This window comes from Alicyclobacillus fructus (assembly GCF_017329605.1).
In the GTDB taxonomy this organism is placed as follows: domain Bacteria; phylum Bacillota; class Bacilli; order Alicyclobacillales; family Alicyclobacillaceae; genus Alicyclobacillus; species Alicyclobacillus fructus.
On the sequence record NZ_JAFMTY010000004.1, the window covers coordinates 57301 to 113662 of the forward strand.

At 63.7% G+C, this 56362-nt stretch carries 59 protein-coding genes and 1 pseudogene (2 of these 60 running past the window's edge); 45 read left to right on the forward strand and 15 right to left on the reverse strand.

The features are described from left to right. Positions 1–1064, forward strand: partial view of an acyl-CoA dehydrogenase family protein gene (locus tag J3481_RS02880; protein ID WP_206831412.1) — the 3' portion only. 148 nt of this gene lie to the left of the window's left edge; only the last 1064 of its 1212 coding nucleotides appear in the window; the start codon falls outside the window, past its left edge; it ends in the stop codon at positions 1062–1064. 52 nt (positions 1065–1116) lie between these two features. On the opposite strand, the gene J3481_RS02885 is transcribed toward J3481_RS02880, so the two are convergent. The 3 genes from J3481_RS02885 to J3481_RS02895 all read right to left on the reverse strand — a co-directional run bounded on the left by J3481_RS02885 (position 1117) and on the right by J3481_RS02895 (position 2873). Then, positions 1117–1542: a hypothetical protein gene (locus J3481_RS02885; RefSeq protein WP_206831413.1), complete on the reverse strand. Its 426-nt coding sequence runs from the start codon at positions 1540–1542 to the stop codon at positions 1117–1119. A 17-nt stretch (positions 1543–1559) separates the two neighbouring features. Continuing rightward, entirely contained in the window at positions 1560–2294 is a 735-nt protein-coding gene (locus J3481_RS02890) for a peptidylprolyl isomerase (protein ID WP_206831414.1), read from the reverse strand. A gap of 66 nt (positions 2295–2360) precedes the next feature. Then, positions 2361–2873 carry a DJ-1/PfpI family protein gene (locus J3481_RS02895; protein WP_206831415.1) on the reverse strand — a complete coding sequence of 171 codons (513 nt, stop codon included), beginning with the start codon at positions 2871–2873 and terminating at the stop codon, positions 2361–2363. A 148-nt stretch (positions 2874–3021) separates the two neighbouring features. On the opposite strand from J3481_RS02895, the gene J3481_RS14920 reads away from it, so the two are divergent. The 7 genes from J3481_RS14920 (at position 3022) to folB (ending at position 8958) form a co-directional block, all read left to right on the forward strand. Continuing rightward, the gene (locus tag J3481_RS14920) at positions 3022–5139 is read left to right on the forward strand and encodes an ATP-dependent helicase (protein WP_206831416.1); all 2118 of its coding nucleotides are present in this window, start codon (positions 3022–3024) and stop codon (positions 5137–5139) included. A 52-nt stretch (positions 5140–5191) separates the two neighbouring features. Continuing rightward, a complete protein-coding gene (locus J3481_RS02905) occupies positions 5192–5674 on the forward strand; it encodes a hypothetical protein (protein ID WP_206831451.1) in 483 nt (160 codons plus the stop codon). Positions 5675–5743: 69 nt separating this feature from the next. After that, the gene (locus tag J3481_RS02910; protein WP_206831417.1) at positions 5744–6334 is read left to right on the forward strand and encodes a GNAT family N-acetyltransferase; all 591 of its coding nucleotides are present in this window, start codon (positions 5744–5746) and stop codon (positions 6332–6334) included. A gap of 92 nt (positions 6335–6426) precedes the next feature. After that, complete coding sequence (locus tag J3481_RS02915) at positions 6427–6672, forward strand: NifU family protein (RefSeq protein WP_206831419.1); 246 nt, start codon at positions 6427–6429, stop codon at positions 6670–6672. Between the two features lie 84 nt (positions 6673–6756). Then, complete coding sequence (locus J3481_RS02920) at positions 6757–7713, forward strand: RluA family pseudouridine synthase (protein WP_236011052.1); 957 nt, start codon at positions 6757–6759, stop codon at positions 7711–7713. A gap of 4 nt (positions 7714–7717) precedes the next feature. Then, the gene (locus J3481_RS02925; protein WP_206831420.1) at positions 7718–8575 is read left to right on the forward strand and encodes a YihY/virulence factor BrkB family protein; all 858 of its coding nucleotides are present in this window, start codon (positions 7718–7720) and stop codon (positions 8573–8575) included. Further along, the gene (folB, locus tag J3481_RS02930) at positions 8572–8958 is read left to right on the forward strand and encodes a dihydroneopterin aldolase (protein ID WP_206831421.1); all 387 of its coding nucleotides are present in this window, start codon (positions 8572–8574) and stop codon (positions 8956–8958) included. The genes J3481_RS02925 and folB overlap by 4 nt, the downstream gene beginning before the upstream one ends. A gap of 3 nt (positions 8959–8961) precedes the next feature. Here the strand turns inward: folB and J3481_RS02935 are convergent, their stop codons facing one another. Both J3481_RS02935 and J3481_RS02940 read right to left on the reverse strand, forming a co-directional pair. Next, positions 8962–10017 (reverse strand): tetraprenyl-beta-curcumene synthase family protein, encoded by a 1056-nt coding sequence (locus tag J3481_RS02935; RefSeq protein ID WP_206831422.1) that lies wholly within the window; start codon positions 10015–10017, stop codon positions 8962–8964. A gap of 25 nt (positions 10018–10042) precedes the next feature. Then, complete coding sequence (locus J3481_RS02940; protein WP_328702068.1) at positions 10043–10411, reverse strand: hypothetical protein; 369 nt, start codon at positions 10409–10411, stop codon at positions 10043–10045. Positions 10412–10568: 157 nt separating this feature from the next. Here J3481_RS02940 and J3481_RS02945 point away from each other — a divergent pair, with 157 nt between their 5' ends. The 3 genes from J3481_RS02945 to J3481_RS02955 all read left to right on the forward strand — a co-directional run bounded on the left by J3481_RS02945 (position 10569) and on the right by J3481_RS02955 (position 15323). Continuing rightward, positions 10569–12074 carry a dynamin family protein gene (locus J3481_RS02945; protein ID WP_206831424.1) on the forward strand — a complete coding sequence of 502 codons (1506 nt, stop codon included), beginning with the start codon at positions 10569–10571 and terminating at the stop codon, positions 12072–12074. Next, complete coding sequence (locus J3481_RS02950; RefSeq protein WP_206831425.1) at positions 12067–14013, forward strand: dynamin family protein; 1947 nt, start codon at positions 12067–12069, stop codon at positions 14011–14013. Before J3481_RS02945 ends, J3481_RS02950 begins: the two co-directional genes overlap by 8 nt. Before the next feature lie 74 nt (positions 14014–14087). Then, positions 14088–15323: a S1C family serine protease gene (locus J3481_RS02955; protein ID WP_206831426.1), complete on the forward strand. Its 1236-nt coding sequence runs from the start codon at positions 14088–14090 to the stop codon at positions 15321–15323. A gap of 24 nt (positions 15324–15347) precedes the next feature. On the opposite strand, the pseudogene J3481_RS02960 reads toward J3481_RS02955, so the two are convergent. Then, positions 15348–15869 (reverse strand): annotated as a pseudogene (locus J3481_RS02960) (sigma-70 family RNA polymerase sigma factor); the annotation flags it as partial. 61 nt (positions 15870–15930) lie between these two features. Between J3481_RS02960 and J3481_RS02965 the strand changes: the two are divergent. The 3 genes from J3481_RS02965 to J3481_RS02975 all read left to right on the forward strand — a co-directional run bounded on the left by J3481_RS02965 (position 15931) and on the right by J3481_RS02975 (position 18333). Then, positions 15931–16563 carry a DedA family protein gene (locus J3481_RS02965; RefSeq protein WP_206831427.1) on the forward strand — a complete coding sequence of 211 codons (633 nt, stop codon included), beginning with the start codon at positions 15931–15933 and terminating at the stop codon, positions 16561–16563. 73 nt (positions 16564–16636) lie between these two features. Further along, on the forward strand, positions 16637–16798 hold the full coding sequence (locus J3481_RS02970) for a hypothetical protein (RefSeq protein WP_206831429.1): 162 nt from the start codon (positions 16637–16639) through the stop codon (positions 16796–16798). After that, positions 16798–18333, forward strand: coding sequence for a recombinase family protein (locus tag J3481_RS02975; RefSeq protein ID WP_206831430.1), 1536 nt, complete (start codon positions 16798–16800; stop codon positions 18331–18333). Before J3481_RS02970 ends, J3481_RS02975 begins: the two co-directional genes overlap by 1 nt. A 192-nt stretch (positions 18334–18525) precedes the next feature. On the opposite strand, the gene J3481_RS02980 is transcribed toward J3481_RS02975, so the two are convergent. After that, complete coding sequence (locus J3481_RS02980) at positions 18526–19218, reverse strand: SGNH/GDSL hydrolase family protein (RefSeq protein WP_236011079.1); 693 nt, start codon at positions 19216–19218, stop codon at positions 18526–18528. 140 nt (positions 19219–19358) lie between these two features. Here J3481_RS02980 and J3481_RS02985 point away from each other — a divergent pair, with 140 nt between their 5' ends. Together J3481_RS02985 and folE are read left to right on the forward strand one after the other, a co-directional pair. Further along, a complete protein-coding gene (locus tag J3481_RS02985) occupies positions 19359–20543 on the forward strand; it encodes a hypothetical protein (RefSeq protein WP_206831432.1) in 1185 nt (394 codons plus the stop codon). 107 nt (positions 20544–20650) lie between these two features. Continuing rightward, the gene (gene folE, locus J3481_RS02990; RefSeq protein ID WP_236011081.1) at positions 20651–21214 is read left to right on the forward strand and encodes a GTP cyclohydrolase I FolE; all 564 of its coding nucleotides are present in this window, start codon (positions 20651–20653) and stop codon (positions 21212–21214) included. A gap of 19 nt (positions 21215–21233) precedes the next feature. Here folE and iadA read toward each other — a convergent pair whose 3' ends face one another. Continuing rightward, positions 21234–22568 carry a beta-aspartyl-peptidase gene (iadA, locus tag J3481_RS02995; protein WP_206831434.1) on the reverse strand — a complete coding sequence of 445 codons (1335 nt, stop codon included), beginning with the start codon at positions 22566–22568 and terminating at the stop codon, positions 21234–21236. A gap of 130 nt (positions 22569–22698) precedes the next feature. Continuing rightward, a complete protein-coding gene (locus tag J3481_RS03000) occupies positions 22699–23313 on the reverse strand; it encodes a superoxide dismutase (RefSeq protein WP_008339448.1) in 615 nt (204 codons plus the stop codon). Between the two features lie 174 nt (positions 23314–23487). On the opposite strand from J3481_RS03000, the gene fabI reads away from it, so the two are divergent. After that, complete coding sequence (gene fabI, locus J3481_RS03005) at positions 23488–24285, forward strand: enoyl-ACP reductase FabI (protein ID WP_328702069.1); 798 nt, start codon at positions 23488–23490, stop codon at positions 24283–24285. 37 nt (positions 24286–24322) lie between these two features. Here fabI and J3481_RS03010 read toward each other — a convergent pair whose 3' ends face one another. After that, positions 24323–25396 (reverse strand): quinone-dependent dihydroorotate dehydrogenase, encoded by a 1074-nt coding sequence (locus J3481_RS03010; RefSeq protein ID WP_206831435.1) that lies wholly within the window; start codon positions 25394–25396, stop codon positions 24323–24325. A 154-nt stretch (positions 25397–25550) separates the two neighbouring features. Here J3481_RS03010 and J3481_RS03015 point away from each other — a divergent pair, with 154 nt between their 5' ends. The 11 genes from J3481_RS03015 to J3481_RS03065 all read left to right on the forward strand — a co-directional run bounded on the left by J3481_RS03015 (position 25551) and on the right by J3481_RS03065 (position 34848). Then, positions 25551–26108 (forward strand): sigma-70 family RNA polymerase sigma factor, encoded by a 558-nt coding sequence (locus J3481_RS03015; RefSeq protein WP_206831436.1) that lies wholly within the window; start codon positions 25551–25553, stop codon positions 26106–26108. Further along, positions 26095–27132 carry a hypothetical protein gene (locus tag J3481_RS03020; protein ID WP_206831437.1) on the forward strand — a complete coding sequence of 346 codons (1038 nt, stop codon included), beginning with the start codon at positions 26095–26097 and terminating at the stop codon, positions 27130–27132. The genes J3481_RS03015 and J3481_RS03020 overlap by 14 nt, the downstream gene beginning before the upstream one ends. 118 nt (positions 27133–27250) lie before the next feature. Next, complete coding sequence (gene ald / locus J3481_RS03025) at positions 27251–28363, forward strand: alanine dehydrogenase (protein ID WP_206831438.1); 1113 nt, start codon at positions 27251–27253, stop codon at positions 28361–28363. Positions 28364–28386: 23 nt separating this feature from the next. Then, positions 28387–28695 carry a metal-sulfur cluster assembly factor gene (locus tag J3481_RS03030; protein WP_206831439.1) on the forward strand — a complete coding sequence of 103 codons (309 nt, stop codon included), beginning with the start codon at positions 28387–28389 and terminating at the stop codon, positions 28693–28695. A gap of 151 nt (positions 28696–28846) precedes the next feature. After that, entirely contained in the window at positions 28847–29632 is a 786-nt protein-coding gene (gene sufC / locus J3481_RS03035; RefSeq protein ID WP_206831440.1) for a Fe-S cluster assembly ATPase SufC, read from the forward strand. Positions 29633–29647: 15 nt separating this feature from the next. Next, positions 29648–30919 (forward strand): SufB/SufD family protein, encoded by a 1272-nt coding sequence (locus J3481_RS03040; protein WP_206831441.1) that lies wholly within the window; start codon positions 29648–29650, stop codon positions 30917–30919. Next, positions 30916–32148: a cysteine desulfurase gene (locus J3481_RS03045; RefSeq protein WP_206831442.1), complete on the forward strand. Its 1233-nt coding sequence runs from the start codon at positions 30916–30918 to the stop codon at positions 32146–32148. Before J3481_RS03040 ends, J3481_RS03045 begins: the two co-directional genes overlap by 4 nt. Continuing rightward, a complete protein-coding gene (gene sufU / locus J3481_RS03050) occupies positions 32135–32590 on the forward strand; it encodes a Fe-S cluster assembly sulfur transfer protein SufU (protein ID WP_206831443.1) in 456 nt (151 codons plus the stop codon). The genes J3481_RS03045 and sufU overlap by 14 nt, the downstream gene beginning before the upstream one ends. Positions 32591–32638: 48 nt before the next feature. After that, positions 32639–34051 (forward strand): Fe-S cluster assembly protein SufB, encoded by a 1413-nt coding sequence (gene sufB / locus J3481_RS03055; protein WP_206831444.1) that lies wholly within the window; start codon positions 32639–32641, stop codon positions 34049–34051. Then, positions 34051–34362: a non-heme iron oxygenase ferredoxin subunit gene (locus J3481_RS03060; RefSeq protein ID WP_206831445.1), complete on the forward strand. Its 312-nt coding sequence runs from the start codon at positions 34051–34053 to the stop codon at positions 34360–34362. Before sufB ends, J3481_RS03060 begins: the two co-directional genes overlap by 1 nt. 51 nt (positions 34363–34413) lie before the next feature. Next, the gene (locus tag J3481_RS03065) at positions 34414–34848 is read left to right on the forward strand and encodes an RrF2 family transcriptional regulator (protein WP_206882429.1); all 435 of its coding nucleotides are present in this window, start codon (positions 34414–34416) and stop codon (positions 34846–34848) included. Positions 34849–34873: 25 nt separating this feature from the next. On the opposite strand, the gene J3481_RS03070 is transcribed toward J3481_RS03065, so the two are convergent. Further along, positions 34874–35155 carry a hypothetical protein gene (locus J3481_RS03070; RefSeq protein ID WP_008339413.1) on the reverse strand — a complete coding sequence of 94 codons (282 nt, stop codon included), beginning with the start codon at positions 35153–35155 and terminating at the stop codon, positions 34874–34876. Positions 35156–35637: 482 nt separating this feature from the next. On the opposite strand from J3481_RS03070, the gene J3481_RS03075 reads away from it, so the two are divergent. The 7 genes from J3481_RS03075 (at position 35638) to J3481_RS03105 (ending at position 43003) form a co-directional block, all read left to right on the forward strand. Beyond that, positions 35638–36015, forward strand: coding sequence for a DUF3886 domain-containing protein (locus J3481_RS03075; RefSeq protein WP_206831944.1), 378 nt, complete (start codon positions 35638–35640; stop codon positions 36013–36015). 16 nt (positions 36016–36031) lie between these two features. After that, positions 36032–36916 carry an inositol monophosphatase family protein gene (locus J3481_RS03080; RefSeq protein WP_206831945.1) on the forward strand — a complete coding sequence of 295 codons (885 nt, stop codon included), beginning with the start codon at positions 36032–36034 and terminating at the stop codon, positions 36914–36916. Between the two features lie 25 nt (positions 36917–36941). Further along, positions 36942–38447 (forward strand): nicotinate phosphoribosyltransferase, encoded by a 1506-nt coding sequence (locus J3481_RS03085; RefSeq protein ID WP_206831946.1) that lies wholly within the window; start codon positions 36942–36944, stop codon positions 38445–38447. Between the two features lie 66 nt (positions 38448–38513). Then, the gene (locus J3481_RS03090; RefSeq protein ID WP_206831947.1) at positions 38514–39488 is read left to right on the forward strand and encodes a 4-hydroxy-3-methylbut-2-enyl diphosphate reductase; all 975 of its coding nucleotides are present in this window, start codon (positions 38514–38516) and stop codon (positions 39486–39488) included. Beyond that, positions 39485–39709, forward strand: a complete 225-nt coding sequence (locus J3481_RS03095; RefSeq protein ID WP_206831948.1) for a hypothetical protein — start codon at positions 39485–39487, stop codon at positions 39707–39709. The genes J3481_RS03090 and J3481_RS03095 overlap by 4 nt, the downstream gene beginning before the upstream one ends. A gap of 467 nt (positions 39710–40176) precedes the next feature. Further along, on the forward strand, positions 40177–41763 hold the full coding sequence (locus tag J3481_RS03100; RefSeq protein WP_206831949.1) for an APC family permease: 1587 nt from the start codon (positions 40177–40179) through the stop codon (positions 41761–41763). 145 nt (positions 41764–41908) lie between these two features. After that, positions 41909–43003 carry a M24 family metallopeptidase gene (locus J3481_RS03105; RefSeq protein WP_206831950.1) on the forward strand — a complete coding sequence of 365 codons (1095 nt, stop codon included), beginning with the start codon at positions 41909–41911 and terminating at the stop codon, positions 43001–43003. A gap of 27 nt (positions 43004–43030) precedes the next feature. Here J3481_RS03105 and J3481_RS03110 read toward each other — a convergent pair whose 3' ends face one another. The 3 genes from J3481_RS03110 to J3481_RS03120 are packed head-to-tail and all read right to left on the reverse strand — an operon-like array spanning position 43031 to position 44151. Beyond that, positions 43031–43342 (reverse strand): DUF1811 family protein, encoded by a 312-nt coding sequence (locus J3481_RS03110; RefSeq protein ID WP_206831951.1) that lies wholly within the window; start codon positions 43340–43342, stop codon positions 43031–43033. 15 nt (positions 43343–43357) lie between these two features. Continuing rightward, positions 43358–43819 carry a hypothetical protein gene (locus J3481_RS03115; RefSeq protein ID WP_206831952.1) on the reverse strand — a complete coding sequence of 154 codons (462 nt, stop codon included), beginning with the start codon at positions 43817–43819 and terminating at the stop codon, positions 43358–43360. Continuing rightward, positions 43816–44151 (reverse strand): YtrH family sporulation protein, encoded by a 336-nt coding sequence (locus J3481_RS03120; RefSeq protein WP_206831953.1) that lies wholly within the window; start codon positions 44149–44151, stop codon positions 43816–43818. The genes J3481_RS03115 and J3481_RS03120 overlap by 4 nt, the downstream gene beginning before the upstream one ends. A 144-nt stretch (positions 44152–44295) precedes the next feature. Between J3481_RS03120 and J3481_RS03125 the strand changes: the two genes are divergently transcribed. From J3481_RS03125 to J3481_RS03165, 9 genes are all read left to right on the forward strand, one after another. Beyond that, entirely contained in the window at positions 44296–47145 is a 2850-nt protein-coding gene (locus J3481_RS03125; protein ID WP_206831954.1) for a DEAD/DEAH box helicase, read from the forward strand. Next, entirely contained in the window at positions 47142–47819 is a 678-nt protein-coding gene (locus tag J3481_RS03130) for a hypothetical protein (protein WP_206831955.1), read from the forward strand. The genes J3481_RS03125 and J3481_RS03130 overlap by 4 nt, the downstream gene beginning before the upstream one ends. 97 nt (positions 47820–47916) lie before the next feature. Then, positions 47917–49128, forward strand: coding sequence for a DNA polymerase Y subunit UmuC family protein (locus tag J3481_RS03135; RefSeq protein ID WP_206831956.1), 1212 nt, complete (start codon positions 47917–47919; stop codon positions 49126–49128). A gap of 20 nt (positions 49129–49148) precedes the next feature. Then, positions 49149–49367, forward strand: coding sequence for a hypothetical protein (locus J3481_RS03140; protein WP_328702100.1), 219 nt, complete (start codon positions 49149–49151; stop codon positions 49365–49367). Between the two features lie 13 nt (positions 49368–49380). Beyond that, entirely contained in the window at positions 49381–52500 is a 3120-nt protein-coding gene (locus tag J3481_RS03145) for a DNA polymerase III subunit alpha (protein WP_206831958.1), read from the forward strand. A 112-nt stretch (positions 52501–52612) separates the two neighbouring features. Next, positions 52613–53707: a phospholipase D-like domain-containing protein gene (locus J3481_RS03150; protein WP_206831959.1), complete on the forward strand. Its 1095-nt coding sequence runs from the start codon at positions 52613–52615 to the stop codon at positions 53705–53707. After that, positions 53692–54288: a phosphatase PAP2 family protein gene (locus tag J3481_RS03155; protein ID WP_206831960.1), complete on the forward strand. Its 597-nt coding sequence runs from the start codon at positions 53692–53694 to the stop codon at positions 54286–54288. The genes J3481_RS03150 and J3481_RS03155 overlap by 16 nt, the downstream gene beginning before the upstream one ends. A gap of 67 nt (positions 54289–54355) precedes the next feature. Continuing rightward, positions 54356–54745, forward strand: a complete 390-nt coding sequence (locus J3481_RS03160) for a cupredoxin domain-containing protein (RefSeq protein ID WP_206831961.1) — start codon at positions 54356–54358, stop codon at positions 54743–54745. Positions 54746–54796: 51 nt separating this feature from the next. Next, entirely contained in the window at positions 54797–55252 is a 456-nt protein-coding gene (locus J3481_RS03165; RefSeq protein WP_206831962.1) for an OsmC family protein, read from the forward strand. Here J3481_RS03165 and J3481_RS03170 read toward each other — a convergent pair. Next, positions 55249–55593, reverse strand: coding sequence for a histidine triad nucleotide-binding protein (locus tag J3481_RS03170; RefSeq protein WP_328702101.1), 345 nt, complete (start codon positions 55591–55593; stop codon positions 55249–55251). The genes J3481_RS03165 and J3481_RS03170 overlap by 4 nt on opposite strands. A 151-nt stretch (positions 55594–55744) precedes the next feature. Here J3481_RS03170 and J3481_RS03175 point away from each other — a divergent pair, with 151 nt between their 5' ends. Beyond that, positions 55745–56362: the 5' portion of an aminotransferase class IV gene (locus J3481_RS03175; protein WP_206831964.1), read on the forward strand. Its footprint extends 312 nt past the window's final position; only the first 618 of its 930 coding nucleotides appear in the window; its start codon is at positions 55745–55747; its stop codon lies beyond the right edge, outside the window.

The following is a 56362-nucleotide window of genomic DNA, read 5'->3' on the forward strand; positions in this document are numbered from 1 at the left end:
AGCGCTCGGGCTACGTGCGTTGGACGGTGCCCGTGGAATACGGGGGACTCGGCCTGAGCCTCGAGGAGATGCTCATGCACCAGGAGGTCCTCGCGCAGGGGGACGGCTCGACTGCCCTGGCCATCGGTTGGCATGTGGGCATCCTGCTCCATCTGCGCGAGACGGGGGCGTTCCCGGATGAACTGTTCCGCATGGTGTGTGAAACGGTCGTGAGGGACGGCGCGCTCATCAACAGCTGCGCCACGGAGCCGGCCACGGGAAGTCCAAGCCGCGGCGGCAAGCCCGAGACGACCGCCGTGAAAGTGCCCGGCGGCTATCGAATCACGGGCCGCAAGACGTTCAGCACGCTGTCGCCCGCGCTCACCTGGATCATGGTGACCGCCACCGTGCAGGACGAGGACGTGGTGGGCCAGTTTCTCGTGCGGCAGGAGGATGTCGAGATCGTCGAGACGTGGGACACGCTCGGCATGCGCGCCACGGGCAGCCATGACATCGTGCTGAAGGACGTGTTCGTGCCGGAGGAACGCGTGATTGTCATCCAGCGCCCGGGCGTGCAGGCGGAGCGGCGGCCGGACGGGAGCGGATGGCTGCTTCACATCCCGGCGTGCTACCTCGGCATTGCGCTCGCGGCGCGCGACTTTGCCCTGGAATATGCCGCGACCTACCGGCCGAATTCCCTGCCGCACCCCATCGCCCAGGTGCCGCATGTGGAGCAGAAGCTCGGCGAGATGGAGCTCAAGCTGCTCGCGGCCCGCACGCTCCTGTACGATCTCGCCCGCCGGTTTGACGCCGCTTCACCGGAGGAGCGGGTGAAGCTGCAACCCCAGTTCGGCGCCGTGAAGACGCTCGCGACGAACGCCGCGAACCAGGTGGTCGATCTCGCCATGCGGATTGTCGGCGGGCGCAGCCTGTCGCGCGCGCTGCCGCTCGAACGGTACTACCGCGATGTGCGGGCCGGCTTGCACAACCCGCCCATGGACGACGTCGTCTACCGAAACCTCGCCAAGGCGGCTTTGTCTCGTCGCGCCGAAGCGCAGGCGGCCGAACAGCAGCCGAATGCGTGACCTGCGCGCAAACGCCCGCGCTTTGCCCGCGGTGAAGGCGTCGACGTCTGCGTCAGGACGTCTTCACCTTGGCAAAGTCGATGTAACCCGCGCTGCCGCTGCGGTTGACGAACAGCTCGACAGCCTGATAGTCCTGTCCGTCAAAGCGGATCTTGCCGTTTGAGCGGTACAGCACGCCCTCGGGCGTCTTCTGTTTCACGCCGAGGCCGGGAAAGAGAAGCTGCTCGTGGCCGTTCATGTACAGGTTGGCCGTGTAGATGACCTGCCCGTTTTGCACGTGTTTCTCTAGGTTCCAGGCTTCACCCACGGCGTCGGAGGCAATGGGTTTCGCCGTCACGTGGACGCGAATCTCTCCGCCGGGGAGTTTGTCGTAGCTCGGCGGGTACGGCACGCTCCCCCCGATGCGGATCTTGAGCAAAACGGCGGCGAGGACGACGATAAAGATCCAAAAGTATTGGCGAAACCGGGCGTCCCGCAATCGTCATCGCACCTTCTTCACGATTCTTGAATTTGAATCGATTCGATGTAGGCGGTCTTCAGCGGATAGCTGTCCTCCTGGGTCATCGGGTTAGTCGTCACCGGAATGGCGGCGATTTTGTCGATCACGTCCATTCCCGAGACGACTCGCCCGAACTCCGTGTACCGGTTGTTGGGCGGCTGAAACACCTGCGTATCGTCGGCCGTGCAGATGAAGAACTGGCTGCCGCCTGTGTGCGGCTGGCCCGTGTTGGCCATGGCCACGATGCCTTTGGTGAACGGGACCTGGTGGCTCAGTTCGTCAGGGATGGTGTACCCGGGCCCGCCGGTGCCGTCGTTTAGCGGATCTCCGGTCTGGATCACGAAGTTCTTCACGATGCGGAAGAACGTGCAATCGTGATAGAAATGGTGTTCGGCCAGGAAGATAAAGTTGTTGACCGTGATCGGCGCATCCTTCGCGAACAGTTCGATGGTGAACGTCCCATAGTTCGTGTGCACGATGGCGTCGTAGGTTTTGTTCGGGTTGATGAACATCTTGGGCATGCTCGACCACTGCTCGTTCGACGTGTGCAAATACGGCGGGTTCGCCGTGTCAAGCGTCTGATGGGTCTCGTTGGACGCGGTGTCCGGGCTTGTCCCGTTCGTCGCATTCGCGACATTGCCCGGCGAGGTGTTGCCGGCGGTCGCGCCGCAGCCGGTCAGGGCCAGGACGGCCGCCATCCACATACCCGCGAACATGGTGCGACGTTTCATGCATCTGCCTCCCCATGCGTTTGGACCAACGCTCATGATACCACAAGCGCCGCTTTTCCCTTCGGTTCATGAGCCCACGTTCAATCGCTCGAACACCGCTTGAAAGAATGCGCGGGCGTTTGAGCCGTCCGACGAGATGACGTTGCCGTCGATCACGATGGGGCCGGGCTCAAACACCGAGTGGCGAAAGAGGGGCTCGTGTTCGTCCACCACGTCGGCGGGTGCGGTGAAGCGGAGGCCGCCCAAGATGCCCGCCGACGCAAGGCAAAGCACCCCTTCGCCGGACGCGGCGAAATAGCCGCCGGTCGTGGAAAACCGGCGCAGATAGCGGTGCAAGCGAAGGTCGGCCCAACTGTCGGCTTCATACAGCCCTCCCGGAATGACGCACAGACTCGCGTCGGGTGGGACGGGCTCCTCGACGGCGCCGTCCGCCCGAATCACCAGGCCCTCCGCGGTCTGACACCACCGGCCGTCGAGGGTGATGACCCGCGCTCGGCGATTCAAACGGCGGACTCCCTCGAGAATCGGAGCCACGTCTCCCAGGCGCGCGTACGGCAATGCGACAAACACGGTTCTCATGGCGGGGATGGTCCTCTCGTTTCGATTGGAGTCGATCGTATCGTAACAGAATGGACGGGATCGCACACCTCGGCGAGGCTTTCGAGATGCTCCGCGACGTGGTAGTCTCTGATCTTGCTGACGCCAGGATGTTGGAGGGACGGCAGTTGTGCTTGATGTGACCGACATTCTCCGCGGACTCAATCCGGAACAGCGAGACGCCGTCACCACCACAGCCGGGCCGCTCCTGGTGGTGGCCGGAGCGGGAAGCGGAAAGACGAGCGTTCTCACACGGCGCATCGCGTACCTCATCGCGCACGCGGGCGTCGGGGTGCATGAGATCCTGGCCATCACGTTCACCAACAAGGCCGCGCGCGAGATGAAGACGCGAATTCGGGATCTCATCGGCCACCGCGCGGACGATCTGTGGATGGGCACCTTTCACAGCATCTGCGTCCGCATCCTGCGGCGAGAGGCGGATCGGATAGGCTACCAGCCGAACTTCACCATTCTCGACTCCGAGGATCAGGAGGCGCTCGTCCAGCAGTGCTTGCTCGATCTCGGCTACGACCTGAAGGCGCACGACGCGCGCTCCATCAAACATCGCATCTCCCAATGGAAAAACGAAGGTGCCGAGCGCGTCGTGAACGAGTCGAATCCGTCCGATCTCATCGCGGATCGGGTGATGGAGATGTACGACAAGCGGCTGTTTGCCGCGAACGCCATGGACTTCGACGACCTCATCGGCCACACGGTCCGATTGTTCGAGGCGCACGCGGATGTCCGCGAGCGATATCAGGACAAGTTCCGCCATGTCCTCGTGGACGAGTATCAGGATACGAACGGCATCCAGTTTCGCTTGCTCCGGCTTCTGTGCGAGAAGCACCGCAACCTGTGCGCCGTCGGCGACGCGGATCAGGCCATTTACGCGTGGCGCGGCGCGGACAGCGAACACATGCTGCGGTTTGAGCGCGATTTTCCCGACGCGAAGGTCGTGCTGCTCACGCGGAACTACAGGTCGACGAAGGAGATCCTGGATGCGGCCAACAGCGTGATCGCCCACAATTCCAGGCGTCGGCCGAAGGAACTTCGCTCCACGCGCGGGCATGGCGACAAGCCGCTCATCGTGCGGCTGCCCGACGGCAGCGCGGAGGCGGCGTATGTGGCAGAGGCCATCGAGGAGCACGTGCGAAACGGCGGGCGGTACGAAGACTGCGCCGTGCTGTACAGGGCAAACGCGCAGTCGCGCGCCATCGAGGAGAAATTGCTTGAGCGCGCCATCCCCTACACGGTCGTCGGAGGGATGACCTTCTACGATCGGCGCGAGGTCAAGGACGTGCTGGCCTATCTGCGCGTCATCGTCAACCCGCAGGACGAGATCTCCCTGCTGCGCATCATCAATCGGCCGAAGCGGGGGCTCGGCGAGGCCGCGGTGGACAGGCTGCTCGAGTTCGCGCACGCCGAAGGCGTGAGCTTGTACGAAGCGCTGGCGCACGGAGAAGAGGCCGGGCTCGCGGAGCGGGCCGCCGAGGCCGCCCGCCAGTTTCACGCATCGCTCGAGGAGCTCGCGCTTTGGATGGAGGGCATGGCCGTCTCCGAGTTTCTCGCCGAGGTGCTTCACGCCACGCGTTATCGCGAGATGTACCTCGAATCGGGCAAGAAGGAGGATCTCGCCCGCGTGGAGAACATCGACGAACTGTTCAGCGTGACGAGATCGTTCGACGAGCGGCGGGGAGGCACCGTGGCGGAGTTCCTCGCGGAGGTGAGCCTGCTGTCTGACATCGACAAGGAGCGCGATCGCGGCAAAGGCTCCGTCCGGCTCATGACCCTGCACGCGAGCAAGGGACTTGAGTTTCCCGTCGTCTTCCTCGTCGGCATGGAGGAGGGCCTGTTTCCCCACGCGAGGTCCATCGACGATCCACTTCGCATCGAAGAGGAGCGCAATCTCTGCTATGTGGGCCTCACGCGCGCGATGGACAAGCTTGTGCTCACGCATGCCGCCTGGCGCACGCTCTACGGCCAGACGGTGGCTCGCGATCCGTCTCGGTTTCTCGCCGAAATTCGGGACGATCTCGCCGTGCGCGTCGATCTCGCGGAGGCCCTGGAGCCGACCGCACTGCGCCCTGGGGATCGCGTGGTGCATCCTCAACACGGGCAGGGCATCGTGCTCGCCATCGAGCAGAAAGCCGGGGAGGAGCAGGTGCAGGTGATGTTCCATCCGTCGATAGGCATGAAATGGGTGTCGAAGAAAGGATTACGGACAGACGGCGCCGTCGTGGTACAATGAGACGAGCGCATCTGCGCGGCTGGACTCGCCATCACAGGGGGATACCGCTTTGATGTACTGGATCATTGTCCTCAGCGTGCTCGCAGCGTTGATCGCGGCGTACACCATCTTTTACTTCTGGGCGCGCAAGCGCCAGCGGCAATTCGATGAGCAGTTCCTGGCGCACAAGCAGCGTTTCGAGGTGTTTGTCCTGTCGAAGCGGCGCGTCCGCGAGCGCGGCAAGCAGGGCATCGCGCGGTTTGTGCCGCTCACCACGTATCAGGTGGTGGGGCGCGTCACCTTGGGTCAAACCATGAAAGGGCTGCACGTGCATCGCACGGCCAACGTGACCTTCCGCACGACCAAAGAGGAATACGACAAGATTGAGGTCAATCGCAAGTATCGCATGGATATCGCCGGAGATTTTATCGGCAACGTGGTGGGCGAGGTGACCAACAAGCGCCGTCGGGACCTGGAACGGAAGCGGCAGGCCGAGACTTCCCCTCGGAGCAAGGGCATCCGGCGTTTCTCGTTCGCGCGCCGCAAACCGGAGTGAGCCGCCGCGCAACCGGGCGGGCAATTGCATAGTGTGATGTCGACATCTGCGAGGGAGGTCGACATCGCCATGCCAACTCCAAAGCGTTCCCGCCGCGCGGGTCCAAAGCGTCCTCGCGCCCGGGCGGCGTCCAAGCCCGAGCGTCCCAGCCAGGCCGCGGCGCGCCCCGTTCGCGGGGAGGAGATTCAATATCGGGCCCGCCGTCCGGAAGACGACGAGTGGATTGTGGAACTCGCCCGCCGAGAACTGGGGCGTGTCCATGAACAAGCTTTCGGTGAGCCGTTCCCTGAAGGCGAATTGCGCCAGTATCTTGCGTCGGGCATGCCCACGGTCGTGATCGAACGAAACCGGAGGCCCGTCGGATTTTATTCGTATCTTCCCAGCGCCGAAGGCAAGGTTCATGTGAGCGCCCTCGTCATCGATTCGAAGTTTCAGCGCATGGGCCTGGGACGAAAGGCGATGGAAAAGCTGGAATCCGACGTGAAGCGCATGGGCGCGCACACGCTCGAGGTGTTCATCCAAGAGGTGAACCCCCGCAGTCTGGCGTTCGCCAGGCAGTTGGGCTTTCGCGAGGTGGCGCGCGTGGAGCCGAGGACCGTGGTGCTTTGGAAAATCCTTGCCCCTGGAGCGGCCCTGCCGCCCGTCGACATGCCGTTCTGACGGGCCGGCGCCAGGTCGGCCGAAACGGACGGGGTGGGTTGCATCGCCGCCGCGTGTGCGCGTATGCTAAAAGCGTATTGGAGGGATGGATCATGACGAAGGACGTGACCTCCACAGAAGCGCGCATTCGCGAGGCGATTGAGTCCATTCGCGAAGCCATCCAGCAGGATGGCGGCGATGTGGAATTTGTGTCGTACGACGACTTGTCGAAGACCGTCTATGTGTCGCTCCAGGGGGCCTGTGTGGGTTGCCCGGCGAGCGTCATGACGTTGAAGATGGGGATTGAGCGCGCGGTCAAGAAGGTCGCTCCCGATGTGGAATACGTGGAAGCCGTCTGAGACCGCGCCGTGGCCCGCGTGGGCGCCGCCCTGTCAGGGCGGTTTTTTTATACCGTGTGCACATGGGATACAATGGATGGAGTGATGGCGCGGTTGATGGATGTGCGGGTGAGCCCTCGCGGCGTTTCCATCGCTCTTCCCAGGCCACCTCGGCCCATGCCCTGCGCGGACTGGCTCTCCGAGGCGCTTCAACTTCCGCCCGGGTACGTCCGGCGCCTGCTTCGCCAGGGCGCCATCCGCGTGCAGGGACAAACCCCGAGCGGCATCGAGGTCTGGGACGGGCCGGTGACGGTGTGGATCGACGAGGATCTGCGGCCCGTTGAGATGGCGCCCGAGACGCTGCCGGCCCTTCGCGTCCTGTACGAGGATCCCAGCCTCGCGGTGGTGGATAAGCCTGCCAACCTCCTCGTCCACAGCGACGGAAGCGGCGCGCCGACACTCGATGGGTGCGTGCAGCGCCTGCTGAACGAGGCGGGTGCGGGGCGGGCGTATCATGTTCACCGGCTCGATCGCGGCACCACGGGTTGTGTCCTGTATGCCAAGCACGGGGTCGCGCTTCGCGCGTTGGATGCGGCGCTCGCAGCCGGGCGGATCAAGCGCACGTATCTGGCGATTGTGTCAGGCAGCCGGATTCGGCCCGGAACCATCTCGGCGCCCATCGGACGCGATCGACACGTGGCGGGCCGATACCGCGTGTCGCGGACCGGCAAGACGGCGCGTACGCATGTGGAAGTCTTGGACGAGGCGAATCGGGGCGGAGAGCGGTGGACGCTGGTTCGGCTTCGCTTGGAGACGGGACGGCGGCATCAGATTCGGGTGCACCTGTCCGCCATGGGGGCGCCCGTGGTCGGCGACGGCCTGTACGGAGGCCGCGATCACCCGGCGCTCGAGCCAGGGCAAATCGCGCTGCACGCCGCAGCGTTGCGATTTTGGCACCCGTATGCCGGGCTGGAGGCGGACGTGTGTGCCCCTGTGCCGCGTTCGTGGTCGAGGCTCGCGGCCGATGTGGGCCTGTCGCTAGACCGCCGCATAAGGGAGTGACGTTGTGCGATCCCGGATCCAACAGGCGCAGACGTTTGCGCGCAAGCTCGGGGCCAATTGCCTGACGCACGATATCACGTCGCTCGCGGCTCAGATCGCGTTCTATGCCATGTTCTCGCTTCTTCCGCTCCTCATTCTGGTGATGTACGGAGCGAGCCTCGTGGTGCCGCATCGGATCATCGTGGAATTGGTGCAGAGCGCCCTCAAGCCGTACTATCCCGATCTGCAAAACGCGAACCAGATGCTGGAGAACGGCCTCAACAAGCTGAGCGACATCGGCGCTCGCGCCGGCGTGGTGAGCTTCATTTCGCTCGCGTGGTCCGCGACAAGCGCACTGATCGCAATCCAGCAGGCGCTGGATCGCATCTTCGAGGTGGACGTGCCGCGCTCGTTTCTGGCGCGGCGCGCCATCGCGGCCCTCTGTCTCGTCGCGCTCATCATCCTGGCGGTGGTATCCGCGCTCGCCATGGCGCTCTACCCATGGGTGATGCGCCACATTCCGGCTGGGACGTGGCTGACGACGGCGTTCACCCGCTTTTCGGGCGTCACGCGTATGCTCTACCCGCTGTCGCTGTTCGTCACCTGTTTCGTCGTGTACCGATACCTCCCGTCGCGGCGCGTGAACGTCAACTGCACCATCATGGGGGCGCTCGCCGCCACCGTCCTTCTCGATCTCGCCCGGCTGCTGTTCGTGGTGTACGCGGCGCACGCCGTGACGTATCACGCGGTGTACGGCGGGCTGACCGTGGTGATTCTGCTCATCTTCTGGATGTACATCGCGCTCATCATCCTGCTTTTGGGCGCCGAGATCGCCTGGCTGCTCGAACAGGCGGGCCGGGATACGGGAGGTGCGACACCGTGATCTCTTCGTGGGGGGGCGCATGTCCCGATCAATTGAGTCTCTTGGGCCTGGTCTTTTACGCGTATCACGGGGTCTATCCCGAGGAACGCAGGCTCGGCCAGCGTTTCACCGTGGACGTGCACATGTACGGCGACTTCCGCCGCGCCGCGGAGTCGGACGATCTCGACCAGGCCGTCAATTACGCCGCCGTGTACGAGGTCGTGCGCGCCGCTGTCGAGGGCGAGCCTGTGCGGCTGATCGAGGCGCTGGCGGAGCGCATTGCCCGTGAGGTGCTGTCCAACTTTCCCCTGGTGAGCGCGGTCGAGATCGCCGTCGAAAAGCCGGCCGCTCCGGTGCCGGGCCCGATGGAGACCGTCCGCGCGGTGGTGCGCCGCGCGCGTTAGCGGCTACGCCAGGCGGCGATAGAGGTGTGTCGCGTAGTAAAACAGGACCGGCGTGACGCCGAAGCGGTAGATCCGCCTGCGCGACGCGGCCAGGTGGGCCGCGGTTCGCGTCTTCGGGTCGGACAGGTACATTCCCATCAGCCCGTGGACGACGTACCGGTGAATGATGCCTCCCGGGATGTCGGCGCACCGCTCCACGCCCTCGGCGGCAAACTGCTCGATGCGTTCCCAGGCTGTGGCCGGATCGCGGTAACAGGCGACGAAGTTGAAGTCGCCATGCGCTTCGTCCTCCTCGGCGTCGATCCAGTAATCGAGCAAAATGTGCAGGCCGCAGATGTACGGGAAGTATTGCCGATGGAGCCTTTGGACGTCCGCCGGGGAGACGGTTTCGGTCGCGGCCAGAAACAGCGCGAACATGCCAAGCGTCGATCCGGCCGCGGCCGCCCATTCGTGCCAGGTGACGCCGGGGTAGGCGGCCAGGTGTTGGCGGGACCAGTTCAGAAGTCGCCGTTCGCGCTCTTCGACGGGCGCGTGTTTGTGTTCCTGGAGTTCGCTGTACCGGCGAGCGTACCAGTCGACCTGGGCTTCGACCGCTCCGTAGTGCGGGAGTTGCGCCAGGGCTTTTTGACAGGTCTCGACGAGGGATGCGAGATAGCCGCCGTCTTCGCGGTGCGCGTAGTGACGGTAGTAGTCCGACGGCGCTGTGCCCGGATGGACGGCGTCCTGGAGACTTTGATGAAGGACGCGAAACGCCGTGGGATCGGTGACGCCCGCGCGATCGCACAGGTTGTCGAGATAGTCGCTGATGGTCTGCAGCGATACAATGGCCTGGACCAGGTTGTGCATGTGCTCGGGGCAAGCCGCCGCATACACGGAGCCGCCGTCGGCGTGGAACTGCTTGTCTCGCAGGCTCGCGAGCGCCTGTTCGCGCAGGAGAGCGTCCGGGATGGCCTGCGCTCGCGCGCGCCATCCGGCGAGCTCGGCGCGCACGAGCGGCATGACGCGGCGAAACAGCCGGTAAAGAAACTGGCTGTGGCTGAGTTTGGAGCCGCGGGGCATCCGTCATCCTCCGTTCCGGGGGCGCTCACCTGCGGTCGAACAGCTCCAAAAGCTGTTGGAACCATCCGGCGCCTCCTCCGCTTCCTATCGTACCCGAAGACTCCGATTTTACGCTCGCACCACCCTGTGGCGCTGGGGTCGGAGTCTGTGGAAGCGACGGGGTTTGCGAGGCGGCCGCCGCGTGCGGCGAGAACGGGATGGCGTGATGGTGAACCGGCCAGTGCGCAGGATGGTACGGATGAAGCGGCGCATGGGGCACAGGAGGCGTCATGGGCTGAATGAGTCCCCGCCGTTTCATGCCATGATGCAGCATCGTGAAGAACGTGCGCACCTTCTCGTCCTGCGCGATGTCGAACGCCAACCCGCCGAACTTGATGAAGGAATCGAGTTTCACGTCGCTCACCTCCTGCGGTTATCCCGATCCTATTCCGCGCGCGTTCCGCGTGATCGCGGCATCTACCTCGTGCGCGCGGCACGCCCTGGCGTTCGTGCAGATGCGGCGGATTTCACGTATCATGGTTGGAGAACACGAGCGAGAGAGGAGAACCGCGATGTCGAGTGTGAGTACGACCGCGCCCCGCTTCGCCCAGCGGTTCATGCAGGTGGCCGACTGGCTCGAGGCAGAAGGCGCGTCTCTATACGCGGATCGAATCCGCGGCATTCTCGCCGACAGCGAGGGATTGACGACCTATACGGCCGCATTTTGTGGCCTGTTTTCCGCGGGCAAGTCGAGCCTCGTGGGAGCCCTGGCGGGCCAGAGCCTCAGGACCGGAGCCAATCCCACGACCGCCGAGGTCGAGGCGGTCGAAGTCGAGGTGGAAGGCGGCACGCTGCGGCTGCTCGATACGCCCGGCATCGACTCCACGGACGAGCGGCACCGGGAGGCCACGATGAATGCGCTGTACCAGGCCGATCTCGTCGCCGTGGTCACCGACTATCAGCACGTCGAAGCGGATGCCAACCTCGAGTTGCTTCAGATGTTCGCCGCCAGCGAAAAACCGCTTCTGCTCATCGTGCATCAGGTCGACAAACACCTCGAAGCGGAGCTTCCGTTTGCGGCGTTTGCGGACAGCGTGCGGCAGCTCGCCGCCGATTACGGCGTGGAGGAGTCCTGCGTGTTCTTCACGTCGGTGCGCCCATCGGCGCACAGCCAACTGGACGAGCTTCGCGCATATCTCGTCGCCAAGGCGGAAGGCGCGCTCGGAACGGACGGCGAGCCGATGATTCGCCGATTAATCGAGGTCGCCCGCGAGGGTGTGAGCGCCTGCTACGAATCGGAACTGGCGCGGCGGGCGAAGGCGGTCGAGGAGCTCGGCGGGCGGGCGCCTCAGTCGCTCGACGAGGCCCGCGAATGGCTCTGGGACGCGAGGCGCCGCGCGGACGCGTTTGCTCAGGAAGAAATGGAGCGGCGCGAAGCGCAAAAGGCGCTCGTCGAAACACGGAAGGACGGCTGGCTCAGGACGGTCGATCTCGCTCAAATCGCACCCTACGAGACCGCGGAAAAGGGGCGAAGGTACATCGACAGCCTGCGCGCCGATTTCAAAGTCGGCGTCTTTCGTTCGGCGAAGAAGACCGAGGCGGAGCGCGAGGCGCGGCTGAAGGCGTTTGTGGCCGATCTCGCCCAGAAAGTCGAGAACTTCCTCGTGCGGCCGCTCTCCGCCGAGATGGCGCAACAGATTCGTGAAATCGGCCTTCACGCTGCAGCGGAAGAGCGTTTGATTCAACGGTGCCAGGGACTTGGCGTGCGCGTGGACGAGGCGTTCGTCCAGGCTTGCGTGAAGCCGGGATCGCTCGTCTCCGCGGAATACGGCCATCAGTTCGTGCGGGACGTGCAGGACCGCGTCCGCCGGGAAATGCGGGCGCAGGTGCAAGGGGTGGTGGAGGAGCTTGCCGCGGCTGTCGAGGAGCGGCTTCGCATGGAAGAGCAGGATGGTGCGGCCGAGCGGGATCGCGCGGAAAGGTGGTGTCACGTGTTGCGGAGCTACGTCGAGTGCGGCGAACGGTTCGAGAGCGCGCTTGCGGCCGTGACACAAGGGGAGGTGCCGAGCGGTGAGTGAACGGGAACGCGCGCTTGTGCGCCTGCGTGAGATGCGATCGCTCGTGCAAGGCATCGAGGGCGTCGACTTGCGGCTGCTCGACCGGGCCCTCGAGCGCCTGGAGCAAAGGGCGACGACCATCGCCGTCTTCGGCGCGTTTTCGGCCGGAAAATCGTCCCTGTTGAACGCACTCATCGGGCGCTCGCTCCTCGCGGTGTCGCCGCAACCCACCACGGCGGCCATCACGAGCGTCCATCCCCCGCGGGGACGCGAGACGTCGATTCGGATCACGGCCAAGTCGCGCGACGAACTGTGGCAGGACGTGCGGGCTCTGCTGGACGTGCTCGGCGTTTCGGCGTCCCATCTTGAAGATGCCATTCGAGCGGCATCGGGCCTCGTGCCTGCCAAATTTCCCATTCACCTGAGGCGTCACATCCGCTTCCTGAAGGCGCTCGCGGAGGGCTATCCGGACATGAGTCCTCACCTCGGCGAGCAGTGGGAAACGTCCATCGAGGAGTTGCGCGGCTTTTCGGCGGACGAAAAGCGCGCGGCCTACGTCAGCCAGGTGGACGTGTGGGCCGATTCGCCGCTCGGCCGGCACGGCTACATCTTCGTGGATACCCCCGGCGTCGACTCCATTCATCGCCGCCACACGAACGTGGCGTTTCATTACATGCGCGAGGCGGACGCCATCATCTTCGTGATGTATTACACGCACGCCTTCAGTCAGGCGGATCGGGAGTTTCTCATCCAATTGTCCGGTGTGCAGGACGTCGCCGGGACCAACAAGCTGTTTTCGGTCGTGAACGCCGTCGATCTCGCCGAAAGCGAAGAGGAACTCCAGGCCGTGCTCGAGCGCGTGCGGCAGGACGAGCGCAAACTCGGCGTGCGCCAACCGAGGGTGTATCCGGTGTCCGCGCAGCTCGCGCTGGCGGCGCGCCTGCTTGCGGCTGATCCCGGCGATGAGGCGGCGCTCGAAATCGCGCGGGCCCGCCTGGGTCAGGGCGATTTCGAGCCCACCGCCGACGCCGTTTCCGACCTCGAGCGGCGCGCCGGGCTCGCCGCGCTCGAAGCGGACCTCGCCGATTTCTGCACGCGCGAGGCGGATCGCCTCGCCGCGGACCTCGTCGCGCGCACGCGCCAAGCCCTGATGCGCGACCTTGAAGCCGCCATCGAGAAGGTGACACTGGCCATCACGTCCGACGAAGCGGCGCGGGAGAAACAGCGAGCCGAGATCGATCGCGCCCGCCTGCTGGTCGAAGACGCGTCGTCCTCCGTGGAGGCGCGCGCCGTGTCTCCTCTCGCCAAGGAGCTGCAGGAACTTTTGTTCCACGCGGGGGAGCGGGTGCGCTTCGCCTACCGCGACATGTTCCGGGAAGCCTTTCATCCCGGCCGTTTCCGCCTCGGAAACCCGCAGGACAAGCTCCGCGAGGCAGCGCGCGAGTTCGCGGATGCGCTCGGCCGGCGTGTCGAGATCGAGCTCCGGACGTTCGCGCTGCGGGCGGAGCAACTGGCCGCCAAGGCCGCGGCCCAGGAAGCGGCGAGATTGGCGGACGGCTGGCCCGTTCAGGCGGTCCCGGTTCGCGATCCCGACGTGGTGCTCCGACTCTCGGCTGCGGACGAGGCGGTCGCCTTCGACGCGGGCGTTCTCGCGCCCCACTTCCGGCACTTCCGATCCGCGAAACAGTTTTTCGAGGAAGGCGGACAGGCGGAGATGATGGACGCGGCCATGCCGGCCGTGATGGAGCAGGTGAAGGCGAAGCTGGACGACGCGGGCGGTCGACTGGCCGCCGAGGCGCAGGCGGCGCTGGCCGAATCCTTGCGGCGTTTCTACGGCGATCTCGCCGCCAGGCTGGCCGCCCTGGCCGCCGATCTGGATGAACCCGTGGATCCGTCGGAACGGGAGCGGCTCGCCTCGATTCTCGCGTCTCTCCAATCCGCCGTGGACGAGGGCGTTTGAACATTCGGTTTGTGGGGCGGGCGGAGGATGGTTAGAATGGAGTAGCGAGAAGGCCTGCCAAGGAGGAGATGTGCATGCGGCGTCGACGTTGGGACTACGAGGACTGGCCGAGCGAGAACAGGCGGTGGGGCTTGTGGCTCGCGGGCGGCACCGCGCTCCTCGCCATTTGCTACATCCTCGGCATCTGGACGGGCGCGGCGCTCACGCGCGGTAGTTCGCAGACGACCGTGGAGTACGTTCCTCCTCAGACGGGCAACACCACGAGCACATCCGGGTCGCTCACGCCCATCCCTGGCGTCGAGGACACGACCATCGTAACTGAGATTTACAATCGGGTGAAGAACAGCATCTTCACCATCACGGCGGTTTCCGGCGGTAAGCCGACGTCGAGCGACGCCGAAGAGGATATCGGCACCGCGTTTCTCATCGATCACAACGGCGACCTGTTGACCAACGCGCACGTGGTGGGCTCGGCCACGACGGTCCAGGTGTCCGGCGACAATCGCCAGTTCGTGGGCCGCGTGATCGACGCCGATCAACTGGACGATCTCGCCATCGTGCGCATTCCCGCCCCCAAGTCGCTGCAGCCGCTGCCGCTTGGGTCCGTGAAATCCCTTCAGCCCGGCAGTCTGGTGATCGCCATCGGCAATCCCTTTGAGTTGACTTCCAGTGTGAGCTCGGGCATTGTGAGTGGCCTGAACCGCTCCATGTCTGAGTCGAACGGACACGTGATGAACGGCATGATCCAGACGGACGCGCCGCTCAATCCGGGGAATTCCGGTGGGCCGTTGCTGAACGCGGCCGGGCAGGTGGTCGGCATTAACACGCTCATCGAGAGTCCCATCGAAGGGTCCATTGGCATCGGATTCGCCATCCCGATCGACCGTTTCCTTCAATTGGAGCCGTCGCTGTTGGCCGGAAAGCCGGTTGCGCACGCCTGGCTTGGCATTGAGGGCATGGATATCGACAGCCTGATGCAGCAGGCGCTGAACCTGCCGGTCTCCTCGGGCGTCTACGTGACGGAGGTCACGAAGGGGGGGCCCGCCGCAAAAGCCGGACTGCGCGGCGATTCGAACGCCGCGAAGCTCGACAGCCTGAGTCAGTCCGCCAATCCGTACGCGGCGATGAAAGGCGACGGGGATATCATCGTCGGGATCGACGGAAAGAGCGTGACCAGCATCGAGCAGTTGACGCAGTACATCAACCAGGATGAGCCGGGACAGATGGTGACGTTGACCGTGCTGCGCGGCGGCAAGACCCTGCACGTGCGCGTGACGCTCGGGACATGGCCGTCCGGCCAAAATCCGTGAACCGGACGGCCGCAAGAGGCGTCCTTACGGCTGGAGACGAGCGTTGCGGAACGCCTGTTTGCGCTCCTTGGCGACGTGCGACTGGTGAAACATCTTCAGCAGCGCGCGTTTCTCCAGCCTGGACACGTAGGATCGAGAGATGTCGAGCGAGTCGGCCACCTCGTTCTGGGTCCACTCGCGCCCGTCGGCGAGGCCGAACCGGAGCTCAATGACCCTGCGCTCCCGCTCGTCGAGGACGTCGAGCAGTTGCCGCATCGTGTTCAGTTCCATGCGGCGCGACACCTCGTCCTCGGTGGAGTCGCTCTCCGAGAACAGGATGTCGCTGATGGTGATCTCGTTCCCTTCCTTATCCGTCCCAATCGGACTGTACAAGGATACGTCCTTGCGCGATTTGCGCTGGGCGCGAAGTTGCATCAGGATCTCGTTTTGGATGCATCGCGCGGCATAGGTCGCGAATTTGGTCCCTTTGGACGGTTGGTACGTGTCCACAGCTTTGATTAAACCGACCGTGCCGATGGAAATCAGGTCGTCCTGATCGATCCCGGACGTATCAAACTTCTTCGTGTCGTCGACATCGCCGCGGTTGGGCCATCGTGGAGGCGAGTGCGTGCATTTTCAGGAGATCCTTCAGCACTACGGCTATGCGGGCGTGTTTTTCATCATCTTCGTCGAGGCCATCGGTTTTCCGTTTCCGGCGGAGACGACGCTGACACTCGCCGGGATCGAATGGTCCAAAGGCGTGTTCCACCTCGTTCCCCTCTGGCTGATGGGGTGCCTGGGCAATCTCGTCGGCTCGGCGGTGGCGTTTTTCATCGGCTGGTTTCTGGGCCGCCCGGTGGTGCTCTACTTCGGCAAGTACATCGGGATCACGGACAAGAAGCTCGACACCATCAACGACCGGTTCCAGCGCTATGAGCTCGCGGTCATCTTCATCGCCAAGTTCATCGCGGGCGTGCGCATCATTGTGCCCTATCTGGCTGGAATCAATCGCATGAATCCCGCGAAGTTCTTCACCGTGAACACCATCGCCGCCGTCGTGTGGTCGGGGGCCTTCATCATCGCCGGCAAGTACATCGGCGAGGAAGTGAGCCGCTACTGGCCGTTCCTGAAGCATCACCTCTGGCTCGCGGCCATCCTCGTCGCCATCCTCGTGGCCCTCGTCGTCGCGTTCCGCAGATGGGAGCGAAAGAAGCTCCATGGCTCCGAGCCTCAGGTGAAGCGGGACCCGTCCCAGCGCTGAAGCCCTTCCATCCGATAGGCCGTTGTCGTAGGACATCCCCGCATGTGCATACATGCGAATGGGGGTGTTCTTCGTGCAACGGCCTGTTCGCGTTTTGTGGCGTTCACCCGAAGGCGAGGCGTGCGCACCTCATCTCGCCCGGCTCGCGCGCCTGTGGTGGCAGACGCAAATGGCGCTTTCCGGAGCCACGCGGGAGCCGGGCGAGGTCCATCGCGTGCCGGAGGATGGCGCGTGATGTGGACCGCCGTGTACACGCGCGTGTCGACGGAACACCAGGCTCAGACCGGACATGGACTCGACGTGCAACGAGAGGCGTGCGTCCAATACGCGCTGTCGCTTGGCGTGGCGCCAGAGGACATCCGGGTGTACGAGGACGCGGGCGGATCGGGCGAGGACATGGATCGTCCCGAGTTGCTGCGCCTTCTGGACGACGTCCGGCGCGGACTTGTCGATCGCGTCGTCGTGAAACACCCGGATCGCCTGTCGCGCAACGTGGCCGACAAGGCCATCGTCGTGCGGGAGCTGTCGTCGTGCGGGGTGAAGCTCCACTTTGTCGATGTGCCCCATTGGGACGAATCGGACGAAGCGGTGTTGCTCTTTCACATCATCTCAAGCATCGCCGAATACGAACTGCGCCAGATCCGCCGGCGGACGCTCGCGGGCAAGCTCAAGGCGGTTCGCGGCGGCAAGGTCATGCCCTCCGGCGTCGATCCGTACGGTTACCGGTATGAGAACGGCCAGTATGTCGTGGTCCCGGAAGAGGCCGAGATCGTCCGGCTCATCTATCGATGGTATGGCATCGAGCGAATGAGCCTGCGCGCGATCGCGGCAAGGCTCGACGCGATGGGCGTTCCGACGAAGACGCGCCAGTCGGCGCGCTGGCACCACAGCACCGTGGCGCGGATTCTGGATAATTCCATCTACCAGGGCACGTGGCTGTACAACCGGCGGCGCACCCGAAAGCGGGATCGGCGGGGCGCGAAAGGCGTCTTACGCGGCCGGGGCCGACAGGTGGTCGCCGTGCGCGATCCCGGCGAATGGATTGCGGTGCCGGTACCGCCCGTGGTCGATCCCGACTTGGCGCGTTCGGTCGCGCTGCGCAAGGAGGCGCGCCCGCGGGGCGGCTCGATCTCGGCGAGCACGTTCCTGTCCGGAAAGCTCGTGTGCACCCATTGTCAACGGGCGTGGCGGCACGAGGCATGTCGGACGGCGGGCGGCTTGGTGCGCAAGTTTCGGCGACCCGGCGCGGAAAATGGCGCCGACCCTTGCCCGCACCGGTGCCGACGCGTGCCGGCAGAGGACGTCGAACGCGCCGTGTGGCGCGAGCTGGTGAGCCGCATCCGCGCGTTGCGCACGTGGGGCCATCTCGCAGCGGGCGCACCGGATTCGCTGGCGGAGGATATGGCGCGGGTTCGCCGGGAGATCCGCGCGGCGGTGGCCAGACGCGATCGCGCCTTGGATCTGTACCTGTGCGGGCATCTGGAGCGGGACGCGGCCCTGCGCGCGATGTCCGCGGAAGCGGACCGCATCCGGGCGCGGCACGCCGAGGCGTGTCAGCTGTGCCGCGCGCGGCGGAGCGAACTCGATGCGCCGCAGTCCCTGTGGTCGGCACTCGAGGCGCATGAAGGCGTGGAGCTTAGGCGAGCGTGGCTGGATGCCGTGGTGTCGCGTGTCGAGATCGACGCTTCGGGCGACGAGATCGTCCTCATCCTCGTGAGCGGGCTTTGCCAACCGGCGGGGGACGGCGTCGACGACACGTTGGCGACGTGAGCGACCAGGCGGAGGTTGTGCTCGACCAGGATGTCGTGCGCACGTTTGTCTCGGTATTTTCGCCAGAGTTCAAAGTATTTGGCCTCGTCCTCCTTGGACAGCGGTTGCGGAAACGACTGGTTGGCGAAGCTGGACGCCAACACGAAGTCGTCGGGCGTTCCGGAAAGCAGGGACAGCCTGAACAACGGGGACTCACCTCCGACTGTGCAAAACGGCCGTGCTTCCTAGCCTATGTCGCGTCGCTGCAAGGGGTGCGATGTACGCGGCCAGTCCGAGGCCGATGACGCGATGGCCGAGATCGTTCGGATGGACAGGAGCGCGTGGGCATTCGATTGCGTCCTCGAGGCGGCCCGTCCGGTAGCCGGCGATGAGGAGAGGCTCGCGTCCCGCAAACCAGGCGTCCACCGGAGCCACGTGGGCGCCGCATCGAGCCGCCACTTGGGCCATCACCTCGTTCAGGCTGCGAACGGCGGACACCGCAAGCGGCGAGTGGGGAAACGGATTGTACAGGGTGCAAACGATAAGCGGCACACCGTAGCCGCGGCATATCGACACGATGACGGCGAGATCGCGCCCGTATTGCCGATAGGCGCGCCTCAGATGGCGGCTGAGGTGGCCCTCCGCGAGCGAAGCGAGGGCCGCTTGGATCAGGTCGTCCCCGCCGACGAGGACGGCCGCCGCGTCGGCGCCAGCGATGGCCATGCGGTTGACGGTCACGGCGGACGCGAGGTCCGCACTTGTCCACCCAGGCCGCGCCATGACACATGTCTCCACCGGCGAACGCCAATCGCTGGCCAGCGCGCGCGCCGCCACCTGCGGGTAGGCGCGACTCGGCGCAGATGCGCATTCGCCGCTTGCGATGGAGTCGCCGAGATGAAGCACCATCACGCCCATCATCTCCTCGGCCGGCGCCCGCAACCGGTGGGCGCGTCGGCATACAATGAAGCATCGCAACTCCATTCCATGCGGCGTTCGCGCAAAACGAGTGGGTGTTTGCCGCATGTCGTGCGTGAGGAGAGGAGAACGTGACCGTACAGCCCGATCATGTGCTTCTGTACGCCGCGACCCAGGGCGATCTCGTCAAGTGCTACGCCGCAGCTGACGTCGCGGGGATTCCGTACAGCCAATGTACGGGCGACTTCCAAACCGCGTGGGCCAAGTGCGCGGACGAATCCACGCTGGTCATCGCGGTCGGTGGCGCCGCGCTGTACTCGCTCTACTACAATCCCTGCGGCTGGCCCAATCCTGCGGCCATGCCCGCGGGACACACGCCGTTTACCGTCGAGCCGGCGGGACACGGGATCCAGGCGGCCCGGGCGAACACGTTTGTCAACGCGGCGGGGTACACGGCTCTCGACAGTCTCACCCTCGCCGTCATGCTGTCCTATTACGCGGTGCATGGCGCGTTTCCGCGCGGCTACAACTCGTTTCCGGCGCAGGAAGTGCCGCAACGCGTTTGTGTCACGGGAAGCTCGCCCCATGTCGTGGGCGTCTCCGTGGCACAAGCGGCCGATCCGTCTCCGGCCGTGACCACGCCTTCGGTGGGCGTGTACGCGGCGTTCGCGACGGAACAGGACGTGTTGCGGGCTTTTCAACAGGGCTGGCCTGGAGTCGCGACGACCGCAGGTCTTGGCATCGAAGCGGCGCCGTACACGCAGGTCCTCGCCACGCGGCCCGATCTGCAGATCGCCAAGGCGTTCGCGGCGACGAATCAAGCGGCGTGGTGGCTGTCCTTTTGGACTGTGAGCTGGCCGCAGGCGGGCACCACGTTCTATGAGGCGGGGTATGTGGCGGGCGCTTACGCGGCGTCGCAGATCGAGGCGTACCCCGGATCGCGCAAACCGGACTTTGTGATTTTGGATCCGGAGGGATACAATAATCCTGCGTCGACGGCGGCGGAGTTTCAGTCGTTCATCCAGGGATTTGCCGCGGGCGTGCGAAGCGTCTCCAAGCGGCTTGAGCCGGCCTTCTACGTCAACCAGTGGCAGTACGTGACGTACGATCTGCAAACGGTCGAACAGCCGTGTTTTATCGCCATCGCGCCCATCGCTGGCAATCGCCCTATGGTGAACGGCACCAACATCCGCGGCTACATCGCGTATTACGCTGGCTGCCCAGCCGCCTCCTACGTCAGTCAGGTGAAGACGTGGGGCGGATTGTACAATACCGTCCAGTTTCGCGACAGCGGCGTCGATTGCCCGCCCGCCTGACGGCGGGCCGCGGGCTTTTCGGGCGGCGACTTTGAGGAGGAAAAGGTGTGGCGACATCTCGCGTGGACTCCGAGCGCGCGCGCTCGTCTTTGCACGTGGACAAGCCGATGGATACCGCGCGGATCGAACAAGCGGTCCGCATGATCCTGGAAGCCATCGGCGAAAATCCTGACCGGGAGGGGCTGGTGGACACGCCGGCCCGAGTGGCGAGGATGTACGAGGAAATTTTTTCAGGACTCCATCGAGATCCGCAAGAGGAGCTGTCCGCCCGATTTCACGTCGAACACGGCGAGGTCGTGCTCGTGCGCGACATCCCATTCTACTCGATGTGCGAGCACCACTTGCTCCCCTTTTTCGGGACGGCGCATGTGGCCTATCTTCCGCATCAGAACGTGGTCACGGGCCTGTCCAAGCTCGCGCGGCTCGTCGATGTCGTGGCGAAGAAGCCCCAGGTGCAGGAGCGCATGACGAACGAAATCGCGGACGCGTTAGCGGATGCACTGCAAGCCGAAGGGGTTCTTGTCGTCGTCGATGCGGAACACCTGTGCATGAGCATGCGCGGCATTCGCAAGCCGGGCAGCCGCACGACGACCATCGCCGCGCGCGGCAAGTACGAAGAGGACGCGCGCCTGCGCGAAGAAGTGCTGCATCTGATTCGACTCGGTGTGTGAGGTTCGGGAGCCCTGCGGGTCAGCAACAGTAGTGGCGCCTGCGGGAGCGCTCCTGGCGTTCGTCCCGGTCCGGAAAGTCATCCTCGTCGCCGGGCGCCGGGCCAATCGCGGCCCGCTGCCCGTGTTCGCCCGCGTGCCAGGATTGCGGTTTGGAACCTGGCGATCCCGGCACGCGGCTCGCGTCCTCGAACGTGCCAAACACCACGGGTTTCCCGTCTTCCACCATGAGCCTCCCCTTGGCGTACACGCGTTCGATGCGAAACTGGTCATCGCAGACGAGCACGTCCGCGTCGCACCCGGCTTTCAGTCTCCCCTTGTGCCGCAGTTTCAGCAATCGGGCGACGTTTGCGGTCACGAAGGAGATCGCGAGCGAAATCGGAAGCTGCTCCTGTTGGATGAGATCGACCGTCTCCTCCCACAGCGTGGAGATGCTGCCGATGCCCATGGCCACAAGCTTCCCCCGGGCGTCGAAAATGGGCGACGAACCATTCGAGTCCGAACTCATGGTGATGACATGCGGCTCCACGCCGCCGTCCAGGAGCTTGACGATGGCCCGGGACGGCTTGACGGAGATATGGTCGTGATCGTCGGGGCGAATGCCGCTCGTGACATCGCACATGCCATACCGCTTGCCCCATTCGATGCTGGCCTCAAGAAGCCCAGGGTTTCGGTTCAGATGGGTCGGGACAAAGACCCAGCGGGGCAGGCCTGTCCGCCTCGCGACGCGGATCAGAAGATCGAGGTGATCGTCTTCGTCACCCATGTGAAAGTGGACGACACCAGCTTTTCCCGAAAGCAGGCCGCCGACGTAGGCTTCGGAGACGAGTTCGGCAATTTCCTTCTCATCGGGGTGACTCGAGCGAGAATCGGCGATCGCAATTTCGCCGACGCCGACGACTTTGTCGACGAGGACGAGATCGGACCTCGGCATGCCCGTCAGGGTGCGGGTCGGAACCTGGTACGCGCCGCTGTAGATGTACGTGGTGATGCCTTCAAAGTCGAGCGCGAACGCTTTGGCGAGGAGTTCCCGCGTGCTTCTCGTCACGCCGTCCGTGCCCAGCACGCCCACGGCGGTCGTCACGCCCGCGGCGGTGATGTGCGACAGGGAAATTTCGGGCGTGCGATAGTGAAATCCCCCTTCGCCGCCTCCGCCCGCCATATGCACATGTTGGTCGATGAGGCCGGGGAAGGTGGGGCGTCCGTCCAGGTCGATCACGTCCATCCTCACGTTGCCCGAGAGACTCAGTTCGGGTTCCACAGCGCAGATCTGGCGTCCAGCGATGAGGATGTCCCGGATGCCGAGATCGTCCGGGGCGTACACGTGCGCGTGCTTGAGCAGCGTGAGCGGTGTCATGGTCCTCCTCGGCCCTCCTCCCGAATGCTCGTCCGATATGGTAGGATATACCATATATGAGCGAACTATGCGCATTCGAGCCTGAACATCAAAAAAACCGCCCCAAAGGGGCGGTTCCGACCGACGAGGCTCAGCCGTTCAGCGCGGCCTCGTAATTCTTGTTGGCTTGATCCCAGTTGACGACGTTCCACCAAGCTTTGATGTATTCCGGACGGCGATTTTGGTACTTGAGGTAGTACGCGTGCTCCCAGACGTCCAGGCCGAGGATGGGCTTCTTGCCCTCCATCAGCGGGTTGTCCTGGTTCGCCGTGCTCATGAGCGCCAGCTTGCCGTTGTCGAGGACGAGCCACGCCCAACCGCTTCCGAAGCGTGCCGTCGCGACCTGGGTGAATTGCTCTTTGAACGCCTCAAAGCTGCCGAACGTGTCTCGAATGGCGTCCGCCAGCTTGCCCGTCGGCTCGCCGCCGCCGTTCGGTGAGAGAAGCGGCCAGAACAGGCTGTGGTTGGCGTGACCGCCGCCGTTGTTGCGAACCGCGGTGCGGATGTTCTCCGGCACGGCGTCCAGGTTGCTGATGAGCTGTTCCACAGTCTTGGATTCGAGATCCGGATGGCCCTCAAGCGCCTTGTTGAGGTTGTTGACATACGCGGCATGGTGGCCATTGTAGTGGACATTCATGGTCGCCGCGTCGATGTGTGGTTCCAGCGCGTCATACGCGTACGGGAGCGGTGGGAGTTGATGTGGCATTCGCAGCTCAACCTCCTTACGAATTTTCATGATCCGTTCCCATTGTACCGCATGTCTGTCCACAATTCCAGATGAGCAGGAAATCTGAGGATCACGGTGCCGCCGCACGGCCGCCTCGCGGCGGCCCGGTTTACGGAGCGCGCGTTGGGATGGTATACATGAGTGGAGATGTCGATGCTGGAAAGGGAGATGAGGTTGCACCTTCTGCAAGGCAAGACCATCGTCGTCATGGGCGTCGCCAATCGCCGCTCCATCGCCTGGGCGGCGGCGGAATCCATTCGCAAGTTGGGCGGCAAGGTGATTTTCACGTATCGGAGCGATCGCGCCGGGCGCGAGTTGCAAAAACTGTGTGAAGACGGGTTTGTGGACGAGAAGCCGCTTGTCGTCCAATGCGACGTACAGGACGAAGCATCGCTCGAGGCGGCCTTCGCCGCGATCGCGCGTGAGACAGAAGCCGTCGACGGGCTCGTTCACTCCATCGCGCATGCGCGGGTGGAAGACCTTCAGGGAGAATTCGTCGATACGCCGCGCGAGGGCTTCGATCTCGCACTGGAGACCAGTGCCTACAGCCTCGTGGCCGCGGCACGCGCCGTGCGCCCGCTGATGAAGCGGGGCGGCAGCATCGTCACGATGAGCTACCTCGGCGCTGAGCGCGCGGTTCCCAACTACAACGTGATGGGCGTCGCGAAGGCCGCGTTGGAAGCTTCGGTGCGGTACCTCGCGCGAGACCTCGGCGCGGACGCCATCCGGGTGAACGCGATTTCGGCTGGCCCCATCCGCACCTTGGCCGCCAAAGGTGTGCGCGGCTTCAATGACGTCCTCCATGCCGTGGAAGAGCGCGCGCCGCTGAAGCGAAATGTCACTGCTGAAGAGGTGGGCGACGTGACCGCGTTCCTCTTGAGCGATCTCGCCCGCGGCGTCACGGGCGAAGTCATCCACGTGGACGGCGGTTACCACATCGTCGGCATTTGAGAGTCCGTGCGGGGACACGCCTCCCCGCACCCTTTCTTCAACGCTCCACATCCACGCCTGCGGCTTGTCTGATGCTGGCGAATCCGTCGCGAGCAAGCAGCGCGTCGAGGCCGTGGACGATTTCTTTCACCACACCCGGCCCCCGGTAAATGAGCGCCGTGTAGATCTGCACGAGGGACGCGCCATTTCGAATTTTTTCGTATGCGTCCTCCGCGGTGAACACGCCGCCCGATCCGATGATGGGCAGTTGCCGCCGGGACGCTCGGGCCGCGATGCGCACCACTTCGGTCGATCGCGCCGCCAACGGCCGGCCGCTCAGGCCCCCCGCTTCGTGTTGAAATCTCCCCGAAAGCTTCGGTCGCTGGACCGTCGTGTTGGTGCAGATAAGACCCAAGTGTTCCCGAAACCGGGATTCTGCCAACGCGCCCGCGATCCGCTCGATTTCCGCATCGGCCAGATCCGGGGCCAGCTTGACCCAGACGGGCAGGCGATACTGGCTTCGGATGGGTTCGAGGGCGTGGAGCAATTCGAGAATGAACGCTTCCGATTGGAGATCGCGCAGTCCCGGCGTGTTGGGCGAACTGATGTTGATGGTCAGGTAGTCGGCGAACGGAGCCGTGTGCGCCAGGGCAGCCAGGTAGTCTTCGTGTGCGCGCGCGTTCGGGGTGTCCTTGTTTTTTCCAATATTGATGCCGAGGACAACCCGTGTCGGCTTCTGCCGCGCGCGAGCGAGGCGCTTGGCGACGGCCATGGCCCCTTCGTTGTTAAAGCCCATCCGGTTGATGAGGGCTTCGTCCTCGATGAGGCGAAACAGGCGAGGCTTGGGATTGCCCGGCTGAGGTCTCGGGGTCACCGTGCCAATTTCCACGAAGGAAAAGCCCACTCGGTGCCAAGCGGGAATGGCGACTCCGTTTTTGTCGAGGCCGGCCGCGAGTCCGACGGGATGCGGAAAGTGAAGGCCGAGAATGGTCTGTGACAGGCGCTCGGACGCCTGAATCGGCCCCGTGAACCAACTGGCCGCAACGGGAACGCTGCGAAGTAGGGCGAGCGTCCATTCGTGCGCTCGCTCCGCGGATAGACGGAACAAAATCGATCGAACAGCCGAATACATAGTCTCCCCCTCGCGGCGGCGGACAATTGTCGTTCGCAAGTGTACCATGAACGCAGGCGGGATGCACGGCTGCGGCGAAGGCAAGCCGCTCGCTGTCACACGCTTGGGCGATCCTTCGTCTACATACTGGACCCAGGTTTGAAGGGGTAGAAGCATGAGGCACGCTCGTCGCAAGGAAACGCCGGCTGGGGATGCCCAGTTGCTCGCCGAATGGATGGAGTTGTACGGCGGCGACGTGATCCGGCTGGCGTACTCGTATGTGCACAACTTTCACAAAGCCGAAGATATCGCCCAGGACGTATTTCTGCGCGCGTGGCAGCACTATGGCGAATTTCAGGGGCACTCGTCCATCAAGACGTGGCTCTTGTCCATCACAGCCAACCGCGCGCGGGACGTTTTGCGTTCCGGCGTGGAACGCCGCGAGCTGGCGGACGACGGGGAAGCTTTCGCTCGCGTGGTTGAACCGACCGATCCGGCCGACGTGGTTGCGAACAAGTTGGCCCGGGATGCGGTGTGGAGAGCCATCCGGACCTTGCCGGAAACGTATCGCGAGGTGATGGAACTGTACTACGGAAACGACCTTACGACGCGCGAAGTCGCCGAGGTCCTCGGGGTTCGGGATCAGACCGTGAGAACGCGCCTGCACCGAGGCCGGATCATGCTTGAGCAGGCGCTTGCGGAAGAAGGGGGGATGGGCCGTGACCAGGCGTGAAGATGGCGAGCTTGACGCGAAGCTTCGCCGTATCTACCGGGAGCGCGAGCCCGTTCCGTTCCGGGAAGAATTGAAAGCGCAGGTGCTTCGGGACATGTACGCCCGTTCAGGCGAAGCGGCGTACGTTCCCGCGGCGCGCAGGAGACGTGGCTGGATCTCGGCGGCAGGCTTGTGGGCTGCCGGGGTGGCCGTGGCATTCGTGTGTCTCGTCGTGGCCGTGCCAAAGGCGGCCTGGCATACCGCCTCGGACCAAGAGATGGCGAAACACGCGCAACATCAACCGGTTCAACGTGTCGTGCGCGGATACGGGCTCGAATATGCGCCCATCGAGGTCCTGGACGTGCGCGTGGGCACCCTTCCGGGCGAGCCGGCCAACTCGTGCGTGCTCGCAGAACTGCGGAACACCTCGAGCCAAACCATCGCCGAACCGGATGTGATGGGCGTGCTTTGGTTCACGCCGAAAGGCGGAGGAGAAGAGAACTGGCTCACGTTTGTCAATGCGCCCGCTCAGGGTTTGAAGCCGGGACAGACCATCACGTGGGGGTTTCACCCTTCAGGTCCACACGCCGGGACTTCGCAGGCCCTGTCGGAAACGCCCCATCTTCGGTTTTTCTACAGCCAATCCGCCTCGGCCGACACCGCGAATCTCGTCTGGAGCGAGGCGCCCGTCGAGGTCGAAGATGTCCAGGTTCTCCCTGTGCCTGGGGGATCCGGACCCACGTGGCAATCCGCGGACGTCTACGCCACCCTTGTGAACCGGTCGTCGCGGGCTGTCAACCTCGCGAATGAGCGGGCCGTGATCTGGTTTTCACAGCAGCCGTCCGACACCTTCTTCAACCCCTCGGTGGTTCGCTTCCTGTTTCACGTGACACCTGAGCTGCCGGGCGTCACGTGGCCGACCACGTTGAGACCGGGCGCGCGCGCGCGCGTGGAGTTTCGCGTGCTCTCGGCGAAGGAGACGGACTTTTTCAGCCGCATCTGTCACGTCGTCGTTTTGGATGCGCCTTTGGTGCCCAAGGACTAGGGGTCCCAATCGTTGATCTCTCGCCCGTCCGCCTTCCATTGCGTTTCTGGGACGCGCTCAGTACACTGGATGCGGAACAAAGAGGGCGACTTGCCCCAAGCTCGCTGGGGGGATCAACGTGATCATTGGCGTACCCAAAGAATTGAAGGACAACGAGAACCGGGTGGCCATCACACCGGCTTTGGCCCACGCGCTGGTGGCTCAGGGCCACGAGGTTCGGATTGAGGCGGGGGCGGGAGAGGGAAGCGGCTTTCGCGACGAGGATTACACGTCGGCAGGCGCAACCATCGTGCCGGACGCAGAGACGGTTTGGAAAACAGCGGATATGGTGATGAAGGTCAAAGAGCCCCAACCGGTTGAATATTCGTACTTCCGGTCCGGGCTCATTTTATTTACCTATCTCCACCTCGCGCCGGAACCGGAGTTGACAAAGGCGCTCATGGAGTCCGGCGTCACCGCGATTGCGTATGAGACCGTGCAGCTCGAGGATCGCTCGCTGCCGCTGTTGACCCCGATGTCCGAGGTGGCGGGGCGCATGTCCATCCAGATTGGGGCACACTTTTTGGAGAAGGCGCACGGTGGGCGCGGGGTGCTGCTCGGAGGCGTGCCTGGCGTGCCGCCCGCGCGCGTGATTGTGGTCGGCGGCGGCATCGTCGGGACCAATGCGGCCCGCGTCGCCGTCGGCATGGGGGCGGACGTCACCATCTTCGACAACAATCCAAAGCGGCTTCGGGAATTGGACGACCTGTTCCAGGGCCGCGTGCGGACGATGATGTCGAATCCGTACAATCTTCGGGAGCACATCGAGGGCGCAGATCTGCTCATCGGCGCGGTGCTTATCCCCGGCGCGCGCGCGCCGAAGATCGTCACGGAAGACATGGTGAAGGGTATGAATCGCGGCGCGGTGGTGGTGGATGTCGCCATCGACCAGGGAGGTTCCATCGAGACCATCGACCGCATCACGACGCATTCCAACCCAGTGTTTGAGAAACACGGGGTATTGCACTACGCCGTCGCGAACATTCCGGGCGCGGTGCCGCGCACGTCGACACTCGCGCTGACCAACGCTACGGCGCCGTACGCGCTGAAGCTGGCTCAGGGGCGCGAGGACGCGCTTCGGCACGATCTGGCCCTGGCCCGCGGCGTGAACGTGTACAGGGGGCGCGTGACCTACCAGGCGGTGGCGGATGCCCTCGGCCTGCCCTATACGCCGGTTGACAGTTTGCTGTAAAATGAAGTGAAGGGGGTGTGGGCGTGGTCACCGAAGAACAGGTGCGCACACTTTTGATGGACGTGCTCGACCCCGAGATCCAGATCGACATCGTCAACTTGGGTATGGTCTACGGCATCGACATTCAGGATGGCGGCAAGCGCATCAAGGTCACCGTCACCCTGACGACGATGGGATGCCCGCTGTTTGACGACATCAAGGAGCAGATCATCGAGAAGCTGTCGGAACTGGAAGGGGTCGAACAGGTCGACGTGGAGTTGACCTTCGATCCGCCCTGGGACAAAGAGATGATGTCCGAAGAGGCGAAGCTCGTGTTCAAATACCTGTTTTGACGGCTCGCAGGAGATGCGCAGGGCATGCCGTTTGAGGCGGCCCTGCGTCGACTTGCTTTTTGCTGTCATTGTGGTACGCTTGCAGTTGAAAGATGACTTGAGAAGTCAACATTCGTTGCCCAGATAGAGGCGAAGAGAGAGGTCGGTTCGTGTGAGCAAACCTGATTTTGTGATTCGCAATCTCCACGTTCAGGTGGAAGGCAAGGAGATTCTGAAAGGCGTGGATCTGCATATTCGCGGCGGTGAAATTCACGCCATCATGGGGCCCAACGGAACGGGCAAGTCGACGCTGGCGTCGGCTATCATGGGCCATCCGCATTATGAAGTGACCGAGGGTGAGATCTGGCTCGACGGCCAGAACGTGCTGGAAATGTCGGTGGATGAGCGGGCGCGGGCCGGGCTGTTTTTGGCGATGCAGTATCCGGCCGAGGTGCCGGGCGTTTCGAACGCAAACTTCATCCGCACTGCGCTGAACGCGCGCCGCGGCGAGGGGAACGAAATTCCCGTGTTGCAGTTTCATCGCCGCCTGGTGCAGAAGATGAAGGAGCTGAGCATCGATCCGTCCTTCGCGGAGCGGTATTTGAACGAGGGCTTTTCCGGCGGCGAAAAGAAGCGGAACGAGATTTTGCAGATGGCCATGCTGGAGCCGCGCATCGCGATTTTGGACGAGATCGACTCCGGCCTCGACATCGACGCGCTCAAAATCGTGGCAAACGGCGTCAATCAGCTGCGTTCCGACAACATCGGTTTTCTGATCATCACCCACTATCAGCGGCTCCTGAATTACATCGTGCCGGACGTCGTGCACGTGATGATGCAGGGCCGCATCGTGAAGTCGGGTGACGCGAAGCTCGCGGAGGAGCTCGAGGCCAAGGGATACGACTGGTTGAAGCAGGAACTTGGCATCGAAGACGAGACCGTCGAAGTGGAAGCCTGAGGGGGTGACGCAGCCGTGGGAGAAGTGACCGCTTTGAATCCAGTGCTGCGCGTCGCTCAGGCGCTGCAGGAACCTAAGGTTGTGACGGAAAAACGGGATGCGGCGTGGAAGCTGTACGAGTCGCTCGAGGTGCCTCGCCTGGAGAAAACGGATCTTCGGCGCGTGACCTGGGACGTCGGAGAGTTTGAAGCGACGGGTGCGGAGGTTCCGGAGGACGTTGCATCCTATGTCCAGGGCATCGAACACTCGTGCGCGCTCGTGGTCGACGGGGTGGTGCGCGAGATCCGATTGTCCGATGAGGCGCAGGCCAAGGGCGTCGTGCTCGTCTCCATCCATGACGCCTGCACGACGCACGCGGAGGTCTGGAACCGCCATTTCGGCGCCATCGTCCCTGCGGACGATTCGAAATGGGCGGCGCTCAACATGGCGCTCTTTGCGGGCGGGGTGTTTGTGCACGTCCCGCGCGGCGCGGAGTTGGAGCATCCCATTGAGGTCGTGTACGTGTGGACGGGGCGGCCGTTCAGCGCCTGTTCCCGCAGCCTGGTGGTGACGGAACCGCTCGCGCGTTTGCGCTACGCGGAGACGACGTTCGCCAAGGGCGGAGAGCGGTTCGTGAACAGCCATGTCCTCGAGGTGTTCGCTTCGCAAGCGAGCTCCATCCAGGTCGCGACCGCGGACGAGTGGCGGAAGGGCGGTATGCATTTTGTCACGCGCCGCGCCAAGACGGAAAACGACGCGGAGGTCGACTGGGTCGTCGCGGATACGTCGGATGGCCAGGCAGTCGAGCTCGTCGAGAGCGAGCTCGCGGGCCAAGGAAGCCGAAGCTTCACTCGGGTGATGGGTCTTGGGCACGGCCGGGCTCATGTCGAGATCACCGCGAGCATGCGCCATGTCGGACGCCATACCGAGAGCGAGATTTCCATGCACGGCGCCCTGCGGGATCGCGCGAATGTCATCTTCCGCAGCCGCACGCAGATCGAAAAGGGGGCGGTCGGCGCGGGGAGCGAACAGCATGATCGGATGATCATGGTCGACGGCACAGCGCGCGCGGACGCCATTCCCATGCTGCTCATCGACGAAAACGACGTCGAGCGCTGCGGTCACGCGGCGAGCGTTGGCAAGATCGATCCGCTGCAGGTGTATTACCTGATGTCGCGCGGCATTCCGCAGTCGACGGCTGTGCAGATGATCATCTGGGGCTATCTGCGCGATACGGTCGAGGCGCTGCCGTCGGATGCCATGCGGCAAATCGTCGTGTCCAGGGTGGAAAGGGAGCTTGCGCGATGAACGCGGAGGAGCTTCGCAAGGATTTCCCGATTCTGTCCGAGCGGATCAACGGGCATCGGTTGGTATATCTCGACAACGCGGCGACGTCGCAGAAGCCGCGCCAGGTGATTGACGCGGTGGTGCGCTACTATGAGCACGACAACTCGAACGTGCACCGCGGTGTGCACACGCTCGGGTCGCGCGCGACGGAAGCGTACGAAGCGGCGCGCGAGCGGGTGGCGCGGTTCATCCGGGCGAGATCGCCCCAGGAAGTCGTCTTCACGCGCGGCACCACCGAATCCCTGAACATGATCGCGCACGGCTACGCGCGGGCGAAGTTGCGCGAGGGCGATGAAATCGTCCTGCCGCCGAGCGAGCACCATTCGAACCTGATCCCGTGGCAGCAGGCGGCGCGGGCGACCGGCGCCACGCTGCGCTACTTGCCGCTCCAGCCGGATGGCACCATCCGGCTGGAGGACGTGGAGGCGGCCGTGACAGACCGCACGAAGATCGTGGCCATCGCGCACGTGTCCAATGTGCTCGGAACGGTCAACCCGGTGCGGGAGATCGCCGAGATCGCTCACCGGCACGGGGCCATCATCGTGGTGGACGGCGCGCAGAGCGTGCCGCACATGCCCACGGACGTCGTGGCGATGGACTGCGACTTCCTCGCGTTTTCGGGGCATAAGATGCTGGGGCCGACCGGGATCGGCGTGCTGTACGGCAAAGCCGAGCTGTTGGCGGAGATGGAGCCGACCTACTTTGGCGGCGAGATGATCGACGTGGTCGATCTGTACGAATCGACGTGGAAGGAAGCGCCGTGGAAGTTCGAGGGCGGCACGCCCATCATCGCCGGTGCCATTGGGCTCGCGGCCGCGATGGACTATCTCGATCGCGTCGGCATGGCCGAGATCGAACGGCACGATGCGGCGCTGGCGGCGAAGGCGGTGGAGCGGCTGGCCGAGATCGACGGCGTGACCATCTTCGGGCCGCCGCCGGGACAGTCCCGGGCCGGGCTTGTCACGTTCAACCTGGGCCGCGTGCATCCGCACGATCTCGCCACGGTGCTCGACGCGCGCGGCGTGGCAATTCGGGCTGGGCATCACTGCGCGCAGCCCTTGATGCGGCTGTTCAATGTGCCGGCGACGGCGCGCGCCAGCTTCTACCTGTACAACACCGAGGAAGACGTCGATGCGCTCGTGGATGCCGTCCTCGAGGCAAAGGAGTTTTTCGGCCATGCAATTGGATGATCTGTATCGCCAGGTGATCATGGATCACTATCAGCACCCCCGCAACCGGGGGACGCTCGACGAAGGCGCGATTTCGGTGGATCTGCGCAACCCGAGCTGCGGCGATGAGATTAAGCTGCAGCTGTTGGTGGACGGCGGTGTGGTCAAGGACGTTCGCTTCCTCGGCAGCGGTTGCTCGATTTCCATGGCTTCCGCGTCCATGATGACCGAGGCCATCAAGGGCAAGCCGTTGGAGGAGGCTGTTCAGCTGGCGCACACGTTTCGGGCGATGATGCGCGGCGAAGACGTAGATCTGGATCAGTTGGGCGAGCTCGAGGCGTTGCAAGGGGTCCGCAAGTTCCCCGCGCGGATCAAGTGCGCCACGCTGGCGTGGCAAGCGCTGGAGCGGGCTGCATCCGCGCCCGAGGGAGGACGCGTGGAGGACGAGACGTTCGGCGATTGAGAACGGGCCGCTTTGGCGGCCGAGATCGACCATGAGGAGGGATTGGACATGGCGAAAGTGCTGCCGGACAAAGAGTTGCCGGACATGGAAGCGTATCAGTATGGATTTCGCGATCCCGACATCGCCGTGGCGAAGCTCGAGAAGGGCCTGTCTCGCAAGACGGTGGAACAAATTTCGATGATGAAGAACGAGCCGGGGTGGATGACCGACTTCCGCCTGCGCGCGCTCGAGATTTTCCAACAGAAGCCGATGCCGACGTGGGGCGGCGATCTGAGTGAGTTGAACTTCGACGATATCACGTATTACGTGAAGCCGACGGAAAAGCAGGGCCGTTCGTGGGATGAGGTTCCGGAGGAGATCAAGCGCACGTTTGACCGCCTCGGCATTCCGGAAGCTGAGCAGAAGTTTCTGGCCGGCGTGTCCGCGCAGTACGAGTCCGAGGTCGTGTATCATTCGATGCGCCAGGATCTCGAGAAGATGGGCGTCATCTTCACGGACACGGACAGCGCGCTGCGCGAGTATCCGGAGCTGTTTAAGGAGTACTTTGGGACGGTCGTTCCGCCGGAGGACAACAAGTTCGCGGCGCTGAACAGCGCGGTCTGGAGCGGCGGCAGCTTCATCTACGTGCCGAAGGGCGTCCGCTGCGAGGTTCCGCTGCAGGCGTATTTCCGCATCAACTCGGAGAACATGGGTCAATTCGAGCGCACGCTCATCATCTGCGACGAGGACAGCTTCGTCCACTACGTCGAGGGGTGCACGGCGCCCATCTACAGTACCAACTCGCTGCACAGCGCGGTCGTCGAGATCATCGTGAAGCAGGGCGCGCGTTGCCGCTACACGACCATCCAGAACTGGGCGCCGAATATCTACAACCTGGTCACCAAGCGCGCGGTGGCGTACCGCAACGCGACGATGGAGTGGGTCGACGGCAACATCGGTTCGAAGCTGACGATGAAATACCCGTCCGTGTACATGATGGAAGAGGGCGCCAAGGCGATGGTGTTGTCCATTGCGGTGGCCGGCCGCGGCCAGCACCAGGACGCGGGGGCGAAGGTCGTCCATCTGGCGCCCAACACGACGTCGACCATTGTTTCGAAGTCCATCAGCAAGCACGGCGGCAAGACCACGTATCGCGGATTGGCGAGCTTCGGCCCGAACGCAAAGGGCGCCAAGGCGAACATCAAGTGCGACACGCTCATTCTCGACGACAACTCCACGTCGGACACGATCCCGTACAATGAGATCATGAACGACGACGTGACGCTGGAGCACGAGGCGTCGGTGTCGAAGGTGAGCGAGGAGCAGCTGTTCTACCTGATGAGCCGCGGCATTCCGGAGGAAGAGGCGACGCGGATGATCGTGATGGGCTTCATCGAGCCGTTCACGCGCGAGTTGCCGATGGAGTACGCTGTGGAGATGAACCGGCTCATCAAGTTGGAGATGGAAGGTTCGATCGGCTGATGGCTTGGATCAAGGTGGCGAATGTATCCGACATCGGCGTGGGCGAGATGAAGCGCGTCGAGCTGCCCTACGATGACATCGCCATTTACCACGCCGAGGATGGATTTTACGCGACGTCAGACGTGTGTACGCACGCGGCTCAGTCGCTCACGGAGGGACGCCTCGAAGGGCACATCGTGCATTGTCCGCGCCATGGCGGCAAGTTCGACATCCGCACGGGAGAGCCGAAGGCGTTCCCGTGCGTGATTCCGCTGCAGACGTATCCGGTGGAGGTGCGCGGCGGAGAAGTGTGGATCGACGACGAAGGCTGACGCCCTCTGTCGATCCCGCCCTCCGCGCTCGACGCGGAACGGAGGGATAACTTGAAAATTTCAAGCCGCACGGAGTACGGGCTCAGGGCGATGGTGGCACTCGCGAGAATGGCCGGACACGAGCGTCCGGTTCCACTTCGGGCGATCGCGGAGGCAGAGGCCATCCCGGAGCCCTTCCTGGATCAGATTATGGCAAAGCTGCGCCGTGCCAATCTGGTGACCAGCGTTCGCGGAGTCAATGGGGGATATCATCTCAGTCGGCCGGCGGAGCAGATCTCGGTCGGGGAGTTGGTTCGCGTGCTCGAGGGCTCGCTGGCGCCCATCGCGTGCGTCGACGACGCGGATCCCGAAAGCGCGTCGTGCGATCTGTACGCAGGTTGTCACGCTCGCAGCGTGTGGGTGCGAGTGACCAAAGCCATCGCCCGAGCGCTGGATCAGCTCTCGCTCGCTGACGTCATGCACGACGACGTGCCGCTTCAGGTGTAGAAGCGGCACGTCGTCTTTTCCGGCTTTAATTCGTAAACCCGAGATCGAGTTTGGGCAATTGCTGGATTTGTTCGACGGCCTTGTCTCGCTCGTGGCACGCGTCCAAATACTCGAGGTAGACCTGTTTGATGGACGGGTGTTTGTGGAGGATGACAGGATCGACCAGCAAGTGGTGTTCGTCTGCGTCATACGAAATGTGGTTGCTGGGATTGTAGCCGCAGTCGCGCATTTCGTTGAGCAACGCCGCCAGCGTGTCCTTCACCCGAAAATGGGCGTTGGACCAAGCGTCTGAGCGGTAGACCTCCATTTCCGCAGCCCCCCTTCATGCCGTCTTCCCGTGTGAAAAGGCCATCTTACTCTCCAGTATAATGCTCCGGGCGGAGATTCGCCAGTTTTTCCATGCTGCGCGCGAATCGAGGCGAGCGGGAACGGATGGATGGGGCTCATGGTCTTCCTCGCAGCGAGGCGGAAAGGTTGAGGCGGGTGGTGGGTGCAAGACGCGCGGCACGAGAACGTGGCCATCGCGCCGGCGCCTTGTGCGCTTTCAAACGCTCCGCGGAATGAAGGTCTCAATGCCGACGACCACGACGGCCACCCAAAACAGCACCCAGAAAAAAGTCCGCAATGGGAATGCGCCTCCTCTGCTTGTCATCGGACCAAACTACAGGTATTGTAGCAAATCGGATAGGTAAGTTCATCTCGCCTGACGCGCGTTCGGCGAGTCCTGGCGAGTCTCGATGGACCCCGAGCGCCGCGCGGCCGAGCGCCGGGGATTTGGGGGCATGAGGGATGGGCAAACGGAAACCCTTGAGACGATCGGATGAAGACGGGCTCGACAAGCCTGCATACGCGCGCGGAGAAGAGACCGAGAAAGCCCAGGGCGCGAACCAGGATGAGCCCAGGCGGTCGACGGTCCAACTGGAAGAAGCGCTCAAAGGCGACATCGCCGCGAAGTTGATGGCGCTCAAGCAAACGCTGGAGCCCGCCCCGGAGGCGCCTCGGAAATCCGAGCGCCCCTCTCCGGCGAAACGCCGCACGGCGGACACCACCGCGGAGGAGGAGCCTTCCTTCGAAGAACTCCTCAATCCGCGCGACGACGATGAATCGTTTGAGGCGCTGTTGGAGCAGTCGAAGCTCGACTGGCGCTTCTTCAAGGGCGACGACTGAGAAGGGATTGTGACACATGGCGGAGGCGGCCTACGTTTCGCTCGCCGCGACGGCGTTTCGCGCCGCGCTCGCGGCGGGCGATCACATGATCAGACGCTATCGGACAGAGTTGGTGGTGGAGACCAAATCTTCGCTGGCAGATGTGGTGACGGACGTGGATCGCGCCTGCGAAGAGGCGATCCGCCGCACATTGGCCGATGCGTTTCCCCACCACCGGATTCTTGGGGAGGAAGGCGTCCGGCCCGGGCGCGAGGCGGCGGTTGAGGCCCTCGCGGATTGCCTCGACTGTTCGGATCTCTGGATTGTCGATCCATTGGATGGCACCACGAACTTCGTGCATCAGCTCCCGCTGAGCGTCGTCTCCATCGCGTATGCGAGCGCGGGCGAGGTGCGGTTCGGCGTGGTGCTCGATCCGTATCGGGGCGAGTGGTTCTACGCCGTCAGCGGTCAGGGGGCTTATTCGGCGGGCGATCACGACATTCGCGCATGGCTCGCCGCCCCATCCGCGGATTGGCCGGGGAAGCCTATCCGGGTGTCGGGGGTCCGTGAGCTTCGCCGCGCCGTGATGGCGACCGGGCTCCCCGTTCGCCATCGCGATCGCCAGAACGTCATGCGGAGAGCCGCGGACGTGATTGCCGAGGTGAAGAGCCTGCGGACGCTCGGCGCGGCGGCATTGCACTTGGCGTACGTCGCCGCGGGTCGGATCGACGTGTTCTGGGAGTTCGACCTCAACGCGTGGGACATCGCGGCTGGGGCCCTGCTCGTTCGAGAGGCGGGCGGCGTCATCCAGTCGATGGAGGGTCATCCGTATTCGCTGTGTGTGCGGGACGTGTGCGCGGGCTCCGATGGCGAGATGCTCCGGGCGCTCGGGGCGCGTCTCGTGGCCGGTGAAAGCCCATGAGTGGAGCAGGGGTGGAGATGAGCGTATGGACATGCGGGAGCGCGCGAGGGCGCGCGTCGAAGAGATAGGAGCGTTGCCGGTGTATCGCGATCGCCATCTGACGCTGCTCACGGACCTGTATCAATTGACCATGATGTACGGCCACTTTCGGGCCGGCCGTCACGAGAACCGCGTGGTGTTTGACCTCTTTTACCGGAAAAACCCGTGCGGCAATGGCTACGTCATCGCGGCGGGCCTCGAACAGGTCGTCTGGTACATTCACAACCTCGCCTTTACGGAGGACGATCTCGCCTACCTGCGATCACTCGGCATGTTCTCCGATGACTTCTTGGAGTATCTGCGCAACTTCCGTTTTCGCGGCGACGTGTACGCGGTCCCGGAAGGGACGGTCGTCTTCCCGAATGAACCGCTGTTGCGCGTGGAAGGGCCCATCGCCGAGGTCCAGCTGATTGAGTCGGCCGTGCTCGCGTTCGTCAACCATCAGAGCCTCATTGCGACGAAGGCGCGGCGGATTGTCGAAGCCGCGAGGACCAACGTGAAGCACCCTGGCAGCACCGTGATCGAAATGGGGCTGCGGCGGTCTCAGAACGCGGACGCGGCCGTCTTTGGCGCGCGGGCGGCGTTTATCGGAGGCTGCGTGGCCACGAGCAACGTCCTTGCCGCTCAGTCTTACAACATCCCCGTGGCGGGCACGCAGGCTCACAGCTGGATTCAAAGCTTTCCGAGCGAGTACGAGGCCTTTCAGGCTTACCGCGCCGCGTTTCCGGACAACACCGTGCTCCTGGTGGACACGTACGATGTGCTGAGAAGCGGCGTTCCGAACGCCATTCGCGTCGGCTTGGAGATGAAGGCCGCGGGGCAGCGTCTCAAGGCCATCCGCATCGACAGCGGCGATCTCGCCTATTTGTCGAAGCGCGCTCGCCAGATGCTGAACGACGCTGGGCTCACGGACGTGCAGATCATCGCGTCGAGCGATCTCGACGAATACACGATTCGCGACCTCCTGACGCAGGGGGCCGAGATCGACAGCTGGGGCGTGGGCACGCGCCTCATTACGAGCGAAGACTGTCCGTCGCTGGGCTGCGTGTACAAGCTGGTGGCGCAGCAGTTTGGCGACCGCATGGAGCCGAGGATCAAAATTTCCGAGAACCCGAACAAGATCACGAACCCCGGCAAGAAGAAGGTTCTGCGGCTGTACGTGAACGGGTCGGCCACGGCGGACCTCATTGCCCTCGATGACGAGGTGTACGATCCGTCCGAGCCGCTCGAGCTCTTCCACCCCATTCACACCTACAAGCGGAAAGTGGTGCAGAACTACGAGGTGGAAGAGTTGCTTCGCCCCGTGTTCGTCGGCGGCGAACTGGTGTACGAACTTCCCACGGTCCAGGAGATTCAGGCGCGCGTCGAGGAGCAGTTGTCGGCTTTCTCCTCGGAGGTGAGGAGACATCTGAATCCTCACGAGTACCATGTGGACCTGTCGAAGCCGCTCTGGGACCTCAAACAGCGGTTGCTGCACGAGTGGCGCCGGTAGGCAGGGTGCCGTCGCGCGTGCCCTTCGCCCGGCGATCGGGTATGATGGACTCGAGGGGGCGTTCATATGGAGGTCGTCAAAATTACGCCGCGCGGCTACTGCTACGGCGTGGTGGACGCGATGGTGATCGCCAAGCGGGCGGCGGAAGACAAGCGCCTGCCGCGGCCCATTTACATTCTCGGCATGATTGTGCACAACCAGCACGTGGTCGACGCCTTCGCGAGGGAGGGCGTGATCACGCTGGACGGTGCGGATCGGCTGTCGCTGCTGGAGAAGATCGATCGCGGGACGGTCATCTTCACGGCACACGGCGTGTCGCCGGAGGTCAAGCGCAGAGCGCGCGAAAAAGGGTTGACGGTGCTCGACGCGACCTGCCCAGATGTCAACCGCACCCACGAACTGATTCGGGAGAAAGTCGCGCAGGGTTACGAGATTGTGTACATCGGCCGACGAGGCCATCCCGAGCCGGAAGGCGCCATGGGCGTCGCGCCGGAACACGTGCACCTTGTGGAAAACAAGGAAGACATTGAAGCGCTCTCGTTGCAGACGGATCGCATCGTGGTGACCAATCAGACCACCATGAGTCAGTGGGACACGCGGGAGTTGACGGAGCTCGTGTGCCGGAAGTATCCGACGGCCGAGGTGCACAACGAGATTTGCCTGGCCACGCAGCTTCGCCAGCAGGCGGTCGCCGAACAGGCCGGTCAGGCGGATCTGTGCATCGTCGTGGGCGATCCGCGAAGCAACAACTCCAATCGGTTGGCGCAAGTGGCCGAGGAGATCGCGGGTGTCAAAGCGTATCGCGTGGCGGACGTCACGGAGATCCAACCCGAATGGCTGATGCATGCCAAGCGCGTGGCGGTGACCTCCGGCGCGAGCACGCCGACAGCGGTGACCAAGGAAGTCGTGGAATATCTGGAGCAGTTCGATCCGGCCGATCCCTCGACGCACCAGCCCAAAAGGACGCTTGACCCCAACCGGATTCTGCCCGTGCTGCGAAACGAACGGGTTCGCCAGGGCGTGGAGCGCGAGGCGACATGAGCCATGGGCTGTGGGCAGTGGCGGCGGCCAGTTTCATCGTGTCCATTGCGCTATGGGCGTGGCGGTTGCGCGTGCCCAAGGGTACGCGCGGCCGCGGTTGGCTCACCGCGTTCACATGGCTTGGCTGGCTCGCGTTTCTTTCGCTCGCCGGTTACGGCGCCGGTTTCGCGGCGGGCGATCGCGGCGTCAATCTCCTTCATGTTCTGCATATCTCGCGATAGCATCGCGTTGAAGGGAAATGTGCGAGCGAGAGCGCGGCGCGTGTCGGAAAACGTGTCATGAGGTGTGCGGTTTCCTCCGAAGCGCTTCGGCAAAGCTCGCTGGTTCGCTTTTTGCAACTTTGGATAGCGCTTTCATTTCGACAAGGATCGAAAAAATTTTTGCGTCGAACGCATCCTGAGGTTCGACAAACGGACACAGGGTGATATAATAGTCCCGAAGCGGCGCAGAATTGAAAGAAAACTTAACATATTTGAAATGGGAGGTGAATTGGGAGGAATTGCGCGACGGCGCATGCGAATGGGTGTCAAGCCGGGCACTGAGATCCTGAGGTGGATTGGACTTTTGAATCGAATTTTCACATTTGGTGGACAAATGTGCCCCGAATCGCTACGAGAGCGGAGAATGAGCGGAGAGCGCCGCGGGAGAGTCGGAGTTCAGACTCTATGACGTGTTAGGAGGATGCTGATTGCAAGGTAAACTTCGAAAACAACTTTCTCTGACGGATCTCACCTTCGTGGGATTGGGATCCATCATCGGCTCGGGATGGCTTTTTGCATCGGCGCGTGTCGGTTCGACGGCCGGGCCGGCAGGTATTTTGAGCTGGCTCATCGGGGCCGTCGCCGTCATCCTGTTGGGCCTCGTGTACGCGGAACTGGGGGGCTCGATTCCTCGAGCCGGCGGTTCGGTTCGCTACCCCTTGTATTCTCACGGCCCGCTGATCGGCTACCTGTTGGGATTTGCGTCGCTCGTCGCGTTTTCGAGCGTCGCCGGCATCGAAGTGGAGGCCGCTCGTCAGTACGCGACGGCTTGGTGGCCACAGTTGACGGTGCCAAACAGCAGCAATCCCACCGTGCTGGGGTGGTTCGTGCAGCTGGCTCTGCTCGCCATCTTCTTCATCATCAATTACATGGGCGTGAAGTTGTTCGGCAAGACCAACACCATCATCACGGCGTTCAAATTCATCGTGCCGGTTGTCACGGTCATTACGCTTCTGACCCAATTCAAGGGCGCGAACTTCAACTCGCATGGATTTGCGCCGTTTGGCTTCTCGGGCGTCGAGTCCGCGGTTTCGACATCCGGTATCATCTTTGCCTATCTCGGTTTCCAGCAGTCTGTCGGTTTCGCCTCGGAGGCGCGCCGCCCGCAGCGGGACGTGCCGATGGCCATCATTCTGGCGGTGATTTTGTCTGCGGCGCTGTACGAGCTTTTGCAGATCGCGTTTTTGGGCGCCATCCCGGCCGACAAGCTTTCCGGCGGCTGGGCCAATGTGGATAATGTGTTTAAGCTCCCGTTCCACGATATCGCCGTGGTGCTCGGCTTCAGTTGGCTGGCGTGGCTGATCCTATTGGACGCGTTCATCTCGCCTTCGGGCACGGCCAACATCTATCTGTCCGCCACGACGCGCGTGATCTTTGGTTGGGCCCGCAACGGCACCTTCTTCCGGGTGTTCGGCAATGTCGACGAGAAGACAGGTGTCCCTCACGCGGCGCTCTGGCTGGCCTTCGCGATGGCCATCTTCTGGACGCTGCCGTTCCCGTCGTGGGGCGCGATGGTCAACGTCGTGTCGGCGGCGACGGTGCTCACGTACGTCGTGGGACCTGTGTCGGCACACGCCTTCCGCAGGACCGCACCGGATTTGGAGCGCCCCTTCCTGCTGAGAGGCATGTCGGTGTTTGGGCCGCTGTCCTTCATCGTCGCGTCGCTCATCGTGTACTGGACGGGATGGAGCACCGATTCGTGGCTTCTTGGCGCAATGATCGTCATGTTCATCCTCTACGTGGTCTTCCAGCGGTTTGTGCCGAAAGACGCCGTCAGTTTTGGCGATCAGCTCCGCGCCACCTGGTGGCTCTTGGCCTACTTCGTCGTGATGATTGTGCTCTCGTATCTCGGGACATTCGGCGGGATCAAGGCCATACCGGCTCCGTGGGATCAGATCATCGTCGTGTTGGTGTCCATCGCGCTGTACTATTGGGGCTTGAATTCGGCACTGCCGAAGCCCGTGTTTGACGATGATCAGGTGGCGGACGAAAACGTGAACACGGTCGTCATCTGATGGAACGTGGCAAGCAGGGCCTGGCCAGTTTTCCAGCTGGCCGGGCCTTTTCTCATCGCAAGGCATCTCAAGGCGGCGGGAGGCGGGCGAAGGGCCGTAGTACAATGGAGGCGGCTTGTGAGAGCATGGCGACAGGAGGGTTCCCATGATGGTCTTCGAACAGCGGCGTTCGAGCCTCGCGCGCGCCTGCGCGAAACGAGGATGGCGCGGTGCGGTCCTTGCGCATCCCGCCAATTGGCACTATTTTACCGGGGTTCGCCTGGAAGCTGGCGAACGGTTGGCGTGCCTCGTCGTGATGGAAGATGGTACCGCTCACGCGGTGGCGCACGAGATGTTTGCGCCGTGGGTGGAGAGAATGGGCGTTCCGTTTGAGCTGTGGCGCGACGGTGAAGATGCGCACGCGCGCCTGGCGAACCGGCTCCGTTCGGGTGGAACGGTGGGGGTGGACGGCGGGCTGCCCGCCCATCATCTGCTGCCCCTGATGCGGTTGGCGAAGGACTGCGCGTTCGAGCTTGCCGATGCCGCCATCGCAGATCTCCGGTTGCGCAAGGATCACCGCGAGATCGAGCTCCTCCGCGAGGCTTCGCGCCGCGCCGATCAGGTGATCGATCTCGTCCGCGCACACATCCGCCCCGGGGTGACGGAGCTCGAGCTGGCCGATGAACTGGCCCGCCTCTGGCGCGAAGCGGGCAGCCCGGGCATGTCGTTTCCTCCCATCGTGGCGGCGGGTGAAGGGGGAGCGGAGCCTCATCATGAGCCTGGCCAGCGGGCCATTGCGCCTGGGGATGCCGTGATCGTCGACACGGGCGGATTCTGCGAGGGCTATGTGAGCGACATCACGCGCACGTTCATCGTGGGCGAGCCGAAGGCGGAGTTGGTCCCGGTGTACGAGGCGGTGCTGCAGGCGAATCTGGCGGCCATTGCGGCCGTGAGGCCGGGTGTGAAGTTCAGTGAAATTGATCGCGCTGCGCGGCGCGTGATCGAAGAAGCGGGGTTCGGCGCGTACTTCACGCATCGGACAGGGCACGGGGTCGGTCTCGACGTCCACGAGCCTCCCTACGTGGATGCCGGGAACGACAGTGTGGTCGAGCCAGGGATGGCGTTCAGCATTGAGCCGGGCATCTACCTGCCCGGGAAGTTTGGCGTGCGCATCGAGGACTTGGTCATTGCGACGGAGGATGGGGCTCTGGTATTGAATCAGGCGCCCAAGCGGCTGGAGGATGTGATTCTCACGGCGTGACCATCTGTGAGCGAGGCGTGAGTGCACTCACGCCTCGTCCACTTCCAGTTGGGCGATGGGGACGGCCGCGGTCTCTCCCGTCATTTGCCGGATGCCCCAGGCCATGACCCCCTCAATCGCAGTGACGGTGAGGCGGTCGTACTCTTCGGCAATGCGGTAGGTCCGGCCGATCTCGATGTGGACCTCGTCTTTGATCTCGTAACTCTTCGCGAGATACCAACGGGTCATGTAGATTTCGTACTCACTCCAGTTTTCGCGGTCGAAGGCCTCCTGCCCTTTCCGCTGCAGCTCGGCCATCTCTCGCCGCAGTTCTTCCTTCGACATCTCGCTGTACAACATCTTCCAATCACTCTCTCACGACTCGGCTTGCAAATCTCCTCGAACATACAGGTGCAGCGTGTCCCCCGTCATTATAGCCGCTGTGACATGCAGCCGGTAGCGCCGCGTGCCGACAGGGATGGTCTGTACATTGAGGACGGCGGAGGGCATGTAGGGGTTGTCGTACAAAAATTGCATCGGCTTGCCGAGCAGGAACGAGAGGCTTGTGAGAACCTGTCGCCGAATGGCCGTCTGAACTTCTGGCGGCGTGTTCGGCGGGCATTCCACGAGGATGCGCCGCAGCGCCTGCTTCCCTGGTTCGGCTTGTTCGGCGAGGAGGAACTGGTTTTCCGTCTCCAGCTGATCGATCGCTTGGCGCAGGCTATCGACCTCCATGTGCATCCGATGGAGATCGCGGGCGCTGAAAAGCGTGGCTGCGATGAGCCCCGCGAGGAACGAGAGAAAGGCCATCGCGACGGTGGAGCGGACGCGGCTCATGACGACGATCGCCCTGCCGTGAGCCATTGAATCACGATGTATCCCACGTGGCAGCCGAGAAAGGCCGCGAACAGGTAGATGAGCTGGCGAACCATCGGACCGATGTGGAGGCCGAAGACGCCGCGATCGATCACGCGGAGGACGTCCATCGATCCGCCGAGTGCCGCGACGATGGCCCACACCTTCAGGTCGGAGGCGAGGGTGTTCATGGCCGTCTGCGGATCGTGATGGGTGAGGAGGGCGGCGAGGCCGCCAAACAGGGCCCCGCCGATGACGAGGCCCATGGAGACGAGAAAGTCGAGCACGCAGTTTTCCGCGATGCTGTTCCACACGTTCAATCGCCTCCCGGGCGGACGAGGCTTTGCTTCATCTTACGCGGGGTGCGAACCGGTCATGTGTGAATCCCGCAGGTTTCGGCGCGGCGGGAGAGGTGTTATGATCGAAAGACAGGACTGTTCAGGAACGGAGGCGCACGGATGGAGCGGATGGCGCCGGAGCGGACGGAGTGGAACGCGGGAGAGGCGTCGAGCCTGGCCAAAACCCTGCAAGCGTGGCAGGAGCGGGTGTTCGATCTCGCGCGGCTCGTGGTCGATTGCGGCGATGTGGTGGCCGTGGCGCACGGCGAGCAGGCGCCGCTGGTGGACGTCGCGCTGTGGCTTCGCCGCGTCTCCCAGGGAGGAATGGCGGGCTTTCCATCGGGCGGAGCCAGCTTTGTCGCGCGCTGGGTGCCCGCGTGGACGTCCGAGGCGCTGCTCGCGCTCCGGTATCGCCTCGTGTCGTCCGCCACGCGGGGAGCGTTGGCCGAGATGTACCCGTCGCCGGCTTTTGTGGACGCTCTTCTCCTCCAGCTCGTGGACCGCGAGGTCCGGCGGCGCATCATGGGCGTGGATCTAGGCACGTCCGCCGGCAGGCGATACCGCGTGATGTATCAAGGGGAAGCGGAAGCGCTCGCCGCATGGGCGCGGGCGCTCGTCGGAATGCCTCGGTTCGCGGCGGACGGGTGGATCGTGGGCAAGGAGTGCGAGCGAGCGCTGGAAGGTTCGGGATGGGGGCGGCCGGATTTTGACGACGACAGCGGGCGGATCGCCTACCAGCTCGGCTTTTGCCTCGATCCGCCGCGCGAGGATCTCGCCGGAGATTGGGAGCTTCGGTTTGAGTTGCGCCACCGATGGACGGGGGAGCGAATTCCGCTTTCGGCCTACTGGCGGTCCCCTTCCCGGGAAATGTCCGCGCACGGCGACGTGCTCGTGGCGCCGGATCGCTGGTTTCTGCCGAAACTCCGCGAGGCGGCACAGGTGTGTCCTGCCATCGCACAGGCGTTGCGCTCGCCCGCGCCGGAGCGAGCCGTGCTTCGGGCCGATGAGATGTACCGGTTTATCGCGCAGGAACTGCCGGCCCTCCGCCGGGCTTCGTTCGAGGTGGAGATGCCGCCGGTTGAAGAAGCGAGGGACGTCCGCATCCGCGTTCGCTTCCAACGGGTCGAGGACGGCGCTTCTCGGCGGGAGCCTTCGCGGAGAGCGGCGAGTGTCCCGATGTTTTCCGCGGATGCGGTCGCTCGTTTTGACTGGTCTGTCGTGATCGACGACCGGACGCTCACACCTCCGGAGTTCAGGCGCATGGTGGAAAGACAGACGCCGCTCGTGAGGGTGGACGGGGTGTGGCGCCTTGTGCCCTTGGCCGATCTCCTGCGTCAAATGGAGGCACTGCCGGAACCGGGCGAGGCCATGGGGCCGCTCGAATGGTCGCGCGCGCACGCGCTGGCTGCGCCGGAAGGGCCGGGAAAGCTGGAGGTGGACGAGGATGCGCCGGTTGTGGCCCGCTGGATGGACGTGTGGGTGCTCGGCCGCGACGTGGAACCCGAGCCGGCGCCGGCGTCGTTTCGAGGCGCGCTGCGCCACTATCAGGAGCGAGGCTATGCCTGGCTCATGCACCTGCGGCGAATGGGCGTCGGCGGATGCCTGGCGGACGACATGGGGCTTGGCAAGACGGTGCAGATGATCGCGTACTGGCTGCGGGTGAAGGAACTGGGCGATGCGGCGGCGCCGCACCTTCTCGTGTGTCCGACGTCGCTTGTCGCGAATTGGCGGGCCGAGATCGAGCGGTTTGCGCCGTCGCTGTCGGTGTATGTGCATCACGGGGCTTCGCGCGATCTCGACCAGGCCTTTGCGGGTCATGTCGATCTGGTCATCACGACGTACGGGACGCTGCTGCGCGATGTTGCCGCGTTCCATCGCCGCGCGTTCGACTGCGTCGCGATCGACGAGGCGCAGGTGGTGAAAAACGCGTCGACCAAGCAGGCGCGCGCGCTTCGGGCTCTTGCGAGCCGTCACCGCATCGCGCTTACGGGTACCCCTGTCGAAAATCGGCTCGACGAGCTGTGGTCGCTGATGGAGTTTTTGAATCCCGGCTATCTCGGGTCGTTGCGCTGGTTTCGGAGTACATTCGGTTCCGTCGCGGAAGGCCGGGATCTGAGCGGCGTGCGCATGCGCCAGCTTCAGTTGTTGCTTCGCCCGGTGCTGTTGCGCAGGCGAAAGAGCGATCCGACCATCGCGCCGGAGTTGCCGGAGAAATGGGAGGTGGAGGAGCGCGCCTTCCTGACCGTCGAACAGGCCGCCCTGTATCAGGCGTTTGTCGATCAAATGTTTGCGGAGATCTCCCGCGGTTCGAGCGCCATGGCGCGCAGGGGCGCGATTTTGACGACGCTCATGAGGTTGAAGCAGGTCTGCGATCACCCGGCCCTCATCTCGGGTGGACGGCCTTCGCCGAAGCGGAGCGGAAAGTTGAGGAGTCTCCTCGATCGGTTGCGCGTGGTCGTCGACGCTGGCGAGGCGGCCCTCATCTTCACGCAGTTCCGGGAGATGGGCGAGATGCTGTGCGCGGCGCTGGAAGACGAATGGGGGTGGCGCCCCGCCTTTCTGCATGGGGGGATGTCCGCGAAAGCTCGGGGAGAGATGGTGGAGGCGTTTCAAGCAGGGCGGACGGAATCGCCGGTGCTCGTTCTTTCGCTGCGAGCCGGGGGCGTGGGCCTGAATCTGACGCGAGCGAGCCATGTGTTTCACTACGACCGATGGTGGAACCCGGCTGTCGAAGATCAGGCGACGGATCGCGCCTATCGGATTGGACAGGTGCGGAACGTGGAAGTGCACAAGATGATCTGCGTGGGGACGCTGGAGGAGCGGATTGACGAAATGCTGAGGGCGAAGCGTGCGCTGTCCGACCTGGTGAGCCGCGTCTCGGACGATTGGGTGACGGAGCTCGACGACGAGGCGCTCCACCAGCTGTTTGCGCTGACCCCCACCAGTGTCATGGAGGACGATGAGCTGTGAAGCGAGGGCCGTACGCGTCGCGCTGGGAGTCGGTATTGGCTGAAGTAGAGCGATCTCATCTCCGCGCCGCCGCGCGCTTGGCCATGACGGGGGCGGTGCGCGCGAGGGCCTGGGACGGGCATGGCTGGAGCGCTGTGGTCGAAAGAAGCGGCACCCGGCGTGCGTTCGACGTGTGGCTGCCCAAGCTGGCGGATTATGCGGGCCATGCGCGCGATGTGGCGCGTTGGCTCGCCATGCGCCCAGACTGGCTCGCCGCGCACTATGCGGGAGAATGGGACGAGTCGTTTCTTGAATTTTTGACCACCCATCAGGTGGAGGTCGTGCCGACGCGGGAGACGCTGGTCAGGTTGAGGGCTCTGTCCACGTGCACCTGCGAAGAGACCGATCCGCTGTGTCCGCACGTCATCGCGGTCCTGCTCGGGCTCATCTGGGAGGCGGACAGGCACCCGCTTGCGGCGTTTCGGTTGGTCGGGATCGAGGAGGAGCGGCTGCTCGATCTCGTCCACGAGGAGACCGCCGCGCTCGCGGGCGGCGCGAGACCTTCGCTGCGTACCGGCAGGGACGAGCAGAGAAGCGAATGGGGAGCTTGGCCGCCCGCCGATGGGTGGGGGGAGGTCGCGGTGCGTCCGCTTGGTCGAATGAGACCGGTGTTCCGCTCCGAGTCCCGCCCTTGAGCGGCGTTTTTTTTTATCCAAGAACCGAACATGTGTTTGTATTTCGCGTCCGCCTGGGTATAATGGCGTTGAGAACATGTGTTCGGTGGTGAGGCGGATGCGATACAGTTTGTACGGCGAATGTGAAGGGCTGCTGGGAGAAAGCGAGGGACCGTTTGTCGTCGAAGAAGGCGGTGTGGTCGTCGATGTTTCTCGCTCAGCTTCGCGGGCGGGGGTGCGGCTGGGGATGCAGCTTCGAGAAGCTCTGGCCCTCATCCCGGGTTGCCGCGCGGAGCCGATTTCAGGAGAAACAAAATCATGGAAACATTTGCGCGGTGTGCTGTGGTCGCACACGCCTTGGGTGGAAACGCATCCCGCCGAGCGGCGGTTTTGGGTCCATCTCTCCGGCTCAGCCATCCCTCTTGCAGAGCTCAGGCAGATGGCGCGCGAAATTCGCCGCGGCTTGACGGAGGAACAGCGCGTCGTGCTCGCTTTGGCGAAGACACCGTGGCAGGCGCGCATGCTCCTTGCGTGGAGCCGTCAGGAGCGGGTGCCGGGGGCGCTGTACGGAAAGTTGCACACCGAACCTCTGGTCGTGGCGCCGGATTTGCTGAACGAGGATGCTTGGGACGTCTGGATGGGCGCGCCTCTCGCTGCGGCGTGGTGGATCCCCGGCGATGCGAAGGCCGAACTCATTTCCTTGGGCGTTTTTCGCCTGCATCATCTGGCGGAGATCCCGGAAGAGAGCCTGTGCGCTCGCTTTGGAGAACAGTCCAGGATCTGGCGGATGTGGGGCGCGGGCGGAGAGGCGCTTCGGCCGGATCGCTCACCCGACGAGTGGAGCGCCTCATGGCATGGAGACGCGGAGGGCGTGCCTTTGGAACAGGGAAAGGCACAGGTTCGGCGATGCCTGGAGATGCTCTGCGCACGTCTCGCTCGCTTCGGAATGGCGGTTCAGGCGCTGTCCATCACCTTGTGGGCTGAGGCACGCGAGATTCGGTGGGAAAAGCGGATGGCCAAGCCGACCCCCTACCCCGACGTGCTATGGGCGCAAATGGCGTGGCCGGAGGAGGTCCATCGCGCGCGGCGAATCTGGGGCGCCGAATTGTGCGCAACGGAGGTCGCACCGCTTCGCCCCGTGCAGGCGGATCTGCTGGAAGGCTGGGAGAGACATGACGACCTTTTGGGGGCGCAGGATCCCGTGAAGCGCCTCGATCGGTGGAACGCCTGGGATCAGCTGATGGCGAGGTGGCCGAAGTTGCAACGAGGGATGACCGCGGATTTTCGCGAACGCCGCTTGGCGCTGTTCCTCGCCGAGATGGCCCGTTGAGCCGCTTGGTGCGAAGAGCCGTGGCCGTTCTGCGTTGGAAAGGGGACCGCCCGTTTTGGTTTGTGGACGAAGGAAAGAGACATCAGGTCCAGTGGATCATCGACGAATGGTGGGAGATGGGCGACTGGTGGAAAGCGGGGCGGGATCGCCGGATGCTGCGCGTATGGACGGATCGCGGCGCGTGCATGGATCTGGAATGCGAAGAAGGCACTTGGCGCGTGTATCGCATCTGGGATTGAGGCGGGGAGCGCGATGTTTGTCCATCTACACTGCCATTCTCCGTATTCGTTCCTCGATGGGGCTTCCAGCATCGAGACGCTGGTGGCGCAGGCGGCCGCGCAGGGCATGCCCGCACTGGCCTTGACGGATCGAAACACCATCGCGGGCCAACCCGAGTTTCATCGGCTGGCCGCCCTATACGGCGTCAAGCCCATTGCGGGAGCCGAGTTGACGCTGGAGGACGGCGCGCAAATCGTGGTTTTGGCGGAACATTCGACGGGATTTCGCCATTTATGCGAACTGCTCACGCGCATGCACGTGGAGGCTCGCCATCGCGCAGATCCCAGGCTTCGGGAAGAGGATCTGTTCGAGCGCGGCGAAGGACTTCTCATCCTGTCGGGGGGAATTCGAGGATTTGTCCAGCGCGCCTTGGCGCGCCGCGCCTATGGCGAAGCCCGGCGGTTCGTCGAGCGATATCGGGACGTGTTCGGGGATCGGTTTTACCTAGAGTGGACAGCGGACGGGCTCCCGGGTGGGATGCGGCGCATGAAGGATTTGCTCGATCTCGCGGAGGCGACGGGGGTGCCCGCTGTCGCGGCGACCGAGGTCCGCGCCGCCACCCCGGAGGAAGTGGCGGTGCTCGACGTGCTCGCCTGCATCCGCGCGGGATGTGACCTGCAGACGCCGCACCCTGAGCGCCCGTTCAACCGCATGGGGTACCTGCATGACGGGGCCGAAGCCGCGCGCAGGTTTGGTCAGGCTCCTCGCGCCGTTGCGCGAACGTTCGAGATTGCCGAGCGCTGTTCGCCCGTGTTTCCCGCGGATGGCCCACTGTTTCCCGAGTACCGGGATGCATCGGGGCGCGGCGGGATGGAACTCCTGGAGGAACTCGTATGGCAAGGAGCGCGAGATCGATACGGGAAAGTGGATGCGGAACTTCGCGTTCGCTTGGAACACGAACTTGCCATCATCCGCGATCTCGGCTATGCCGATTACTTCCTCGTCGTTTGGGACATCGTCCGATACGCGCGCTCTCGCGGCATCCGCTGCGCGGGCCGGGGATCCGCGGCTGATTCCGTTGTCGCGTATTGCCTGTATCTGACAGAGGTGGACGCACTGAACCGGAATCTACTCTTCGAGCGTTTTCTCTCCCGCGAACGGGCCGAGCGGCCGGACATCGACATCGATTTCGCGAGCGATCGCCGAGACGAGGTCATCGACTACGTATACCGGCGCTACGGGCGAGATCGGGTGGCTCGGGTGGCGACGTATCAGACGTTTCGCGCGCGATCCGCCGTGCGCGAGGTGGGGCGCGTCTTCGGGATACCTGAGGATCTCCTGGATCAGCTGGCCAAGCGGATCCCTTGGTCCACGCACGCGGACGAGATCGAAGAAGCGCTGGAACGAGTGCCCGAATTGCGGGATTTTCAGCCCTATCGGCGCGCGTTTCGGTGGATGCTGGCCGTCGCCCGCCAGATCGCGGGATTTCCCCGCCATTTCGGGACGCATACCGGCGGGATCGTCATCAGCGGGGAACCCCTGATGAAGGTCACCAGCCTGCAGCCTTCCGCCTCGGGCTGGCTGATCACGCCGTACGACAAGCGGCTCCTGGAAGACGCGGGCCTCGTGAAGCTCGACCTTTTGTCCCTGCGAACCTTGGCGGCCGTGGAGGGGGCGCTTCGGCTCGGAACGGCGCGTTCGGTCGATTACGATCGGATTCCCATGGATGATGAGGCCACGTTTGCGTCGATTCGCCGCGGGGACACCATCGGCGTCTTTCAGTTGGAGAGCCCGGCCCAGCGTGCGCTTCAGGTTCGGCTTGGCGCGGAATCTCTGGAAGATCTGGTGGCGAGCGTCGCGCTCATTCGGCCCGGCCCCATCCAGGGCAATATGGTCGATCCGTTTCTCGCTCGCCGGCGCGGGCTGGAGCCTGTGCGCTATCTTCATCCCAAGTTGGAGCCCATCCTCGGAAAGACCTACGGGGTGGTGCTGTTTCAGGAGCAGGTGATCGAGATCGCCACTGCCATTGCGGGTTTCACGCCGGGCGAGGCGGACGAACTTCGGCGCGTGATGAGCCATGCTCGCAGCCGTGCTGAGATGGAACAAATCGGAGAACGATTCGTTCAGAAGGCCGTCCGCCAAGGGGTGCCGCTTGAGACGGCGCAGACGCTTTTTTCCTACGTGCGCGGGTATGCAAGCTACGGCTTTTGCGAAGCGCACGCTGCGGCATTTGCCACCACGGCCTACAAGACGGCCTATCTCATTGAACATCATCCGGCGAGTTTCTTCGCGGCTGTGTTGAATCAGTTGCCCATGGGGTACTATCCGGCTCACGTGATCTGCGCGGAGGCTCGCCGGCGCGGCGTTCAAATCCTGCCTGTCGACATCAACCAAAGCGAATGGGACACAGGGGTCCCCGAGCCTCACGCCATACGCCTCGGGTTTCGGCTCGTCCGTTCCTTCTCGGAGCGCGTGGCGCGCGCCATCGTGGAGGAGCGGCAGGCTTCTGGCCCGTTTCGAAGCCTCGCCGACGCGGTGGCACGCGTACCTCAGGCGGATGCCCTGCATTTCGAGCGCCTGATTCGCGCCGGCGCCTTCGATCGCGTCGAATCTCGCGATCGGCGCGAGCTTCTGTGGTGGCTTCCGAAGTGGCTCGCGCTTCGAGACGAACAGACCCTGACGCTCTTCAGCGGGGGTGCGGGCTCAGATCTCATGGAAGGCGCAGCGGTTCTCCCGCGAAGCTTGCCACGCATGAGTGTGGCCGAGCGGATCGCCGATGAGTACGCCGTGTTGGGCGTGGGCGTGAGCGGGCACTGGCTGTCCCTGTACCGGGATGCGCTTCGGAGAGAGGGATATTGCGCGCTGGCTGAGGTGGCCGAGAAGCCTGAGGGTGCGAGGGTCAAAGTGGCGGGACTGTCGATCCGGCCGCATCGGCCGCCGACGAAGAGCGGAAAAACCGTCGTCTTCTTCACCCTGGAGGACGAAACGGGTTTGGCGGATGCCGTGATGTTCGAGTCCGTGTACCGGCGCGAAGGGGCTGTCCTGTTTACGCCGTTCGGCAGATTGCTCGGCCTTTCGGGCGTGATCGACCGGCGCGGCGGGCAGCGCGGACAAATTCGCGTTGAGCACGTCTGGCCGCTTGCATCCGGTTGAGGGAGGAGCATCCCGATTTACGATATTGAAACTCATACCATTGTAAACAGGGAAAGGGTGATGACTGCAGAATGCAAACCTCGATGATCTCGAGATCGCGAGGTGAACGTTCATGCACATTGTACATCCCTCCGCCGCCTGCGCATTCCGCCTCAGGCTTCTCCGGCGCTTGCGCCCATGGCGCGCGCTCCTCGTCACGCTCCTCGTCTCCGCTTCCCTTGTCGGCTGCGGGCTCTGGCCCGCCTCGAACGCGCTACCGCACACCCCCAGTCCGGTGAAGACCTCGGACGGGCGTGAACTGCTGTGGAGCGGGGATATCAAGCGGAAGGCCATCGACATGATCGCCGAAAGCCGCCATCGCGTCTACGTGGACATCTATGAATGTTCGGATCCCGACCTCCTGCGCGCCCTGATTGCGGCGAGGCGCCGCGGCGTCGAGGTGCGCGTGGTCCTCGACGCGACCGAGCAACACTCCGAGGCCATCGCGTTGCCGGCGCTCGTCCGCGCCGGGATCGACACAACACCCATACGCATCAAACAGGGTATCGATCACGTCAAGATGATCATCGCCGACGGCGATGTGCTCATCGGCGGCATGAATTTCGGCGCCGACAGTTGGGAGAACCACGACGCATCCGTCTACCTGCCCGACTGCGCAGACACGTTTGTGCCCATGTTTCTGTGGGACGCGGCCCGGGCTCGCGGCGAGGCAGCCGAAGCCCCGCAGGATCGCCCGCCGCTCATCTCGGATCGCGACATCGGGCCACACGTCCTGCAGGCGATTCGAAGCGCGCGGCGCGAAGTCGACATGGAGGCGTTCAACCTGACGGATGAAGACGTGCTGAACGCCTTGCGCGCGGATATCGAGCGCGGCGTCTCCGTGAATGTCCTCGTGGACCCGTCTCAATCTCGCAATCGCTCGGCCGTCGAGGCGTTGCGCCAGGCTGGGGCTTTGATACGATATTACCGTCCTTACGGAGGAGAATTGTTGCACGCCAAGATCTTGGACGTCGATCACGGCGAACGCCTGATCATTGGAAGCGCGAATTTCACGCATCAAGCGTTCACCTACAATCACGAGGCGGATGTCGAACTCGCGCACGTGCCGACGTTTGCCGAGGCTTTCGAGGCGGACCTGCACCGGCAACTGGCCCGCGGGAGTTCCTATCCCATACGCGAAAAGGTGGCATCATGGGACGAGTCCTGAGGCTGTGGTCTTTCATTGAGCGTGCCGATTGGCGCGTGCTCCACTGGTGTGAGCGGCTATGGGGCCGGTATCCGGCCCTGGATGCCGCCATGATGGCGAGCGCCTTGTACACGCCGATGGTGATGTTGGCACTCCTTTGCATCGCCGCAGGCGGCTTCGCGGCGCCCCCTCACGGGACGCAAGCCGCTTGGGCGGCGGGCGCAAGCGTCGCAGCGGCGGTGTGCGTTCGCGTGGCGCACGAACCCATCAGCCGTGCGGCCCGTCGGCCTCGCCCCTTTGAGGTCGAGCCCATCCAGCCGCTGGTCGAACATGAGCGCGGCGACTCGTTTCCGAGCAATCACGCCGCAGGCGGCTTTGCGCTCGCCGTCGGCGGATGGCACCTGGGGCTCATCGCCTATTTGTTGCTGGCGCTGGCCGTTTGGTTGGCCATCGCTCGCATCTACTGCGCGCTTCACTATCCGAGCGACGTGATCGCCGGCGCGGCGAGCGGCGCTGTGGCGGGATATGCGTGCAGCTCGCTCGCATGGGCGCACCACGAGCAGATGCATCCTGCCTTCGCGCGGTCGATGCTCTTCGGATAGGAGGAATGATTTGCCTGGGGCCGTGCAGACTAACCGAAGGACATTCTGCATGTGGAGGGAATCGCGTATGCGCAACGTGCGCCCGATTCGCGCCCTTGGCGCGGCCGTCACATCGCTCGCGCTCATCGTCGCCATTCAGGCTGCGTGGACGGTGGCATCGGCTCGCCCCATCCAGGTGACGCTGCGCGACGGAGGTATCGAACCGCGCGAGATCGACGTTTTGCAGGGAGCTACGGTGGATATCGTGGTGCGAAATGCCGGCACCCAAATCCACAATTTTGTGGTGCCCGACTTCTACGTGTTCACGCAGAACTTGCAACCCGGCGAAACGGTCAGGGTATCGTTCGTGCCGGACAAAACGGGCAAGTTTCGCTATTACTCGGACCGGGACGGGATTCCGGAGGCCGGAATGCAGGGGACCATGAGAGTGGAGTCTCAAGCCGGAACGACATCCTGACGTGACGCCGGGCGCGATCGGCGCTACAATAGGCGGGAAGGGGGCGAAAGCATGGAGATGAAAGTGGTGGGCAAGTGGCTCGGCCAACGCCACTTCCAGGCCGACGGGCCGTCCGGCAACACCATTTACATGGACGCCAAAAAGGAAGACGGCGGGACCGGACAAGGCAACCGCCCCATGGAACTCCTGCTGATGGGCGTCGTCGGGTGCACCGGCATCGACATTTCGATGATCATGGAAAAGATGCGCGTTCCGCTGCAGAGCCTCGAAATTGAGGCGGTGGGCGAGCGCCGCGAGGAGTACCCTCAGGCCTTCACGCGCATTCATCTGACGTACCGCATGACCGGAGATGTTCCACCGGCAAAGGCGTGGCGCGCCATTCGCCTCAGCGAACAAAAGTACTGTTCGGCGATTGGCTCGTTGAAGGCGGAAGTCATTCCGCACCTTGTGCTGAATGGCACGGAAGTGCCGCCCCTCGACGTGGTCGCGGACGGCCAGCCAGATTAACCTGGCGGCCATCCGAGTTGCCTTCCTCCTAACAGGTGATAGTGAAGGTGAGGAACGGTCTGTTGGCCATGTCGGCCGATGTTGGCGACGAGGCGATACCCGTCCTCGGCGACACCCGCATCTTCCGCGATGCTCGGGATCACGCTGTGCAGGTAACCCAATGTGTCGCGATCTTCCGAGGTCACGGCCTGGGCGGACTCGATGTGCCGCTTGGGGATGATCAGGATGTGCACGGGAGCCTGTGGACGGATGTCGTGGAAGGCGAGGACGTGATCGTCCTCATACACCTTGTTGGCCGGAATGTCGCCAGAAACGATCTGACAAAAAAGGCATGAGCTCACGTCGTTCCCTCCTCGTTGGGGCCTCATGACGATTATACAATGGCGTGCGAACCCGTGGCCAACGCGGCTTTGTCAAGCAAGCGAAGACATTTGCGAACGGCATCCGGGGCTGAACTCGCTTGCCAGTTCGATCAGGGAAGAGGGATGCGAGATGTCGGTGATTGGATACTTCAACGGCCAGTGGGTCGATCCGGCCGAGCCCTGCGTACCGCTCGATGAGCGGGGGCATCAATTTGGCGACGGCGTCTATGAGGTGATTCGAGCCTATGGCGGGCGGCCATTCCTGCTCGAGTGGCATGTGGAACGGTTGTTTCAGAGCCTGGAAGCTCTCCGCATCACGCCGCCGTTTGATCCGGACGGGTGCAAGGCGCTGATTCGCAAGCTGTTGGAGCGAAGCGGGGAGTCCGAAGCGGCGATTTACATTCAGGTGACCCGAGGATCGGCCGTGCGCAATCATCTGTTTCCAGAACCTTCGGTCGTGGCGAACGTTTCCGCCACGGTGCGCCCCGTGCCGCCGACATCGCCCGAGGTGAAACCAGGGCGGCTGCTCCTCTTGCCTGACGAGCGGTGGCTGAACCCGTGGATCAAATCGCTGAACCTTCTGCCCAACGTGATGGCCAAGCAGACGGCGCACGACGCGGGTGCGGACGAAGCGCTGCTGGTCCGCGACGGCTGCATGATCGAGGCCGCGAGTTCCAACGTGTGGTTCGTGCAAAACGGCGAACTGATCACGGCGCCCGCGGACCGTTATATCCTGGCCGGCATCACG

Excerpts from the sequence above, each read along its gene's own strand:
- J3481_RS02890 (WP_206831414.1), bottom strand. The coding sequence starts at position 2,294 with ATGAAACGTCGCACCATGTTCGCGGGTATGTGGATGGCGGCCGTCCTG.
- J3481_RS02895 (WP_206831415.1), bottom strand. The coding sequence starts at position 2,873 with ATGAGAACCGTGTTTGTCGCATTGCCGTACGCGCGCCTGGGAGACGTG.
- J3481_RS02905 (WP_206831451.1), top strand. The coding sequence starts at position 5,192 with ATGTACTGGATCATTGTCCTCAGCGTGCTCGCAGCGTTGATCGCGGCG.
- J3481_RS02910 (WP_206831417.1), top strand. The coding sequence starts at position 5,744 with ATGCCAACTCCAAAGCGTTCCCGCCGCGCGGGTCCAAAGCGTCCTCGC.
- J3481_RS02915 (WP_206831419.1), top strand. The coding sequence starts at position 6,427 with ATGACGAAGGACGTGACCTCCACAGAAGCGCGCATTCGCGAGGCGATT.
- J3481_RS02920 (WP_236011052.1), top strand. The coding sequence starts at position 6,757 with ATGGCGCGGTTGATGGATGTGCGGGTGAGCCCTCGCGGCGTTTCCATC.
- J3481_RS02935 (WP_206831422.1), bottom strand. The coding sequence starts at position 10,017 with ATGCCCCGCGGCTCCAAACTCAGCCACAGCCAGTTTCTTTACCGGCTG.
- J3481_RS02945 (WP_206831424.1), top strand. The coding sequence starts at position 10,569 with ATGTCGAGTGTGAGTACGACCGCGCCCCGCTTCGCCCAGCGGTTCATG.
- J3481_RS02955 (WP_206831426.1), top strand. The coding sequence starts at position 14,088 with ATGCGGCGTCGACGTTGGGACTACGAGGACTGGCCGAGCGAGAACAGG.
- J3481_RS02975 (WP_206831430.1), top strand. The coding sequence starts at position 16,798 with ATGTGGACCGCCGTGTACACGCGCGTGTCGACGGAACACCAGGCTCAG.
- J3481_RS02980 (WP_236011079.1), bottom strand. The coding sequence starts at position 19,218 with ATGGTGCTTCATCTCGGCGACTCCATCGCAAGCGGCGAATGCGCATCT.
- folE (WP_236011081.1), top strand. The coding sequence starts at position 20,651 with ATGGATACCGCGCGGATCGAACAAGCGGTCCGCATGATCCTGGAAGCC.
- iadA (WP_206831434.1), bottom strand. The coding sequence starts at position 22,568 with ATGACACCGCTCACGCTGCTCAAGCACGCGCACGTGTACGCCCCGGAC.
- J3481_RS03000 (WP_008339448.1), bottom strand. The coding sequence starts at position 23,313 with ATGCCACATCAACTCCCACCGCTCCCGTACGCGTATGACGCGCTGGAA.
- fabI (WP_328702069.1), top strand. The coding sequence starts at position 23,488 with ATGCTGGAAAGGGAGATGAGGTTGCACCTTCTGCAAGGCAAGACCATC.
- J3481_RS03010 (WP_206831435.1), bottom strand. The coding sequence starts at position 25,396 with ATGTATTCGGCTGTTCGATCGATTTTGTTCCGTCTATCCGCGGAGCGA.
- J3481_RS03015 (WP_206831436.1), top strand. The coding sequence starts at position 25,551 with ATGAGGCACGCTCGTCGCAAGGAAACGCCGGCTGGGGATGCCCAGTTG.
- J3481_RS03045 (WP_206831442.1), top strand. The coding sequence starts at position 30,916 with ATGAACGCGGAGGAGCTTCGCAAGGATTTCCCGATTCTGTCCGAGCGG.
- sufU (WP_206831443.1), top strand. The coding sequence starts at position 32,135 with ATGCAATTGGATGATCTGTATCGCCAGGTGATCATGGATCACTATCAG.
- sufB (WP_206831444.1), top strand. The coding sequence starts at position 32,639 with ATGGCGAAAGTGCTGCCGGACAAAGAGTTGCCGGACATGGAAGCGTAT.
- J3481_RS03060 (WP_206831445.1), top strand. The coding sequence starts at position 34,051 with ATGGCTTGGATCAAGGTGGCGAATGTATCCGACATCGGCGTGGGCGAG.
- J3481_RS03070 (WP_008339413.1), bottom strand. The coding sequence starts at position 35,155 with ATGGAGGTCTACCGCTCAGACGCTTGGTCCAACGCCCATTTTCGGGTG.
- J3481_RS03075 (WP_206831944.1), top strand. The coding sequence starts at position 35,638 with ATGGGCAAACGGAAACCCTTGAGACGATCGGATGAAGACGGGCTCGAC.
- J3481_RS03080 (WP_206831945.1), top strand. The coding sequence starts at position 36,032 with ATGGCGGAGGCGGCCTACGTTTCGCTCGCCGCGACGGCGTTTCGCGCC.
- J3481_RS03085 (WP_206831946.1), top strand. The coding sequence starts at position 36,942 with ATGGACATGCGGGAGCGCGCGAGGGCGCGCGTCGAAGAGATAGGAGCG.
- J3481_RS03090 (WP_206831947.1), top strand. The coding sequence starts at position 38,514 with ATGGAGGTCGTCAAAATTACGCCGCGCGGCTACTGCTACGGCGTGGTG.
- J3481_RS03095 (WP_206831948.1), top strand. The coding sequence starts at position 39,485 with ATGAGCCATGGGCTGTGGGCAGTGGCGGCGGCCAGTTTCATCGTGTCC.
- J3481_RS03105 (WP_206831950.1), top strand. The coding sequence starts at position 41,909 with ATGATGGTCTTCGAACAGCGGCGTTCGAGCCTCGCGCGCGCCTGCGCG.
- J3481_RS03110 (WP_206831951.1), bottom strand. The coding sequence starts at position 43,342 with ATGTTGTACAGCGAGATGTCGAAGGAAGAACTGCGGCGAGAGATGGCC.
- J3481_RS03115 (WP_206831952.1), bottom strand. The coding sequence starts at position 43,819 with ATGAGCCGCGTCCGCTCCACCGTCGCGATGGCCTTTCTCTCGTTCCTC.
- J3481_RS03125 (WP_206831954.1), top strand. The coding sequence starts at position 44,296 with ATGGAGCGGATGGCGCCGGAGCGGACGGAGTGGAACGCGGGAGAGGCG.
- J3481_RS03135 (WP_206831956.1), top strand. The coding sequence starts at position 47,917 with ATGCGATACAGTTTGTACGGCGAATGTGAAGGGCTGCTGGGAGAAAGC.
- J3481_RS03145 (WP_206831958.1), top strand. The coding sequence starts at position 49,381 with ATGTTTGTCCATCTACACTGCCATTCTCCGTATTCGTTCCTCGATGGG.
- J3481_RS03150 (WP_206831959.1), top strand. The coding sequence starts at position 52,613 with ATGCACATTGTACATCCCTCCGCCGCCTGCGCATTCCGCCTCAGGCTT.
- J3481_RS03155 (WP_206831960.1), top strand. The coding sequence starts at position 53,692 with ATGGGACGAGTCCTGAGGCTGTGGTCTTTCATTGAGCGTGCCGATTGG.
- J3481_RS03160 (WP_206831961.1), top strand. The coding sequence starts at position 54,356 with ATGCGCAACGTGCGCCCGATTCGCGCCCTTGGCGCGGCCGTCACATCG.
- J3481_RS03165 (WP_206831962.1), top strand. The coding sequence starts at position 54,797 with ATGGAGATGAAAGTGGTGGGCAAGTGGCTCGGCCAACGCCACTTCCAG.